This is a genomic window from Cupriavidus sp. OTU4054 (assembly GCF_038440175.1).
In the GTDB taxonomy this organism is placed as follows: domain Bacteria; phylum Pseudomonadota; class Gammaproteobacteria; order Burkholderiales; family Burkholderiaceae; genus Cupriavidus; species Cupriavidus pauculus_D.
The window spans coordinates 1-57,671 of the sequence record NZ_JASATF010000037.1 but is presented as its reverse complement, the minus strand read 5'-3'; the positions used below and the strand labels follow the sequence as shown (position 1 = coordinate 57,671).

The window sequence follows — 57,671 nt, the reverse complement described above, 5'->3', positions numbered from 1 at the left end:
GCCATGAACGCGATCTCCTTGAAGGGCCGCCTGCCGATCAATCCTCACTATAGGCGACGATGATGGCAACTTGACGCAAGTTTCGCGCCCGGGCGTGGGCCGCTTGCCAACCCACCGCATGTTGCAGACAATCGTGCGCCAGAGACACCTTCACCCCCCACACACTCCATGCACGCGCCGGAACCTGACCACCTGCCATCCTCCCCGCAGCCGGGCACGCCCCGCTGGTTCAATGTCACGGCGGTGTCGTTCGTGCTGACCGCGGCGGCGTTGTTGCTCGTCATGCAGGCAAACCTCGTGGCGGCGCTGTTGTCCGGACTGCTGCTCTATTCGCTCGTCGATGTGCTGGCGCCACGCCTCGTGCGCGTGCATTCGCGCCACGACGCGCTGGCGGTGGCCATCCTCTCCGTCACGACACTGCTGGTGCTGACGGTGGGCATCTGGGCGCTGGTGCGATTCGTCAGCGGCGATGGCAATACGCTCGAACGGCTGCTCGATCATGTGGCCGACATCATCGACCGGTCACGCAACCAGATGCCGGGCTGGCTCAGCGATTCGCTGCCCAACGGCGTGGAGGAGCTGGCCACGGCACTGATCGCCGCGCTGCGTACCCATGCGCAGATGGCGCAGAAGCTCGGCACGGAGATCGTCCGCGCGCTGCTGCATATCCTGCTCGGCTTCGTCATCGGCGCGATGGTGGCACTGTATCGCGCGACGTCCCGGCCCAATCGCCGCCCGCTCGCGGCGGCGCTCGTCACGCGCGCGCGCACGCTGCAGACCGCGTTCGCCCAGTTCATCTTCGCGCAGATCCAGATCTCGTCGATCAACACGATGCTGACCGCCGTCTACCTGCTGGTGGTGCTGCCGCTGTTCGGCCAGCACCTGCCGCTGTCCAAGACACTGGTCGCGGTCACGTTCGTCGCGGGGCTGCTGCCGGTGCTCGGCAACCTGATCTCGAACACGGCGATCGTGGTCTCGTCGCTATCGGTATCGCTGCCGATCGCCGTGGTCTCGCTGCTCTATCTGGTGGTCATCCATAAGCTCGAGTACTTCCTGAACGCGCGTATCATCGGCGCGCGCATTCAGGCGGCGGCGTGGGAATTGCTGACCGTGATGCTGATCATGGAAACGCTGTACGGCATTCCGGGCGTGATCGCCGGGCCGATCTTCTATGCGTACGTGAAGCGCGAACTGGTCGCGGCCGGGATGGTGTAGGGACTCACCACAGGTATTTCACGCCGATTTGTCCCTGCAGGCTCGAATACGAATGCGAGCCGATCTGAAACCCGATATCGCCCCAGCCGTGCCATTGCCGGCTGAAACGGACCTGCGCACCGAACTTCGTCTCGAAGCGATCTTTCGGTGTACCGTCCGCCACCGTCACGCCCGCCATGACCACCGAGCCCTGATGCTGGGCGTGCCACCAGTTCAGGGTCATGTACGGCTGGGCCGTCTGCCCGCCAGCGAGATCGCCCTGTCCGAACACCGTGGCGCCCAGCCGGGCGAGCCAGCCGCCGACATCGCGCGTCTGCACGCGTGTGCCATTGGCCTCGACGATGTCGCCCTGGCTGTAGCTGCTGTAGAGCAGTTGCAGCTGAGGCTGCAGATAGACCCGGCTCCGCTGCCGCTCGCCCAGCAGGATCGTGTAGCCGCCCTCCAGCGAGCCCGTCCAGTTGTGGCTCGCGTACCGCACGGTCGGCAGCATGCTTCCGCGCGTCTCGTTGTCGTACCAGCCGTACTGCAGCCAGCTGTCGAGGTAGGGCCCGGTGCGCCTGTCGTCGTTGCGGAACCATGTCCCATAGACACCAACGCCGTACGCATCGACCGACCCGTTGGCCGTCGCCGCAAGACCCTGCACCGATGAAGAACTGGTGATCCGGCCCGCGGCGCCCATCACCCCTGCGTGGAAACGCGACGGCTGGCCGGTCCCCTGCCAGCGGATGAGATCTCCGCCAAATTGCGCAAAGCCGCCCCGTGTCGATTGATCGATCCTGCCGCCGGCGGCGGTGGCGTCCGTGGACGTGCCGGCAAGGCGGACCCAGCCGCTGGCCGCGCGCGCGCGCTCGTCCCGGCTGTCCTCGGCGAAGTTCGGTTCCCCAAGCCGGTCATGCAGCGTGTGGACGAACAGCGCGTTGGCGGCGCTCTGGTTGGCAAGGTAGGAACCGGCTTCGGGCCGGATCTGCGGCGTCGGCGCGGGCGCGGGCGTGGTGTCGATGGACGTCAGATACCAGTTGCCATTGTTGCCGGCGGGCGTGCCCTGTGTGAGCCGATACTCGTAGGGCCCGGCCACCACCCGCCCCTGCAGCGCGAACAGGCCGGCCGACGTCCCTTGCACGCGCACGACTTCGATACCGTTGACGGTCTGCGCACCGGTGCCGCCGCTGTTGTTGACTACCACGCGTGTGCTGCCCGATGTGCTGCCTTCCACCACCATCCTGTCGGTCGGCGATTGATCCCCGCCAAGCGTCGTGCTCAGCGTCAGCAGGCCGTTGTTGCCCACGTAGTCGCCCCGAACGGTCAGCGTACTGGCGGGCACGGGACTGGCCATGCGGATCTCTCCGGCATTGGTCAGCGAACCGCCGACGATGAACTGCCCGGCCGGACCATTCGCAAAGCCCGGCGCGGCGTCGGCGACGGCGAGCAGGCCCTGGTTGACGACATTGCCCATCACGCCGCCGTAGCCGCCGAGCGTGGCCGCCGCCGCCACCGTGACCGGCTGCGTGCTGGCCAGCTGTGCATTGCCGACCAGCGTGAGCGCGCCCGCGTTGACCAGCGTCGGGCCCGTGTACGTCTGCGACTGCGAAAGGATGAGGTCTCCCACGCCCTCTTTCACGAGACTGCCATTGCCGCTGACCACTCCGTCATAAGCGTAGGTATTGCCGCGATTGACGACGAGGCTCCCCTGATTCGCGATATTGCCCGTGACGCTGCCCGTTGCGCCGCCATTGCCCAGTTGCAGAACGCCCTGCTCGATCGTCGTGCCGCCGGCATAGCGGTTGTCGCCCGAGAGGATCAGCGTCGCGCCGCCCGTCTTGAGCAGGCTGCCGGCGCCCGCGATAACGCCCGAGAACTCGCTGTCCGAAGTATTGGCCGCCGACAGCACCGCCGCACCGAGGGCAACCGTTCCTGCCCCCGAGAGGTTGTTGACGCGCTGATCGAAACCGTTCAGGTCGAACGTCGCGCCGGTGGCCACCTGCATGCGCTCGCTGGCGGCAACCGCGTTGACGACCCCCGCGCGCAGTGTGCCGCCGTCGATCAGCGTCGCGCCGGTATAAGTGTTCGCCTTCGACAGCTGCAGCGTGCCTTCGCCGGCCTTGGTCAAGGTGCGGCCATCCCATGCGGTGGCGGAATCGGGAGGCCGATCGGCCAGCACCGCGTCCATGTCGAACGCGCTGCCGGCCCCGACAAGCGTGAAGGTACCGTGCGCTTGTTGCGGGGTCGTCGACGCGCCCGCGTACCAGCTCAGCGCCAGGCCGACGTCATAGTCCTGCGGCCCATAGGCACTCGTCGCTGTCAGGTAGTCCACGGAACTCGACGCACCGCCGAGGTCGATACGGGCGAACGTGCCTGTCAGGCCGCCCGACTGCGTGGTGTGGAGCACGTTGTAGCGGGTGAACGCCAGATCCGACGCGGTGGCGGTTGCCGGCGCGCTGTAGCCCGCGAGGCGATAGACAGCACCCGCGCCAAGCGCGATCGTGGCGGCGGTGATCGCCGGCTGCCCAGGGCCCGCCACATCGGCGAGCCTGCCGTCGATCGCCGCGTTGCCGCCGATGTTCAGCGTGGCGGCGGACGTCAGCGCGGTCGTGGCGCCAGATGCCGTGACATGATTGCCCGTGACGTTGAAGGCGCCGGTCTGGCCGAACCTGAGCGTACCTTCGCCGACGGTCACGTTGCCCTGGGTGCCGCCCGCCGTCAGCATTGCGACGCCGGCGCCCGTCTTGTTCAGCGTCCCGCTCCCCGCCATCGCGTTGGCCAGCGTCTCGTCGGAAGCGAATGCAAGCTGCAACGTGCCCGCATTCCCGATTGGTCCGCTTCCGAGTGCCGCGGCATGCGGGACGACGAGCGTGCCGGCCGCGATGGTGGTACCCGCGGCATAGGTATTGGCACCGCTCAGCGTGAGGGTGCCCGGTCCGCTCTTGACGAGGCCGCCCGCGCCGGCGATCGTCCCGCTGAACGTCGTATCGGAGGCCTGCGCGGCGTCGAGGGTCGCGCTGCCCAGCACGATACTTCCCGCGCCGGAGAGGTTGGCCGCGCGCTGATCGAAGCCGCCGAGGTCCAGCACCGCCCCCGACGCCACACCGACATTCGCGCTCGATGCGAATGCGTTGACCACGGAGGTCCTGAGCGTGCCGGCTTCGATGCGCGTATCGCCGGTGTACGCCTGGGTTGCGGAGAGAACCAGCGTGCCGGCGCCTGCCTTGGTCAGCGCCTTGCCATCCCACCCGCTCGCGAACGTTCCGGTCTGATCGGCGAGGGCGACATCGACGTCGAAAGTATCCGCGACGCCGGCCAGCGTGAAACGGCCATTGCCACGCGCGGCGCCCGACGTCCACGTCAGGCCGAAGCCGACGTCGTAGTCGGTGCCGCCGACCACCTTGCCGCCGATCACGAGGTAATCGAGCTGGCTGGCGCGATCGAGCGTCACGCCACTGAAATCGCCCGTGATGCCGCCCGTGGTGTGCAGGATCCTGAAGTCGGTGCTCGTGAGCGCGCTCGCCGTGTTCGGCGCACCGGCCGTAAAGCCCGTGACGTTGAGGTTCCCGTCGAGCGTCGCCGTGGTCGCGGCGATCACCGGTTGCACGCTGCCCACCGTGATGTCCAGCGTCGCCCCCGCTGCCTGCTCGAGATTGCCCGCGACCGCCAGCGACGCCTCGCCCCCCATCGCGGTCCGTGCGCCGCTTGCGGTGGTATAGCTGGCGACGCCGAATGCACCAGCCTGCGCAAGGCGGAGCGTGCCCGCCTCCGCCACCACATCGCCCTGTGTGGAACCGGCTGCCGTCAGCGTGGCCACGCCCGCGCCCGCCTTGTGCAGCGATCCGGTGCCCGACAACTCGTTGGCGAGCGTGCCGTCGGCGGCAAAGTCGAGCCGCAGGACGGCCCGATTCGCAATGCCTGCCGTGCCGGCCGCATTGCCATGCGGCAGCGTGAGGGAGCCCGACTGGATGGAGGTACCGCCGGCGTAGTTGTTGTTTCCCGACAGCGTGAGATTGCCCGTGCCCGCCTGCGTCACCGTGCCGCTGCCCGAGATCGTGGCCGCATGCGCGTAGTCATCGTCGCGCGCGAAGGCGAGCGTGCCGTTGTCGTCGATGTTGCCGGCATAGCTGCCGCCCGCGCCGATGCGCATTTCGCCCCCGGCGGCGATCGTCGTGCCGCCCGTGAAGCTGCTGGTGCCGGTCAATGTCAGCGTGCCGCCGTTGACATGCAGGCCGCCTGCCGTACCGTCGATCGCGCCACTGAAAGCACCGCCGCCGGCGATGGCAAGGGAACCCGCGCTCATATGCAGGTTGCCCGCGCCCGAAAGCGCGCCGATGGACTGCGTCCTGCCGCCGAGATCCGCGGCGGCACCGCTGGCAATGTCGAGCGAGGCCGTCTGTCCGAGCGCCGCGTCGCTGCCCAGCCGCAGTGTGCCCGTGGCCACCTGGGTCGCCCCGCTATAGTCATTGGCGGCGTTCGCGAGCGTGATGGTACCGGCGGCTTCGATGCGCAGGGCGCCGCTCCCCGTGAGCTTCGCGTGCAGTTCGTCGCCGCCGGGCGGGCTTGTGGTGTCTCCCGACAAGGTGAGCGTCTGCCCCGATTGCAGGCTGAGCTGGCTCAGCGTGAACGCGGCATACAGGCCATCGTTGGCACCGCCGGTCGTCAGCGCGTAGCGATAGGTCCCCGCGGCGACGATATTGCCGCCCTGCACGATATTCGCGGTGCTCGTCGTCAATGGCACGCCACCGGCATCCGCGAGCCCGATCGACGTGGCGGCGCCCGTTACGCTGCCGGCACGAATCAGTGGCCGGCTCACGCCTTCATCCTGCGCGAGCAGCGTGCCGGTGGTGGCGGTGGATGCGGGATCGATGCGCACCGTGCCGCCGCTCAGCGCAAGCGCGCCGGTGGACACGATGTCCGCGGCGGAAGCACCGTAGGCAAGCGTGCCGCCATTGAGCGCAAGATTGCCCACCGCCTGCACACCGGTACCGACGGTCGTGACGTTGCCCGTATCGAGCCGCAATGTCGCCGCGGCCAGCGTCGCGGCATTGGTGCCGGACAGGCCGAAAGTGCCCGTGCCCAGCGCCACCGTGCCGGCAAACGCGCTCCCCACGCTGCTGTCGAACGCGAATGCGTCGGCGGCCGCGCCAAGCGACACGTGCAGTGTGCCTGCGCCCGTCAATGCCTTGCCGAAGATGTAGCTGCCGCCGGCGGGAGTATCGATGAACAACGTGGCGCCAGCCGCGATCGAGGCCGCGCCGCCACCGAGCGTGCCCGAGCCCGTCAGGCGCAGCGTGCCGGCGTTGACGGCCGTGGCGCCCGCATAAGTATTGGCGGCCGTCAGGGAGAGCGTACCGAGGTCGGTCTTGTCGAGCCCGCCCGTGCCCTGAATCACGGCATCGATGGTCGCAGCCATGGCGGCGCCCGCCTGTGTGCCATCGCCGACCCGCACGATGGTATCGGCGGTATCGGTCGTCAGCGGCTGCCCGGCAAGCCGGTATCCATCGACCGCGAACTGCGCGCCACCGAACGAGACCGCGCCCGCGCCGTTGTCCACCGTGACCACGCCGGGCGTACCCTGGAAGATCGCGAAGCCGCCCATCTGCCACGGCGCGTTGATAACACCCGCGCTGTTGGTCCACGTATCGTTGCCCGCGCGCCATGACCCCGCTCCGCCATTGACCACGCCATTGTTGAACTGCGTCGGCGCGACGCCGTCCCAGAACGTCAGCGGACCCGCGCCAACCGCGTTCACGACATTGATCTGATTCGGGATCGAGGTCTGCAGCAGCAGATCGACGTTGGCGGTGGAACCGGCGGGAACCGTGCCGAGCGTCATGCCGTTGTTCGTGAATGCGCCGCTGTACTGCACGACGCGATAGACGCCGGGGCCGAATGTGCCTGCCGACGTGATGTTCATCTTTCCGCCGAGCGTCAGGTCTCCGGTGACGTTGAACAGTCCGGCGGTACTGGGCGCGGCGAGCGTGACGTCCATCTGCGCGTCCGCGCCGAGCAACAGCCCGCGCATCGTAAGCATCTGGCCCTGCGTGCCGAGCAGATGGCCGCCATCGGCAATGGAGACATCGCCGCCCGTCACGCCCGTGCCGCCGAGCGTGGCACCCGATGCCACGCTCACCGCGCCGGTCGCCGCGCCCTGATTGCCGTCGATGAGCAGCGTGCCCACATCGACGCGGGTCGCGCCCGTGTAACGGTTAGCGCCGGTCAGCGTCAGGACGCCGGGGCCCGTCTGCGTCAGCCCCCCCGTACCGCTGATGGCGCCGCCATGCGTGTAGGCGTTGCCACGCTGGAACGCCAGCGTGCCGTTGTTGACGATGTCGCCGGCGATGCTGCCGGTGGAACCGCCGGTGCCGAGCTGAAGCGCACCGCTATCGATGGTCGTGACGCCCGTGTGCGTGTGGTCGCCGGTCAGCACGAGCGTGCCCGCGCCGGCGTGGGTCAGCGCACCGCTGCCGGTCAGCGTGCCGGCATATGTCAGTGCGTCGCCGCGATTGAACACGACGAGGCCGTCATCGGCAATGTTGCCCGCGTAGCTGCCGGTGGTGGCACCGGCGCCAATCTGCAGCGTTGCACCGGACGCCACGGCCGTGGCGCCGGTATAGGTGTTGGCACCGCCGAGGGCGAGCGTGCCGCCGTCGATCCGCAGATTGCCTGTGCTGCCGCCAATCGCGCCGTCGAAGGCGCCACCGCCCGCGATGTCGAGCGTGCCGCCATTGACCAGCAGATTCCCGCCCCCCGTCAGCGCGCCGATGCGCTGCGCATGGCCATTGACGTCCGTGGTGGCGCCGCTTGCAATGGTCAGTGACGCGGTTTGCCCCAGCGCGGTATCGCTGCCCAGCCGCAGCGTGCCGGTGCCGACAGTGGTCGCGCCGGTATAGTCGTTCGCGCCGTTGGTCAGCGTGATGGCCGTGGTGGCATCGATCCGCAATGCACCGCTGCCCGTCATGCGCGCGCGCATCTCGTCCGCGCCGGCGGACGCGGTGGTATCGCCAGAGAGCGCGAGCGTCTGCGACGCCTGCAGATCGATCTGCGTCAGCTGATTGGTCGCATACAGGCCATCGCCGGCACCCGTCGACAACGCCGCGGTGTAGCTACCGACCGCCACCGTATTGCCGCCCTGCACGATGGCGGCCGTGCTGTTGCCGCCGAGCGGATTGCCGTTCAGATCGGCGAGCGACAGCGCGGTGACCGCGCCGCTTACGGCGGAGGCACGCACCAGCGGCGCGCTGATGCCGTCGTCCTGCGTCAGCAGCGTGCCGCCGCCAAGGGTGACCGGATCGATGCGAACCTGACCACCAGCAAGCACGAGCGGGCCTGTGGAGATCAGCCCGGTCGGCGCGTTGCCGTAGGCAAGCGTGCCGCCATTGAGGATCAGTCCGCCGATGGCCTGCGTCCCGGTGCCGACGTTCGTGGTATTGCCCGCATCGAGCTGCAGCGTGGCGCCGGTCAGGCTCGACGTGTTGGTACCGGAAAGCGCGAACGTGCCGGTGCCGAGATCGAGCGTGCCGCCGAACGCCGTGCCCGTGCCGCTGCCGAATGCGAAGGTATTGGATGCGGCCGACAACGCAGCGCGCAGCGTGCCGCCGCCAGACAGCACGTTGCCGAATGTGTAGTTGCCCGATGCCGGAGTATCGACGAACATCGTTCCGCCGATGACGATCGATACGGCACCCGGCCCGATCGTGCCGATGCCGGTAATGCGCAGTGTGCCGGCCGTGACCGACGTCGTGCCGCCGTATGTATTGACGGCTGTCAGTGTCGTGGTGCCGATACCGCCCTGCGTCAGCGTTCCGGTGCCGCTGATCGTCCCGCCATGAATCACATCGGCGCGATGGTTGAATAACAGCGCACCATTGTCCGTGATGGGGCCCGTCACGAACCCGCCCGTTCCCGTGAACCCGTCACCTAGCTGAAGCGCGCCGCCCGAAATCGTCACCGCGTTCGGGAAGGGCACCTGGCCTGTGAGGACCGTGGCACCGCCACTGTTGACGAGCGTCCGCGAACCGAACGTGGCGCCGGTGTCGAAGACAAGCGAGTTGGTGAAAGGCCCTCCCATCGTGATGCCCGCCCCCGTGCCCGTCATCGCGCCGGCGATACGTAGCGTGACCGGACCGGTGGCGGTCGCCGGATTCGTGACGCTGCCACCGAGCAGCGACGCGCCGCTGTCGAGCGTCAGCCCACCCTCGAGCAGTTGCCAGTTCTGCGTCTGATTGCTCGCGTTGCCGGTCAGCGTCCACGTACTGCCTTCGATCTTCTGCAGCGTGCCGAACGACCGGTACTGCGCGCTCGCACCCAGCTGGCCAAGCGCGAACGTGCCGCTGCCGCTCTGCCCGCCCAGCGCGAAGGTGTTGGAACCGCCCCCGCCGGTGACCCAGCCGGTAATGACCGACGTCGGCTCCAGAATCAGCGTGTCGGCCGCGCCGCCCATCTGCACCGCCGATTGCGCCGCGCCGCCACCGGTCGCCAGCGTACCGGCGTTGCGGAGCGTAGTCACGCCGCCGGAGACGACGGCCCCGAGCGATGTGCTGAGGCTTTCGATGGTGGCACCCGCCTCGTTGGTGATGGCGAGCGTGGTGATCGCCGGCTGATAGATCGACCAGTTCGATTGCGACCGGATGACGCCGCCGCTCTGGTTGACGATCGTCGTCGTGCCGGAGCCGTCGGCCCAGACCGCCGGGCCGCCGTTACCGGAGATCGTCCCGCTATTGGTCAGATCGAGGCTGGTGTTGTTGTTGGTCGAGGCAATCGTGGGCCGGTTGCCCGCCGTGTTGTTCTGCATCAGCCCCGTATTGCGAATGATGCTGAGGCCCGGCGCGCCGCTGCGCCCCACGAGGTCCGCATCCAGCGAGTTGACCATGGATCCGTTGTTGATCAGGGTCCAGGTCGAGATGCCGGCGCCCCTGACGCCCACCATCTTCTCGTAACCGCGGCCGCCCGGCGCATCGCTGCCGACGAACGACGCACCGGCATCGATCGTCAGCGTCTGGTTGTTCGCCGTGAAGTTCATCCAGCCCGAATAGGTCGCGGGACTCTGGACGAGAACCGCGCTACCCGCCGTGCCGATCGTGCAGCCGGCGGTAACGGAAGCGGCGATGGTGCCGCCGCTCGTCGAGCATTGACCGTACGCATGCATCGAGCCGATGCCCGCGAAAATCGCAGGAATGGCCTGAAGCGGGAAGTTGACCTTGCAGCGGCTCGGCATGCGGACTCCCTTTGTGCATGTCGGCCAATATAGTCACAAATCGCCCAATGAAATGAGGCCTTCCCGGAACCAGATATCGCGTGAAAACAAGCCGCGAGATCACTGAGATCGCCGAGAGACAATGCGATCTCAGTGAATGAAAAGAGGTAGCGGGTACCCGTGCTCCAACCACGCAGAAACGGGTACGCTCAGTCCCAACCTTCTCCTGTTCGTCAGGACTCGCGCGGCAGGAACGTGTCGCCTTCGGTCAGCGGCGCATGCCGGTATGTGGCCGGCGTGCGGCTCAGTTTGACCGGCGCGCCGAGACCCTTGTAGCCGCCGGGCATCTCGACGACCATCTCGCGGTGCGCCGTGTGCGGATGCTGGAGGGCGCCCGGCACCGACAGGACCGGGGCGCAGGGCACGCCCGCCGCGGCCAGTTCGTCGGCGAAGGTCTTGCCGTCGACGTCCTTCATGCGCGCTTCGAGTTCGACCTTGAGCGTCGCGCGATTGACCGAGCGCGCGCCAGCCGTGGCGTAGCGCTCGTCGTCGGCCAGTGCCGCCATGCCGAGCCGCTCGCACAGGATGCGGAACTGCCGGTCGTTGCCGACGGCGAGGAAGATCGGGTCTGTGGCCGTGGCCACGGTGTCGTACGGATAGATATTCGGGTGCGCGTTGCCGGTACGCTGCGGCGTCTTGCCGCTCATGAACCAGTTGGCCGCATGCGGATGAAGCAGCGAGATGCCCGAGTCGTAGAGCGCCGCTTCCACGAACTGCCCGCGGCCGCTGCGCGCGCGCTCCTGCAGGGCCAGCAGCACCCCCAGCGCGGCATTGAGGCCGGTGACCATATCGACGACGGGCAAACCCGCGCGCAACGGCTCGCCATCCGCCTCGCCATTGATGCTCATGATGCCGGCCATCGCCTGGATGGCCGCATCGTAGCCGGGCAGGCCGCCGAGCGGACCGTCCGCGCCAAAGCCCGACACGCGACAGTGGATCAGCCGCGGAAAGCGCTGCGACAACGCGTCGTAACCGAGGCCCCATTTCTCGAGCGTGCCGGTCTTGAAGTTCTCCACCAGCACGTCGGCATCGGCCAGCAGTGCGAGCAGGACTTCCCGATCGGCTTCCGTCGTCAGATCGAGCCGCATCACGCGCTTGTTGCGATTGAGCCCGAAGTAGTAGGACGCCACGCCATCGCGGAACGGCGGGCCCCACGTGCGGGTGTCGTCGCCCTGCGGCGGCTCGATCTTGAGCACGTCGGCGCCATGATCGCCGAGGATCTGTCCGCAGAACGGGCCGCCGAGGATGCGCGAGAGGTCGACGACGCGAATGCCAGCCAGTGCGCCCGTCGTTGTCCCGGTTGTCGTCATGTTGTCTCCTGTATTGTCAGTCCAGCTGCGCGCCGGACTTCTGCACCACAGTGCGCCATTTTCCGACCTCGGCCTTGACGAAGGTGCCCAGTTGCTCGGGCGTCGTCGACGGTGCGAACTCGAGGCCCTGGCCCTGCAGCGTCTTGCGGACCTCGGGCTGCTGGAGGGCCTCGGCAAAAGCCGTGTTGAGCTTGCGGACGACCTCCGGCGGCGTGCCGGCCGGCGCGACCACTCCGAAGAATACAGAAACATCGAAGCCGCCGAGCCCTAGCGCCCCGCCCTGCTCGGCCACGGTGGGCACGTCGGGCAGTGCCTGCGACCGGGCGCGCGTGGTCACGCCGAGCGCGCGAAGCTTGCCGCTCTTGATGAACGGCAGCGCGGTGAGCACATCGGTGAATGTCATGCTGACCTGGCCGCCCAGCAGGTCGTTGAGCGCCGGGCCCGTGCCCTTGTACGGCACGTGCTGGAAGTCCGTTCCCGCGAGGTTGTTGAACAGCACGCCGGCCAGATGCGACGACGCGCCGTTGCCCGACGACGCATAGGTCAGCTTGCCCGGGTGGGCCTTCGCGTAGGCGACGAGCTCCTGCACATTCTTCGCCGGCACGTTCGGATTGACCACGAGCACGTTGGGCAGCAGGCCGATCTGGATCACGGGGGCGAAGCTCTTGACCGGGTCGTAGTTGATCTTGCGGTACAGGCTCACGTTGATCGCGAGCGGCGCGGACGTGCCGAACATCAGCGTGTAGCCGTCGGGCTCCGCGCGCGCCACGGCCTCGGCGCCGATATTGCCGCCCGCGCCGGCGCGATTCTCGACCACCACGGTCTGGCCGAGGCTGTTCTTGAGCGCGGCCGCGAGCGTGCGGGCCATTGCATCGGTGGGCCCACCCGGCGGGTAGGTGACCACGAGCATGATCGGCTTGGTCGGGTAGTCCTTTTGCGCGTGCGCGGGGGCGACGGCGAAGCAGAGCGTGCAGGCGGCTACGGCCGCCACGCGTTTCCAGAATGGCATGAGGTTGTCTCCGGTATTGTGGTTGTTATCGGGTTCAGAACACGTTGACGTCGGCGACGGCACCCGCGTCGCGGACATGGGCTTCCGGCGGCATGACCGCATCGGCGAGCCACGAAGGTTCGACGTCGCCCGCGAGCGGGTCCTGCGGCAACACACGATGGACCAGCACGGCCTGCGCCAGCCGCATGCGGCGTGCCGAGCCGATGCGCCCGGCTTCCCACGCCATCGCGACCGCGCTGGTCACGTGATACAGGGCCGAAGCGGCCTGCCGCGCGAGCACGTCGCCATCGGCGTTGGCATCGGCCGCGCGCTGCGCCTGCGCGACCGCGCCCGCCAGCACGCGCTCGAAGCGCTCGCGGGCCGCGGCATGCAGCGGCGTATCGGCCAGCAGCGATTGCAGATGCGCCTGCAGCACCGGCAGCGACTGCTCGCGTCGAATTGCGCGCAGCACGTCCAGCGCCACGATATTGCTCGTCCCTTCCCAGATCGATCCGAGGTGCGCATCGCGCACGAGGCGTGGGTCGCTCCATTCCTCGATATAGCCGCAGCCGCCGCGCATCTCCATCGCGTCGCCGGTCACCTTGCGCGCGTCGCGGCAGGCGCGGAACTTGATCAGCGGCGTGAGGATGCGCATCAGCGCATAGGCATCGGTCTCGCCCGCATCGGCACGGCGGAGGGCTTCCGCGGTCTGGAACACCATCGTGCGCGCCTGCTCGGTCGGCAGCGTCAGCTTGAGCAACTGGCGCCGCATCAGCGGCATGTCGATCAGCCGCTTGCCAAATGCCTGGCGTTCGCGCGCGATGAACAACCCTTCGGTCAGCGCGCGCCGCATGAGGCCGGCCGCGCGTACGCCGTTGGAGAGGCGCGAGTTGTTGATCATGTCGGCCATCTGCACGAAGCCCCGGCCCGGTTCGCCGACGAGCCACGCGTGCGCGCCTTCGAGGCGAATCTCCCCGCTCGCCATCGAGCGCGTGCCGAGCTTGTCCTTGAGGCGAATGATGCGATAGTGATTGGCGCTGCCATCGGCGAGCGTGCGCGGCAGCAGGAACAGCGACACGCCCTTGATACCGGCTACCGCGCTGCCATCGGCTTCCTCGACGCGCGCGAGCACCATCGCGAGCGCGGCGTCGGGATTCGAGCAGAACCACTTGTCGCCGAGCAGCCGCCAGCCGCCCTCCGCCGACGGGTCGCGCACCGCGCGCGTGGCCGTGGCCGCGACGTCCGACCCCGCGCCCTGCTCGGTCATGAACATCGCGCCCTGATAGAGGTCGTCGAAGACCTGCGTGGTCAGGTTCGGCAGGAAGCGCTCGACCAGCGCGGGGTCGCCGAACTTGCGCAGCGTGCGCGTGAGCGAGTCCGTCATCGACAGCGGGCAGCACAGGCCGAACTCGGCCTGCACGAACAGATAGGTCAGCGCATATTTGGCCGCGGGCGGCATCGGCTTGTCCCACCCGAGCACGCCACCGCGATGCGAGGCCGCCGCGAGCCCGAACTCCGCGAACGCCACGCGTTCGAGTTCGACATACGCGGGATGCTTGTGGATGCGCTGCGCGTCCAGCCCGCTGCGCGTGCGATGCGACAGTGTCGGCGGCGCATGGTCGGCGACGTTGGCAAGCTCGTCGAGCACGCCGCCCGCGAGGGCACCCATGCGCTCGAGATGCGGGAGCAGATGCTGATACAGGTCGGCGGGCAGATACAGCGGCAGCAGCGCACGCAGGTCGGGATCGGCCGTGAACAGGCTGCCGCCATGGCGGTCGGGCACGGGATGGACTTCCGGCGGGGCTGACGGATGCGCGGCCGCCGGGGCCGCGCGCAGGGCGCTCGTGGGCATGAATCGTCTCCTGAAGCTATGCCGGCCCTCGTGGCGTGCGGTGACCGGATCGGTTTGGGCTTCATTATTCGGATGCCAACGATTCGTGTCTAATTCTAAAATTGGCTCGATCCATATAATTTTTATATCGCCATGGAATTCCGCCACCTGCGCTACTTCCTCGTGCTCGCCGAGGAACTCCACTTCGGCCGCGCCGCCCGGCGGCTTTCGATTTCACAGCCGCCGCTGTCGCTGAACATCCAGCAACTCGAGGCCTCCGTGGGCGCCCGCCTGTTCGAGCGCGACAGCCGCGGCGTGCGGCTGACCGCGGCCGGTCGCGCATTTCGCGAATCGGCCACGGCGCTGCTGGCGCAGGCGGAGGCGGCCCGGCAACTTGCCCGCGAGATCGAGGCTGGCGCCGTGGGCCGGCTGCGCGTGGGCTTCGTCGGATCGATGCTGTATCGCGGCATGCCGCAGCTGTTGCAGGACTTCGAGGCGCGCTTCCCGGGTATCCAGGTGGCGCTGACCGAACTGAACTCGCAGGAGCAGATCGACGCGCTGCTGCACGGCGAGCTCGATGCCGGCTTTGTCCATACGCGGCGCGTACCCGACGAGCTGACCACGGTGCTCGCCCATCGCGAGCAGTTCGTCTGCTGCATGCCGGCCGGCCATGCGCTGGCCGAACGGGGCAAGGTCGCGCTGACCGACCTGCGCGGCGAGCCGTTCGTGCTGTTCTCGCGGCAGGCGTCGCCCGACTATTACAGCCGCATCTTCGAGATGTGCGTGGCACAAGGCTTTTACCCGCAGGTGCGCCACGAGGTCCGGCATTGGCTATCCGTGGTCTCGCTGGTCTCGCAGGGCATGGGCGTGGCGGTGGTGCCCGCGGCGCTTGCGCGCTCCGGCATGGCGGGCGCGGCGTTCCGTCCGCTGACCGATACCGACGTGCCGTCGGAGGTGTACTGCGTGTGGCGGCAGCACCCTGACGATCCCGCGCGCGATCATTTCGTGGAGACCGTGCGCCGGGCGGCAAACGCTGCGTGACGAAAAGAAAAAGCCACCGGTCCCGAGGGCCAGTGGCTTGGAAAGTACGCGTGGAACGGGGTGTTCAGCGTGCTTGCAGCTTACCGCCCGGCTGGCGGCGGACCAATAACGCAAATGTGGTATTCCAATAAAATCGGGCGTTTGGCGTGAATTTTTTACGTAATTTTTATATCCAAGGCGTGCTGTACGCCTTGCCCGACGCGGCCATGGCGGAGCGACCGGCGCCGATCTCGCGGCAATTGCTATACAATCGAGAACGATTTTTATTTACGACCCAGCAAGGGCCAAAGCATGATGCGGTTGTCTGAACTTCCCCGGCGTACCGCCGCCGTTGTGCAATCGGTGGAGGATCTCTCGCCCGACGATGCCATCGCGCGCCGGTTACGCGATCTCGGCTTCGTGCCGGGCGAAGCGGTGCAGATCATCGCGTTTGGTCCATTTGGCAGGGATCCGATCGTCGCGCAGGTCGGCTTTACGCGCTTCGCGCTGCGACGCGCGGAAGCCGCGCGCATTACGGTCGATCTGGCCAGCGCGTCGGTGTCGAGCATCGCCCCCGAGCCTGCCGCCGAGCCTGCCGAACAAGCGGCGCAGCAAGCCGCCGCCAAGCGACTGGCCTGACGGCCTCGCGCTTTCAATCCTGCCTATGTCCGTTGCTCCGAACTCCTCCGCGCTGCGCATCGCGCTCGTCGGCAATCCCAACTGCGGCAAGACCGCGCTGTTCAACCGCCTGACCGGCAGCCGCCAGAAGGTGGCCAACTACGCCGGCGTCACCGTCGAGCGCAAGGAAGGCCAGTTCGTGGCGCCGAGCGGCCGCACGGTGCGTATTCTCGATCTGCCCGGCGCGTATAGCCTGCGCGCGGCGAGCCTCGACGAGACGGTCACGCGCGAGGTCGTGCTCGGGCAGCGCGCCGACGAACCGCGCCCCGACCTGCTGGTGTCGGTAGTCGACGCCACCAACCTGCGGCTGCACCTGCGCTTCGTGCTGGAGCTGCGCCGCCTCGGGCTGCCGATGGTCGTGGTGCTCAATATGAGCGATGCGGCCGCGAAGCGCGGCATCCTGATCGATCGCGACAAGCTTTCCGCCGCGCTCGGCGTCCCGGTGGTGCAGACCGTGGCCGTCAAGCGCGATGGCGCCGCCGCGCTCGTCGAAGTGCTCGAGGGCCAGTTGCCGAAGGCGCTGCCCGCGCAACCGCTCGACGGGCTGTCGGACCTCGACACCCACGACGAAGTCAGGAAACTGCTTGCGGCCGCCGTCACGATGCCGGCGCGCACGGCGCGCGTCGACGATGCGCTCGATCGCGTCCTGCTGCACCCGGTGTTCGGGCTCGTGATTCTCGCGGTGCTGCTGTTCTTCATGTTCCAGGCGGTGTTCTCGTGGGCGGAGCCGCTCATGGATGGCATCGAGGGGGGCGTGCACATGCTCGGCGAAGTCGTCGGCACCTGGATGCCCGACGGCATGCTCAAGAGCCTGATCGTCGATGGCATGATCGCGGGCCTCGGCAGCGTCATCGTGTTCCTGCCGCAGATCCTGATCCTGTTCCTGTTCATCCTCACGCTCGAGGAATCGGGCTATCTGCCACGCGCCGCGTTCCTGCTGGACCGGCTGATGATGGGCGCGGGCCTGTCGGGCCGTTCGTTTATCCCGCTGCTGTCGAGCTTCGCCTGCGCGATTCCGGGCATCATGGCCACGCGCACGATCCAGGATCCGCGCGACCGCCTGACGACCATCCTCGTGGCGCCGCTGATGACCTGCTCGGCGCGGCTGCCCGTCTATGCGCTGCTGATCGGCGCGTTCATCCCCGAACGGACGGTGGGTGGCATCTTCAACCTGCAGGGGCTCGTGCTGTTCGTGCTGTATGTGGCGGGCATCCTCAGCGCGCTGATCGTGGCCTACGTGCTCAAGTATTTCCGCCGCGACCGCACGGATCACCCGCTGCTGATGGAACTGCCGTCGTATCGCATTCCGAACCCGCGCGACGTGGCCATCGGCCTGTGGGAACGCGCGCGCATCTTCCTGTCGCGCGTCGGCAAGGTGATTCTCGCGTTGACGGTGCTGCTGTGGTTTCTCGCAACCTTCCCGTCGCCGCCCGATGGTGCCACCGCACCGGCCATCGACTACAGCTTCGCCGGCATGATCGGCAAGGGGCTGGAGCACATATTCGCGCCCATCGGCTTCAACTGGCAGATCTGCATCGCGCTGGTCCCGGGCCTGGCCGCGCGCGAAGTGGCCGTCGGCGCGCTGGCGACCGTCTATGCCCTGTCCGGCAGCGACGATACCGTGGCCACGCAACTGGCCCCGATGATCGCCGCGCAGTGGTCGCTGGCCACCGCGCTGTCGCTGCTCGCGTGGTACGTATTTGCGCCACAATGCATCTCGACGCTGGCCGTGATCCGCCGGGAGACCAACTCGTGGAAGGTGATGGCGGCGTCGGCGGCCTACCTGACCGGGCTGGCTTACCTGGCATCGTTCGTGACCTATCGCGTGGCCCTGATGTTTAGCTGAACCGGCGAAAGACTCGCCGGTCGAACCGACCATGACGCTCTATCATGCCTTTGAAACCCTGCTGGTCCCGCTGATCGTGATCGCGTGCGCGCTCTCGGTCGCGGCACGTTATCTGCCCCGCACGCGCGAGCGCGTCAAGGCCGGTCTGGCCGGCATGCTCGGCGGCGCGATGGCGCCGGGCTGGCGGGGCTGGATCGCCCGACGCCTGAGCCCCACTGCGGCGGCAGGCTGCGCGAGTGGCTGCGACACCGGCGGCGGCTGCAATACCTGTGGATCGAACACCTCGGCGTCGGCAACGCCTTCGTCCACCGTCAGCGACGAGCAGGTGATCCGGTTTATGCGGCGACCCTGAGGCCTCGACCTTCCCCCCAAAAAGCGACCCACCGGGTCGCTTTTTTTGCGCCCGCCTTGGCGCGGACGCGCGATAGCGGGCACGCAGAAACGGGTACGGTCTACGCAGAAACGGGTACGGCCTCCGATTTTCGGCGCGCCACATCGTGCGTCGGCGACGCAGAAACGGGTACGCCTTACCTTTTCCCTCCCGCGACGCGACCTCCTCCGAAACCGGTAAAAGTGGCGCGTAAATCTCAACGTATCTAATTGTCGCGAGTTGTAAATTCTTGTACATGAGAATGTTAACCATTATCATTTGCACCTTCATTCGCAAAAGAACGATTTCAAAGTGCCTGTACCGCCCTTCCAACTGCGCCGAAGCTGTATCGCAGCCGTCGCCGGCGCGCTACTTTGCCCCGGCTTTGCGACCGAGGCCTGGGCGCAATTCGCCACGGGCGATGCCCCGCTGCTGCCGTCCATCGTCGTGACGGGCACGCGCTCCGAGAAGCCGATCGACGAGACCCCCGTCAAGACGGAAGTGGTCGACCGGCAGGAAATGGATCGTACGCATGCGCGCACGCTGAAGGACGCGCTCGAGAACGTGCCCGGCCTGCAATTGCGCGAAATCCACGGAAAATCCGGTTACAAGGTGACGCTGCAGGGCATGACCAGCGACCAGGTGCTGATCCTGATCGATGGGTTGCCGATCACCGCCAGCACGGGCTCGACCGTCGACGTCTCGCAGTACCTGCTGACAGAAGTGGACCGCGTGGAAGTGGTCAAGGGCGCCAGCTCCGCGCAGTACGGCAGCTCCGCCATGGGCGGCGTGATCAACGTGATCACGCGCCCGATCTCGAAGGGTCTTTCCGCCGCGGCCACGGCCGACGCCGGCACGTACGGCGGCCAGAACGCCGACGGTACGCCGGGCCTGCTCCACGGCAGCATGCGCGTCGAAGGCGGTACCGAGACGCTGCGCGCGCGCGTCGCCGCCGACGCCCTCGACAACAAGGGCTTCGCGGTCGATCCCGATGGCTGGACCCAGCATGGCGACAAGGTGCGTCGACAGCAGTATTCGGGACGCCTCGAATGGCTGCCCAGCACCGCCGGCAATTTCTGGGTCGATGCGAGCGCGTACCGCGAGACCGACGAGCAGCGCTACCAGTACTACGCGCCGCCCAACTACGTGCCGCAGCGCAAGTCGGAGGACATCGATCGCAACCGCTTTACCGGCGGCGGCCAGTGGAAGTTCGACAATGGCGTACGCGCGCGCGTCGCGGGCATGACCGAGGGCTACGACAGCACCACGCGCGAATACTCGAACACGGTGCAGACGGGTACGCGGATGTCTTCGCAGCGGACCGACCATCTGTCGATGCAATTCGACATGCCGGCCTGGCGCTCGCAGCTGTGGCAGTTCGGCGCGGACCTCCACCGCGAGCGCCTGAACCAGACCAACAACAGCGTCTCCGAACTCGCGGGCAATGCCGAACGCCGCAACGGCGAGGTGTACCTGCAGAACGACATCCTGTTCAGCGAGCGCTGGGAAATGATCGTCGGCCTGCGCGGCCAGCACGACTCCGACTTCGGCAGCCACTTCGCGCCCAAGGTCGGCCTGCGCGGCAACCTGCTGCAGAGCGATGACTGGAAGGGTGTGGTACGCGCCAACTTCGGCCAGGGCTATCGCGTGCCGAACCTCAAGGAGCGCTACTACCTGTTCGACCACAGCTCGCTCGGCTACATGGTGCTCGGCAATCCGAACCTGAAGCCCGAGTCGTCGAACAGCTTCCAGCTCGGCGGCACACTGAACTGGCGCGACCGGCTCGTGCTCGACACGAACCTGTTCTACAACCACGTCAGCAACCTCATCCAGACCGACATGGCCAACTTCACGGTCGTGAATGGCATTGCGGTCTACACCTACCGCAACGTGTCGCGTGCGCGCACGCGAGGGGTCGAGACGGCGCTGAGATGGGTGGCCACCGATGCGCTGCGCTTCAACCTCTCGTACACGTACACGGACACCGAAGACCTCAATACGGGCACCGAGCTGACCCGCCGGCCGCGCAACATGGGCCGCTTCGGCGTGGACTGGCGTCTGCTGCCCGGTACCGAACTGACCACGCGCGCGCGCTTCCAGAGCAGCGAGCTGGTCGACTCCGCGAGCACCGCGCGCTCCGCGGGCTGGGGCACGCTGGACCTCGTGCTGAACCAGAAGATCGGCCGCAACGTGACCGCCTTCGTTGGCGTGAACAACCTGTTCGATCGTCAGCGCGATTTTTCGAATGCCAATGACTTCGGGCCGGTGGCAGGCCGATTCGTGTACCTCGGCGCGCGCGTCAACGTCGACGTGCTGCGCTAGTTCAACTGGGAGGAAGCTCAAATGAAAAACAATCGAACGATTTACGCATCGGCGCTCAACACCGCGATGCTGGCTCTCGTCACCGCGGCGCTGGCGGCGTGCGGTGGCGGGGGCGACAGCGCGCCGGCCGCCCCGGCCTCCACCACGCCGACCACGCCCGCCACACCCGTGACGCCGACAACGGCATTCACGCAGTCGGGCACGTGGACGTTCACGCTGCCGGCCAACGGCACGTCGATCTGCTACGACTTCAACGCGCAGGCGCAGACCGCGGATTGCACCGGCACGGCATGGGACCTGAAGGTCAAGAGCAGCGGCCTGACCGCCACGCTGTGGACCAACAGCGGCACGAGCGGCACCGGTGGCGGCGGCGCGTTCGGCGGACCGTTCGACCACACGTGGACCGAACTCCAGGCATGGAAGAATGCGACGACCGATCCGGTGAACGGCGCCATTCCGTCCACGCTGTACTTCAAGGACGCGGCGAGCGGCGTCTTCACCAGCGCCAACGACATCCAGTCGGCCGCATTCGAGTATGGCGTCGGTGGGTCCACCGACCACCTGCTGTATCCGACGTGGCGCACGTTCCTGATCACCACGAACAGCGCCGTTGCCGATGCGACGGGCGCCGGCGCACAGGTGTTCGCCCTGCAGGTGACGGGCTACTACGGCGGCGCGGGCGGCACCACGTCCGGCAACCCTTCGTTCCGCTGGGTCGATCGCGCCAACCCGGGCGCGGTACGCACGGCGACCGTCAATGCCGCCACGGACTGGGTCTACTACGACCTCAATGCGGGCGCCGTGTCTACGGCCACCGGCACGTGGCATATCGCGTTCAATCGCTACAACTTCAAGCTGAACGGCGGCGAATCGGGCTCGGGTACCGTTGCCGGTTTCGTGGGCCGCACGCCGGCGGGCTTCTATGACGCGAGCAACAAGCCCGTCGCGGCGAAGTTCACCGATGCGACCAATGCCGCCACCCGGCTTGCCGACCTGAGCGACACCACGCTGTCGGTGCCCGCGAGCGCCGCTGCGTGGGTCAAGGATGCGACGGCATCGTCACTCAATCCGAAGTACACCGGAACCTACCCGAACGCCCTAAACTATGGCTGGTTCTCGTACTTCCCGACAGCAGCCGCGGCGACCGCGGCGGGCCTGCCGGCCGTGGCGCACGTGATCGCGGCAAACCCGGCGAACGCGTCGCTGATCCGCGGTGGCGAGGGCACGACGTATGCACGCTTCCACCTGACGCAGATCCAGTATGCAGACCCCAGCAATTCGAGTAGCGCGCAGACCTGGACCATCCAGTACGACGTGCAGCCCTGATTGGTGAGTTCCCTGGCTTCCATGCAAGACACTATGCAACAAGACAGTTTCGACACCCTGCGCGCGCGCCATCGGCAGCTCACCGACCAGGAGCCCGGCCTGCGCATCCGCGACCGCGCGCGCAAGCTCGGCGCGACCGAAGCCGCGCTGGTCGCCGCCGAATGCGGCGTGACCTCGCGCGAGCTCAACGGTCCCGCGCAGGCGCTGTTTCGCGACCTGGGCTCGCTCGGCCCCGTCATGGCGCTGTCGCGCAACGACTCGGCCGTGCACGAGCGTCACGGTACCTACACGGATATCCAGGCCGAAGGGCCGGTCGGTATCGTGCTGGGTCCCGATATCGACCTTCGCATGTTCTTCGGCAGCTGGAAGTATTTCTATGCCGTCAGCGAGAATGGCCGCGACAGCATCCAGTTCTTCGACAAGAGCGGCGAGGCCGTGCACAAGGTCTACCGCACCGATGCGACCGACGCGGCGGCGTGGGAAGCCTATGTCGCGCGCCATGCCAGCGACGCTCGCACGCCGGTCGTCGCCGAAGCCGTGCAGGCCACCAGCGAGGCCGAGGCCCCGGCGGATATCGCGGCATTCCGCGCACACTGGCGGGGCCTGACCGATACGCACGACTTCTTCGGCATGCTGCGGCAGTTCAAGGTGTCGCGGCTCGGCGCACTGCGCGCCGCGGGCGACGACCTTGCGCAGGCCGTCGATAACGCGGCCGTGGAGACCATGCTTCAGCGCGCGGCCGAGACCCGTCTGCCGATCATGTGCTTCGTCGCCAATCGCGGCATCGTGCAGATCCACACGGGACCGGTGCAGCGCCTCGTGCGAACCGGTCCGTGGTTCAACGTGCTGGACCCGACGTTCAACCTGCACCTCAACACGCAGGCCGTGACGACGAGCTGGGTCGTCAACAAGCCCACCGTCGATGGCTGGGTCACGTCGCTCGAGCTGTATGGTGCCAACGGCGAACTGATCGTGCAGTTCTTCGGCGAGCGCAAGCCCGGCAAGCCCGAACTGCCAGCATGGCGCGCGCTGCTGCAGTCGCTGTGCACGCATGCGCTGGCGGCCTGACATGATGCGCGCTGTCTCCATGAAGACCGTGCGCGGCGCGTTGCTCTCGATGCTGTGCATCGCGGGGCTGGCGCACGCCGCGCCCCCGGCGCGCGTGGTCGGCCTGGGCGGCGCGGTGACCGAGATCGTCTATGCGCTCGACGCGGGCAACAGCCTCGTTGGCGCCGACGCCTCGAGCATCTACCCGCCCGCCGCGCTCAGGCTGCCGAAGGTCGGCTACTACCGTACGTTCTCGGTGGAGGGCGTGGCGAGCCTCAAGCCGGACCTCGTGCTGGCTTCCGATCAGAGCGGTCCGCCGCAGTCCCTCGAACAATTGAAGCGGCTCGGCAGCAAGGTGGTGGTACTGCCGTCGGCGCCGACCGTGGCGGCGCTCGACCAGCGCATTCTGGGCGCGGCCACCGCGCTCGAACGCGGCGCGCAGGGCAAGGCGCTCGTGGACCGCATTCATGCGGAGCTCGATGCGATCAAGCCTGCCGCGCAGTCGCCGCGCGTGCTGCTGGTCAGTGCCCACACGGGCAAGATGCAGGCCGCCGGGGAAGACACCGCGGGCGCCGCGATGCTCAAGCTCGTCGGTGCCACCAACGTCCTTGGCGACCAGACCGGGTACAAGCCATTCTCGGCGGAAGCCGCGGCGGCGCTGCGTCCCGATGTCATCGTCACGACGACCATGTCGATTCAGGCAAGCGGCAGCGTCGAAGCGTTTCTTGCGCAGCCCGGGCTCAATGCGACGCCGGCCGCCCGCAACAAGCGCATCGTGGTGATGGACGACCTGCTGTTGCTCGGCTTCGGTCCGCGCCTGCCCGAAGCGCTACGGCAGTTGCAGGCGGGGTTCGTGCCGCCTGCGGCGCGATAACGGTATCGATAGCGGCATCGATGGCGGAATCAACGACTCCGGCCGTGGCGAAGCTGCGCGCGTTGCGATATCTGTCGCCGCCGCAGGTGCTTGTCGTCCTGTGCGTGCTCGTGGTGCTGGTCGCGCTGATGGCATCGGCCAGCGGCGCGCTGGCGATTCCACGGAGCCGGCTGCTCTCGCTGCTGTGGACGACCGATCTCGACGCCGAAGCCACGATCTGGCGCAACGTGCTGATCGAGGTGCGGCTGCCGCGCATCGTGCTGGCCGTCGTGGTCGGCGCCGCGCTGGCCCTGTCCGGCGCCGTCATGCAGGCCCTGTTTCGCAATCCGCTCGCGGAACCCGGCCTCGTGGGCATTTCGCTGGGCGGCGCGGCCGGCGCGGTCATTGCGATCGTGCTCGGCGCCGACGGCCTCTGGGGCATCGCGCCGCTCGCATTCGTCGGCAGCCTGATCGCCACCGCACTGGCCTACAAGCTGGGCACGCGGCGCCCCGGCGTGGCCAATCTGCTGCTCGCGGGTGTGGCCATCAATGCGATCTGCGCGAGCGTCGTCGGCTTTTTCACCTATCAGGCCAGCGACGTCCAGCTGCGCAACCTGACGTTCTGGAACATGGGCAGCCTGGCGGGCGCCACGTGGAGCATGCTCGCGTGGATTGTGCCGCTGGTCGCCGTGCTGTGCGCGCTGCTGCTCCGTGACTGGCGGGTAATGAACGCACTGCTGCTCGGCGAGCGCGAAGCCCATCATCTGGGATTCGATATCCGCCGCGTGCGTCGCCGGCTGATCGTGCTCACGGCCCTGCTCGTGGGCCCGCTCGTCGCGGTCACGGGCACCATCGGCTTCGTCGGGCTTGTCGTGCCGCATCTGGTGCGGCTGCCGCTCGGGGCCGACCACCGCTGGCTCTTGCCCAACACGATCGCGGGCGGCGCGATGGCGCTGACGCTCGCGGACTGGCTCGCCCGCATCGCCGTGATTCCCGCGGAATTGCCGATCGGCATCGTGACCAGCCTCGTCGGCGGCCCCTTCCTGCTGTGGATGCTCACGCGAAAATCCTGAGACGCCGATGCTTTCCACCCGACAACTGACCTGCGCGCGCGGCGATCGCACGGTGCTGCATGCGATCGACCTCGACCTGCACGCCGGCGAGGTGCTGGGCGTGCTCGGCGCCAACGGCGCGGGCAAATCGACCCTGCTCGGCACGCTCGCGGGCGAACTGGCGCCGACCGGCGGCACACTCACGCTCGATGCGGCGCCGCTGGCGCGCTGGTCCGCGCGGGCGCTGGCGCGGCGGCGCGCGGTGCTGCCGCAATCGCCGAGCCTCGCCTTCGACCTTTCCGTGCGCGAGGTCGTGGAGATGGGCGCCTACCCGTTTCCCGAGATCGATGCGGACACGGTAGCCGCCCGCGTCGATGAGGTGCTTCAGCTAGCCGACGTGACGTCGCTGCGCGACCGGCGCTATCTCGGCATTTCGGGCGGCGAGCAGCAACGGACGCAGTTCGCCCGCGCGCTGCTGCAGGCGCTGACCGGCCGGGCCCCACGCGAATACCGCGCGCTGTTTCTCGACGAACCGACCTCGAGCCTCGACCCGCGGCACCAGTTGCTGCTGCTGCGTGCGGTGCGCACCCTGGCGCGCGACGAAGGGCTCGCCGTGCTCGTGGTGCTGCACGACGTCAATCTCGCCGCGCGCTGGTGCGACAGGCTGCTGCTGCTGGCGGACGGGCACGCGATCGCGCTGGGCAGACCCGCCGAGGTATTGGTGCCCGCCGCGCTGGCCCGCGTCTACGGATTGCGCGCCGAGGTGACAGCGAGCGAGGCCGGGCCGTCCGTCACGTTCGCGCTGGATTGACCGGCCGCGGGCACCGCAGCAGGTACGTCAGCAGCCGCGACGCTCGCTCCGGTCAACGGCTGGCGGTGCGCAGCACATTGGTGGCGCGCGGTACCCGGACACCGTTGAAGTACAGCACCCCCATCCTGGGGCCGTCGCCCAGTATCCAGGGCGCGCGTACGACCGTGTGCTCGTGCGCCTGGATCCTGCCCGGACTGTAGACGCCCATGTCCGCCGCGATATCGATGCGGCCGTTCGCCTCGACGTTGCCCAGATTCAGAAGCATGCCATCGCCGAATAGCGGCCAGCCTGACTGACGGTCGCGGCTCGCGCGGATGTCCATGCTGCCGCCGCGAAGCGACGCATTCCTGTCGATGAACACACCCTTCGCCTGCACGCGCACGGCGTCGTTCGCAGCCACGGTCCCCTGCAGCTGCACCATCGCATCGCTGAAGACATCGACGCGTTTGCCCATCACGACGCCCGGATGCACGTAGTCGCCTTTCGACTGGATCGTCACATCGGCATCCCACTGGCCCACGAAACCGGGCGTCCGCACGCCAGTCCCCTGCTCCGTGGCGATCAGCCGGATGCGCTCGCCGTGCATCGCGCCGAACTCGGTGCCGTCGATCGCGAAGCGCTGCGAAGGTGCATCGCCCGGGCTGGTCTGGCCCACCACCTGACGCGTGCGATAGTCGAAGCGGTTCGGCCCCGCGATCACAGTCAGGTCCCGCACCTGGACACGACTGTCCACCTTCACGTTGCGCGCCACGACGTCGAGCGTGCGCAGTCCGTGTCCGGCCTTGCCTGCCTCGAACAGGACGTCGCCGCCCATCACGTCGAAGCCCGCCAGCGCGCCCTCGGCGTCGAGGTGCGGCGTGCCTGTCGTCAGCGTGACGCGATCGGTATTGATAAACCCGCAGCCCCTGCAGGTCATGCCGTGCGGATTGGCAACCACGACATCGGCGCGATCGCCATGCACTTCGGTCATGCCGGCCAGCACGCTTCGATTGGCGGACACTACCTCGTTGAGAACGAGATTCGCGGTACGGTAGAGATGCGGATTGCCGGCGATGGCGCCGGCAATCTCGGACGGCCTTGGCGCCTGCCCTGGCAACGCATTGTTGAGCACGAGCCCGGCCGCGTCCACGTTGTAGGCGTCATAGCGGTTGTGCGAAATTCCCGCGGCATTGGGCACGGCGATATCGACGATGGTGGCGCCGTTGTCCGCGAGACGCACGGTGGCATTGCTGCCCGCAACGGTAACGGATTGGGCGGACGCCGCCCCGATCGGGACGGCGCCGCCCGCCACCAGACAGGCGAAAACACGGACGGCAAAGCGGGCGTGAGCGGTGTGTGGCATGTCGGAGCTCCGGTGAAGAGGGAGCGCCTACGGTCTCACGGATGCATCCTGCAGGCTGTAGCCGATCCGCGAAATGTCCGAGCGGATCGGCGCGCCGGCTACATGACGGTACCCGCGATCGTCATGGTCAGCGGCATCTGCTCGGCGCCCGCCGTGCAGGTCACGGTGACCGCGAACGGTCCCGGCGCGCTCGGCTGGATCTGGATGGCGTTGGGCGCGAACACGACCGGGACCAGCGAGACGTTGCTCGAGCCCGTGGTCCAGTTCCATCCCGCGCATTGCATGATGCCTTCGTCGATACCGCGATGGACCACCTGCACAGCCACCGTGGCCGGAATCGGGTTGACCAGCTTCAGCGGCTGCGGACCGTTGTAGATCAGCGCCCAGGTCGGCTGCTCGGTCACGAACAGGCTCGCGCGCGGGCGTGGCGTCAGCGTGAGGCTCCCCGCGGTGACGGACAGCACGCTCTGATACGCATCGGCGCCATTCGCCAGGCTCGTGCCGATGGTCGTCGTGCGTGTGCTGGCATCGGGCTGCACGGCAAGCGTCGGGGACGTCGTGGTGAACGTCCAGAGCCCGTCGAATGCGCTCGTGGTATCGACCTCGTCGTTACGGACCACGCGCGAGGCGAACGACTGCGGACGCCCGTTGAGCACGGAGAGCGCATTGATCTGCGCGCCGCCCTGCGACAGCACGAGGCGGTAGCTGGCCACGCCGGCACCCACCACGGAGACCGGGAACAGGCCCGACAACGTGCCGCCATTCGGCGCCGTGACGGACACGCTGACGAGCGCCTGCGCCACCGCCGCGGCCGTGTTGAACGCGCGCAGCGTGCCCACATTGGCCGCGCCCGTGACCTGCACCGCGGCACCGCTGCTGTTCCACGTCCATGCCGTGCCCGCGGAGGAACGGTCCGCGCCATGGCTATCGATCAGCGACGCCGTAACGGGCAGTACCTGGCCATGCGTCATCGACAGCGCCGGATACGGCAGCGCGAGCGCGTAGGTCGTGGCGCCCGCGGCCAGCACCGTCACGCTTGCCGACTGCATCGGCAGCTGCGTGACCGCGCCATCGGCGGCCGTGACCGTGCCGACCACGCTGATGGTGGCCACGCCCACGCCCGTGCCGCGCACGTTGGCGGTGCCGGGCGCGCTCGCGGGCGTCACCGTGGCGATGGCGCCGTTGGAGGTCGACCACGTGAACTGCGTAGAGACGGTGACGTCGTTGCCGTTGCCGTCGACCACGGTCGCGGTCATCGGCAGCGTACCGCCGACGGCGACCTGTCCCGACGTCAGCCCGAGCTGCATCACGTAGGTCTTGGAGGCGGAATTATTGGAGCCCGAGCCACCACCCGACCCACCACCCGACCCGCCGTTCGATCCGCCGCTGCCGCCCGCACCGGCCGTCGTCGGGGTGCCCGACCCGGAGCCGCCGCCGCCACCGCCGCACGCCGCGAGCGTCAATGCGGTAAAGATGGCCAGCAGCCACGTTGTCCACGTATTCGTTCTCATGATCTGTCCCCTCGGTCCCGGTTGCGGCGCCGCAGCACCTGCTCCGTTCTCTGTTTGCGTACCACGTTCGCCTGCAATGTCTTCGTGCCCGCGCATGGGCCTTCTTCGTGCTATCAGCCTATGCGCGATAGGACCGTGGCAATACCGGTCAGAGGACTGAGCGGCGGCCCACACAACGGGCGTAGGTCAGCCATTTTTCGCGCGCGCGATACGCGGGATCATCCGTTTGCCCGATCCCGCCACGTGGCGCGCCGCACCGACGCGGTTGACGCAAGGCGCGGTTTTCGACTACGCTCCCTCATTCGTCCGATACATGCCCTTCGCTTCAACGCATGCACGCCACCGCTGCCGCCCCTGTCGATTTCGCCGATGCCCCGCGCATCGCGGCGAACTCGCGCGCGCCGCGTGTGCCGGTTTGCGGCGGTGCGGCATCTGCTTCTCCCCTCCTTCTCGCGCTATCGCTAACCCTAGTGATCGGTTGCCGGGCCTAGTGCCTGTGGCAGTTCGGCAGCCTGTCGCCACGCGTTCGCGTTATCTGTTTTCCGCGTTTCCCGTTTTTAAGATTTCCCGTTTCCGTACTGGAGCTTCCGCGAGGAAGGAGAACCCATGCTGTCCAATCCCGCCGCCAAATACCGTCCCGCCACCGCCGTAGACTTGCCCGACCGCACCTGGCCCTCGCGCCAGATCACGCGCGCGCCCCTCTGGATGAGCACCGACCTGCGCGATGGCAATCAGGCGCTGATCGAACCCATGAGCGTCGAGCGCAAGCTGCGATTCTTCGAGCAGCTCGTGAAGATCGGCCTGAAGGAAATCGAGGTGGGCTTCCCGTCGGCCTCGCAGACCGACTTCGACTTCGTGCGCATGCTGATCAAGCAGAAGCGCATTCCCGACGACGTGACGATCATCGTGCTGACGCAGTCGCGCGAGGATCTGATTCGCCGTACCGTCGAGTCCGTGCGCGACGCGCACCGGGCCACCGTGCACCTGTACAACCCGATCGCGCCCGCATGGCGCCGCATCGTGTTCAACGCCTCGCGTGAAGAGATCCGCGAAGTGGCGGTGACAGGCACGCGGCTCATCCGCGAGCTGACCGACGCGCAGCCGGGCACGCACTGGGGCTACGAGTACTCGCCCGAGACGTTCAGCCAGGCCGAACTCGATTTCGCGCTCGAGGTGTCGAATGCCGTGGCCGAAGCGTGGGGCGCGGCGCCGGGGCGCAAGATGATCCTCAACCTGCCGACCACGGTGGAATGCAGCACCCCGAACGTGTTCGCGGACCAGATCGAATGGATGCATCGCCATCTCGCGCGGCGCGAACACATCGTGCTGTCGGTACACCCCCACAACGACCGTGGCACTGCCGTGGCCGCCGCCGAGCTGGCCGTAATGGCCGGTGCCGATCGCGTCGAAGGCTGCCTGTTCGGCAACGGCGAGCGGACCGGCAACGTGGACCTCGTCACGCTCGCGCTGAATCTCTACACGCAGGGCGTGTCGCCGGGCCTCGATTTCTCCGATATCGACGAAGTGCGCCAGTGCGTCGAGCACTGCAACCAATTGCCCGTGCATCCGCGCCACCCGTATGTCGGCGACCTCGTGTTTACCGCGTTCTCGGGCTCGCATCAGGACGCGATCCGCAAGGGCTTCGCGCAGCAGCAGGCCGACGCCATCTGGGAAGTCCCCTACCTGCCGATCGACCCCGCGGACCTCGGCCGCAGCTACGACGCCGTGATCCGCGTCAACAGCCAGTCCGGCAAGGGCGGCATGGCCTACCTGCTCGAGCAGGTGCACGGCATCTACATGCCGCGCCGTCTGCAGATCGAGTTCAGCCGCGCGGTGCAGGCGATGACGGACGAGACGGGCCTCGAAGCCAGCGCCGAAGATCTCTACGCGCTGTTCCGCCGCGAATACCTCGATCGCGAGTCCCCGCTCCAGTACGTGGCCCATCGCATGACGTCGGCCGCCAACGGCAATGTGGAGATCGATATCGAACTGATGCGCGACGGACAGCCGACCCGCGTGCGCGGTGCCGGTAACGGTCCGATCGATGCGGTGGTCGATGCCTTCGTGCGCGAACTTGGCGTACCCGTGCGCGTGATGGACTATCACGAGCACGCGCTGTCGGCTGGCGCCGATGCGAAGGCCGCCTGCTATGTGGAAGTACGGGTGGGCAATTCGGGCACCGGATTCGGCGCGGGCGTCGATGCGAGCATCGTCACCGCATCGCTGCGGGCGGTCGTGTCCGGCGTCAATCGCCATCTGGCGAGCGAGGCGGGCCAGATCGTGGCGCCTGTCGAGGCGAAGGCCGCCTAAAAACGGGTGTGCCCCACCCCCATGGGGCACACCACGAAAGACGTCCTGTTGGACGCCCACGACATGCGCGGTACAAGACCACGTGCCCACAGCGTAACGGGCGCCACGTGGCCGCGCCACGAATAAATCCGCATGTAAATAGAAGCCGCATGTCGCGAGGGATTTTCGCGACATCGCAATACCTTGCGTTGGGTCAATGCCGGCGAATGCCGATGGCGCCACACTGGTCTCGCAGTTTGACGAAAAAAGCGAAGACCAAAATGACCGCCACTCTCTCCGGATATTTCTCTCGTATTACCCCGCGCATTACCCCGCGCATTACCTCTCGCATCCCGTCCCGCTTTGCCCTGTCACTGGTCGCCGCCCTGATCGGCACCATGCCGCTCGGCGCCGCCGCGGCCGACGACGCCACGCAGGGCAACTGGATGATTCGCCTGCGCTCCACGTATCTGAAGATGGACGACAAGTCGGATCCGATCGGCGGCGTGGGCGCCTCGGACCGTATCGGGGTCAACAACAAGTGGATTCCCGAGATCGACGTGACCTACTTCGTCGTCCCGCATGTGGCGCTGGAACTGATGGCCACGGTGCCGCAGAGCCAGGATGTGAGCCTGGACGGAAACAAGATCGGGACCTTCCGCCATCTGCCGCCGGCGCTGGTGCTCCAGTACCACTTCCTGCCCGAAGGCACGTTCCGGCCCTACGTGGGCGCCGGCGTGAACGTGACGCGCATCTACGGTGCGAATCTCGCGGGCAACTCGCTGCAGCTCGACCGGTGGAGCGTGGGGCCCGTGCTGCAGATCGGCATGGACTACAAGCTCACGAAGCACTGGTTCCTGAACGTGGACGCCAAGAAGTCGTGGATCTCGAGCAACGTCTATGCGGGCGGCACCAAGGTGTCGACCGTCAACCTCGACCCCTGGCTGTTCAGCGCCGGCGTCGGCTACCGGTTCTGACGCGCGGCGCCCGCGGGCCTAGCGGAACGCGGGCTCGTCGAAGCTGCGCAGCTTGCGCGAGTGCAGCGCTTCCACGCCGCTCTCGCGCAGGATGCGCACGGCCTCGAGACCGATCGTCATATGCTGGCTGACGCGCTGGCGATAGAACGCATTGGCCATGCCGCGCAGTTTCAGCTCGCCATGAAGCGGCTTGTCGGAGACGCACAGCAGCGTGCCGTACGGCACGCGCAGGCGGAAGCCGTTGGCCGCCACGGTCGCGCTTTCCATGTCGATGGCGATCGCGCGCGACTGGTTGAACCGCGCGTAGAGCGCCTTCGACTTGAGCTCCCAGTTGCGGTCATCGGTCGATACCACGGTGCCCGTGCGCATGCGCGTCTTCATCTCGTTGCCCGACAAACCCGTCACGCGCGCCACGGCTTCCTGGAGCGCCACCTGGATCTCCGCGATCGGCGGCACGGGGACCCACGGCGGCAGGTCGTGGTCGAGCACATGGTCGTCGCGCACGTACGCGTGCGCCAGCACGTAGTCGCCCAGCTGCTGCGAGCGGCGCAGGCCGCCGCAGTGGCCGATCATCAGCCAGCAGTGCGGACGCAGCACGGCAAGATGATCGGTCATGGTCTTGGCGTTCGACGGCCCCACGCCGATGTTCACGAGCGTCACGCCGAGCTTGTCCTCGCGGACGAGGTGATAGGCCGGCATCTGCGGCAGCGCCCGCGGCCGTGCGGCCTCGTCGGGATCGCTCGCGCCGAGTTCCTGCGTCACGTCGCCGGGTTCGACAAATCGCACGTAGCCGTCGCCGCCATCGCTGGCCATCAGCGAGCGGCCGAGCGCCACGAATTCATCGACGTAGCGCTGGTAGTTCGTGAACAGCACGAAGCGCTGGAAATGGTGAGGGGCGGTCCCCGTGTAGTGATACAGCCGCTGCAGGGCAAGATCGACGCGCTCGCCCGGAAACAGCGAGAGCGGCCATGCCTCGCCCGGTACCGGCTCGTACGTGCCATTCGCGATCGAATCGTCGATGCGTGACAGCTCGGGCAGGACGAACGACGCCTCGAGCTCGCGGGCCTGCGTGTAGCTGATATCGGTGGTCGATGCCTCGATGACGAACGGCAGCGGAATCGGCCGCCGCGACAGGCCCACCACGACCGGCACGCGGTGATAGCGGATCAAACGCTCGATCTGGTCGCGATAGTAATCGGCCAGCAGGTCGGGCCGCGTCACGGTGGTGCCATACACGCCGGGATACGCGACGGTACCCCAGGCCGGGCGGCTGTCCGTGACCATGGTCTCGAGATTGACCGAGACGCCCAGGTACGGGTAGCACGCGTGCGCGGCGGACGGCAGGGACTCGCCGCGCGCGAACGCCTCGAACCGTGCGCGTACCGCGGCGACGGAACTGTCGTAGATTTCGCGGATGCGCGCCAGCGCGCTGTCGGCGTCGGAGAACTCGGCCAGCTGATCGGCCGGATGGGCGGAGGAGTAGATGGCGGCGTTCATGCTGGTCATCATACCGCGCACCCATGCCACCATGCCAGTTTGACGCGATGGCTAGCGCTCGTTACACTCTGTCGCCATTCAGAAGGAGTGCCGATGGAAATCCGGAATCCGTTACCCGTGGAAGTCGAGGCTGCCAGACGTCTGCTGGCGGCGAACGGGTGGGACCACCGGGTTGGCAACGCGGAACGCTTCGCGCAGCTGATCGCCAATTCGCAACGGGTGGCGGTGGCCGTGGAAGACGGCGAAGTCGTGGGCTTCGTACGCGCCCTGTGCGACGATATCGCGAACGGCTATATCTCGATGATCGCCGTCGCGCCGCAATACCGCCGCCGCGGCATCGGCCGCGCGCTAATGCGCCATATCATGGGTAACGATCCCGATATCACGTGGGTCCTGCGCGCCGCGCGCTCTTCCGAGGCGGCCTTCTTCGGCCAGCTCGGCTTTTCCCCGTCGATGGTCGCGATGGAGCGGCGGCCGCTGTAGGCGAGCCCCCGCCCGCTATACCTCGCAACGACCTCACCTCACTGCTGCGCCATCGCGCGCCGGAATTCCTCGGCGGTCCCCATCTGACGGAACAGTTTCCCGCCCGGCGCGAAGCGATCCGCCGTCGATAGACCGCCCACCACCACCGGTTCGAATCCCGCGTCGCGCACCAGTTGCGAGGCGACCTCGAGCGCCTGCGCATCGTCGCCCGCGATCGGTACGGCCAGCGGCGCCCCGCTGCGATGGCTCTCGCGCGCGAATTCGGTCGCGCCGGTGAAGTTGAACGCGCGGACGATCTTCGCGCCACGCAGGTATTTCGACGTCGTGGCGCCGATGCCGTTGCGCTGCACCTCTTCCACCACCGCGCCGTCGCGCGCCGCAATGGCGTTGGTCGCGTCGAGCACGGTCTTGCCGCGCCACGCCGATGCATTCTGCTCGCCGATCGCCGGCACCGCGCCGTAGGGCACGGCCAGCAGCAGCACGTCGGCAAAGGCGATGGCCTGTGCCACGGTGCCCGTCTGCGCGAGCGGGCCGAGCTTGTCGGCCATCGACTTCAATTCCTCGGGATGCCGCGAGGAGAACATCACGGAATGGCCGGCCTTGACCCACAGTCCGCCAATCGTGCCGCCGATGCGGCCGGACCCGATCACGCCGATACGCGCTTTCGCCGCGTTGGACGCGTTCGCCACGTTCGTCGTAGTGGCTGCCTTCGCCGCCGGGGCCTGCGCGCGGACAAGGCCGCCTGTCACGGCCAGCGCGACGCCGGCCAGCAGCACGGTGCGCCGTGACACGCGCGCAGAAATCTCGGGATGACTCATGGTTGCCTCCGCGTTGTTCCGACCCAGTCACTCTAGGCCAAAACGCGCCCGGTTTCCGGTCCCGGCTGTCTCGCCAGGTGATCAGGCTGTCACGCCGCCGTCATCGGGGGTGCCTAGACTGGCGCGCGGCACGCACGACCACAAGGACAAAGAACAATGACACGCGATTCGAGGAAACCGCTCGCCCTGCCCTGCCTGACCCGCCTGACCATGCTGGCGCTGGCCACCGTCGCCCTGACCGCCTGCGGCGGCGATGGCGACGGCGGCGCCAACGCCAGCCCGAGCACCGGCAATAACGGCGGGGGCAGCACGCCTGGACAGACCGTGACCGTCAAGCCGCTGGCCGGCGGCACGACCTATGTGGGAGCGGTCAGTTTCGGCGATACCCTCTCGGTCACGCTCGACCAGCCCGCGGCCGGTCAGCTGACGGTGCGCTTTCTCGATTCGCGCGTCGGCCTCGCCGGCAGCCTCGTCGGCCAGTACGGGCTGGACGCAGCCAGCGGCACCTACCGCGTCTCGGGCCTGACGGCCAGCGCCGACGCGCCCGCGACACTGGCCACCGCCGCATCGGCCATCACGTTCACGTTCACGCTCGACGAGGGCGTGCTGTCCGGCGCGCTGGGCAAGGTGCCCAACGTCAGGCTGGCCGATGGCACCCTGCTGCAGGGCTATATCAGCGCGGCCAACCGTGGCGCGCAACTGTCGGAGATCGCCGGCACCTACGCATTCCTGCGCCAGACCGGCGCCAGCGCCTCGGCGGGCCAGCTCGATATCGCCGCCGACGGCAGCGTGCGCGTCTGCGCGGGTCAGGGTTTCGCCGCGGACTGCGCGGGCGGCCAGACCGGCAGCCTGACCGCGGATGCGGACCAGACGCGCTACCCCGGCGCTTACACGCTGACGCTGGCCGGTGCCAAGGTCGGCCGCGTGCTCGTGGGCCGCCAGACGGGCCAGATGGCCCTGTTCGTCGACGAGCCAGGCACCGGTGCCGGCAACACGGCCGGCAACTGGATCGTGCGCACCGCGCAGGCGCTGCCGGCCACTGCGATCGATGGCGACTGGGTCTGCGCCGAGCCCGAGCTCGACGCGGCCGACGCCCTGACCGGCCGCACGCGCCGCAATATCGTTTCCGTGAGCGGCAATACGCTCGCGGCGGACAACGTGCCCGTCGATGTGCCGCTCACCTACAACACGGTGGCGGGCGTCAAGGCGAACGGTCTGATCGGCGGCACGTGGCAGACCACGGTGGCCGGCCAGGCCGCCACGGCCAGCCTCACGCTGCTGCCGGTCAGCGCGAAGCTCGCCTATCAGGTGCGTCAGGAGCCGGGCAGCAAGCATCTGCTGCCGGCCGTCTGCGCGCCGCTGCCGGCCCCGGCCCCGATCGCCACGTACGTGAACGCGAAGGCCGGCGACAACCTGCTGGTGACGCTGCGCGACCTGCGTCCGACGCAGCCCGCGATCGGCCGCGACCAGATCTACTACAAGCTGGGCCGCTATGCGAAGGATCCCGTCAAGAACTTCGATGACGCGTGCGAGAACAATGGCCAGAACAAGAGCGACAAGAACCTGAACCTCACCACCGCGCGTATCGACAACCTGAGCTCGTTCGGCTGCACGCAGGTCGTCGGCAACAAGCCACAGGACATGAAGACGCTCGTGGTCGGCCCGTACGGCGAGCCCTATCTGACCGACGGTCACCATGCGTTCACGACGATGACCGAAGCCCCGACCGGCGGCCCGCAGTCCAAGGCGTACGTCAAGGTGCAGGACAATCTGATGAACCTGAACCGCGCGACGTTCTTCCGCACGCTGCGCGAGCGCAAGCTGGTCTGGCTGAAGGATCCGGACAACCGTCCGATCTATCCGGCCGATCTGCCACGCGCGCTGGGGCTCGCCAACGGCCTGGGCAACGATCCGTACCGCTCGCTGGTCTACTTCACGCGCGACATCGGCTATTCGCAACTGTCCGACGCCACCGAGTTCACGGAGTTCTACTGGGGCGACTGGCTGCGCAAGGTGGTGGACCTGAAGACCGTGAACCTCGACGACACCACGAGCTACCTCGCCGCAGTACGCAAGGCCGCCGAAGCCATGGTGGCGCTGGCGCCCGATGCGCCGGTGAGCAACGGCAAGACCGCGGCACAGCTGGGCCGTCTGGATGCCTTCGTCGAATCGGAGTTCACCAAGCTCTCGCAACCGGTCACCGCATCGAGCCCGGGCAAGCTGCCGTACGCGGTGGACTACCGCCTGGGCCTGAAGAAGTAAGGCCCCCAGTCGTCGCGGAGACGGGCGAGCGTACCCGTTTCTGCGTGATGGTCCGGGCAACGAAAAGCCGCCGGTCTCTCACGAGAACCGGCGGCTTTTTCTCGTCCGCGCGCAGCGGTCCGCTTATTCCGGCTGGATATTGGCGGACTTGATGATGCGGCCCCACTTGGCCGATTCCTGCCCCTGGAACTTCGCCAGTTCCGCCGGGGTGCTGGTGAACACCTCGGTGCCGGTGGTCTGATAGAAGCTGGCCGCGGTTTCGCTCTTTGCCGCCTTGACGAGCATCGCGTTGAGCTTGTCCACCACGGCCGCCGGCGTCTTGGCGGGCGCGTAGGCCGCAAACCAGTAGCTCATCTCGTAGCCCTTGACCCCGGCCTCGTCGATGGTCGGGACGTCCGGTGCCAGCGGCGAGCGGCTCTTGCCCGATACGCCCAGCGCGCGCAGCTTGCCGGTCTTCACCTGCGGCAGGCCCGTCGCGGTATCGGTGATCATCATCTGGATCTGGTTGCCGAGCAGGTCCGTGATGGCCAGCGGGTTGCTCTTGTACGGCACGTGCAGCAGTTCCACATGGGCCATCTGCTGGAACAGTTCGCCCGCGATCCGCGACGACGAGCTGCCGCTGCCGAAGCTCAGCTTGCCCGGCTCCTTCTTGGCCAGCGCGATGAACTCGCCCACGGTCTTGGCCGGCACCGCCGGATTGACCACCATGATCTGGCCGCCGCGGCCGAGCGCGGTGACGGGCGAGTAATCCTTGACCGGATCGTACGGCAGCTTCTTGAACAGATGCTCGTTGGCCGCATGCGTGGTGTTCGTGGTGATCAGCACCGTGTAGCCGTCCGGGCTGGCCTTGGCGACGTCCGTGGCGGCGATAAAGCCATTGGCGCCGGGCTTGTTATCGACGACGACGGTGACCTTCGACTCGAGCGTCACGGCCTGGCCGACCGCGCGCGCGAGCTGGTCGGTCGCGCTGCCGGCCGCGAACGGCACGACGAAGCGGATCGGCTTGTCGGGATAGTCGGCCCAGGCACTGCCCATGGGCAGCACCAGCGAAGCGAGCGTGGCGGCTGCGAGCGCGAGCGGCTTGCGGGCAGCGAACAACATTGCGGACATCTTGGTCTCCTCGGGTGAATTCGTTTTATGGGGGCAACGGGCTCAGGACCCGCCGGACAATCGCGGCGGCACTGGCACCGGCATGCGCAACACCAGGAACGCGAGCGCCTTGCCGTGCGTGTCGAGATTGAGCGAGTCGTTGACACCGCCATCGAGCACGCCGTCGATCACGAAGTTCATCGCCTGCAGCGACGGCACCAGATAGCGCGTGACGGCCGTGGGCTGGCGATGGGCGAACAGGGCGCGGACGGCGTCTTCGGTCACGTGCTCGACAAGGTGATCGAAGTCGCGCGCGTCGTAGGCGATGACGCTGATATTGGAGCGGTCGCCCTTGTCGCCGGTGCGACCGTGGGCGAGCGAGTACAGGGAGGTAGTCGGCGATGGCATGACGGACTCTCGATCAGGCTACGAACGTATAGGTCGGCGACACCGCCGCGCGCGGCACCAGGCACGACATGGCATTGAGGCGGCTGCGCAGCGCCGTGCGCACGCCGCCTCCGCCTGCCGGGCCACAGGTGTATAACGTGTTGACCTCGCGCAGCAGTGCCTGCGCGACGGCCTTGTCCTCGTGCACGAGCGCCGCGCGCAGCCGCACGTCCTGGGCATCGGCCTCGCCCGGCTGCGTGGCGGCGAGCATGGTCCCCGCGTCGTCGGCGAACACGCTCAGCACGCCGATCAGATCGAAGCGAATGTGTGCGTCGAAGCCGAGCATCGTCATGCGCTTGCGCACGATATCGGCGGCCAGTCGCGCGCGCGCGGCGGCATTGGGACCCGCGTAGGAAATCTCGCCCTCGGCGATCCAGCCGCCCTGATAGAACAGGTTGGCCTTCAGTGTCTCGGTACGCGCGTGCCCGCGGATATTGCGAACGGCGACGCGGTCGGGGCCGATCTGCTCGACCGTGACCTCGCCGATATCGGCCACGACGTCGGGCGTCAGGTAGGCGCGCGGGTCGTGGACCTCGTACAGCAGCTGCTCCTTGACCGTGCGCAGGTCGACACAGCCGCCGGTGTTCGCGGCCTTGAAGATCTCGATGGCGCCGGTTTCGTCGAGCTGTGCGATGGGAAAGCCCACCGCGTGCACGTCGGGGACGTCCTTCATGCCCGGATCGGCGAAATAGCCGCCGCTGACCTGCGCGCCGCATTCGAGCAGGTGGCCCGCCATGGTCGCGGCGGCCAGACGATTCCAGTCGTCCCATGCCCAGCCGAAATGCGCCATGGCGGGGCCGACGGCGAGGGCGGGATCGGCCACGCGGCCGCATACGACGATCTGCGCGCCGTCGCGCAGCGCGTCCGCGATGCCGCGCGCGCCGATATAGGCGTTGGCGCAGACGAAGCGCGCCTCGGGAAAGCTTTCGCCCACGCGCTCGCGCAGCAGGGCACGGCCAGCGTCGCCGGACAGGTCGTCGCCTTCGACGACGGCCACGCGCGGAGCGGGCAGTTCGAGGTCCGCGGCGAGCACGGCGATGCGCCGCGCGGCGGCGCGGGGGTTGGCGGCGCCGAAATTGCCGATGATCGGAATGTTGTGCTTCAGGCAGAGCGCCAGCACGGGGGTCAGCAACTGGTCGAGCAGGGGTTCGTAACCATGCTCCGGGTCCTGGCGGCGGGCGAGTTGCGCGAGGGCGAGCGTGCGTTCGGCAAGCGTCTCGAAAATCAGCGCGGCGGGGCCGCCGGCGGCGATCAGCGTGCGAACCACGGGCAGGGCGGCGTCGGTGCGGTCGCCGGAGAAGCCGGCACCGGAGCCGATCAGCATGGGGACAGTCATGGGGTGCCTCGGGTGGAATGGCGGCGATCCCATTTTAGGCTCGGCTTCCGTGTTCCAAAAAATGGATTATTTGGATTAATCTATCGGTTTGTTGGATGAAAGGCGGCCGCCCATGAACATCTCCGTCAGGCATCTGCGCGCCTTCGTCGCGCTTGCGACGCATCGCAATTTCACGCGCGCGGCGCAGGCGTGTCATTTGTCGCAATCGGCGTTCAGCACGCTCGTGCAGGCACTTGAGGAACAGGCCGGCAGCCGGTTGTTCGAACGCACCACCCGCCATGTCGAACTCAGCGCCGACGGCCGGCGGTTCGAGGAAGTCGCACGGCGCCTGCTCGAGGACTTCGAGGCCGCGTTTGCCGATCTGCGCGACCACGCCGAGCGCCGCAAGGGCCGCGTGGCGATCGCCGCGCTGCCATCGCTCGCCGCGGGCGACCTGCCGCCGTTGCTGGCCGCGTTCCACGCACGCTATCCGGGCATTGCGCTCGAGCTCCACGACCAGCTTGCCGACGGCTGTATCGAGCTCGTCCGCCGCGGACAGGCCGACTTCGCGCTGGCGCCCGCGCCCGCGCAGGATGCCGATCTGCGCATCGAACCGCTTGTGCACGACAACTTCCACCTCGTCTGCCGCGCCGACCATCCACTCGCGCGAAAGCGCCGTGTCGCCCCGCAGGCGCTGGCCGGGCTGCCGTTCATCCAGCTATCGCGCACGAGCAGCGTACGGCAGCATCTCGATGCGGCCCTGCACCCTCTGCGCCTCAGCGGCGTGATGGAGGTCGAGCACCTGGCCACCGTGGCCGCGCTCGTCGAAGCAGGACTCGGCATCTCCGTAGTGCCCGCGCTCGCGCTGTTCCAGTTCCGCCGCGAGGCGCTCGCCATCCGTCCGATGCAGATGCCGCAGCTCGTGCGCGATATCTGTCTTGTCCGGCTAAAGGAGCGCGGCGACTCCTCGGCCGCCGCGGCCATGATCGAAATGCTGCGTCAGAAGTGGCCGAGATAGCCACCATCGACGGCGATGACCTGCCCGGTCACGTACGACGCGGACGGCGAGGCGAGGAACACGGCCGCGCCCGCGAGTTCGGACGGCTGTCCCCAGCGGCCCAGCGACGTACGCTGCCGCAGCCACGCGTCGATCGACGCGTCGGCGACCATCGCCTTGTTGGGTTCGGTGGCGAAGTATCCGGGCGCGATCGCATTGACGGTAATGCCATGCCGGCCCAGATCGGCCGCCATCGCGCGCGTGAGCGCATCGAGACCGCCCTTGGTGGCGGGATACAGCACGTCGTTGGCGCGCGCGACCTGACCCGCGATCGACGTGACATTGATGATGCGCCCATAGCCATGCCGCTGCATCGGCACGGACGCGTGGCGGCAGAGCGCATAGGGCGCGATCAGATTCGTCTCCAGCATCGCGCGCATGTCGTCGGCATCGAGGTGCGCCATCGAGTTGCGATGCCGCGCACCGGCGTTGTTCACGAGGATATCGAGCCGTCCATGCGCGGCGTCGATGCGCGCGAACGCGTCGGCCACGGCCGCCTCGTCGGTGATATCGAGCACGAGCGATTCCGCGGCCAGCCCCTCGGCTTCAAGTTGCGCGACCGTCTGTGCCACGCGCTCCGCATTGCGCGCGCAGACGAGCACATGCGCGCCCGCGGCGGCCAGGCCGGCCGCGATGGCCTGACCGAGTCCCTGCGCGCCGCCCGTCACGAGCGCGATCCGGCCGGTCAGCGAGAAAGGAGAGGAAGGTGACGTTGCCATCGGGCAACTATACCGCAGCACATCGGCGTCACCGGGAACCGCCTATCGAATCAGCTTGCCCGTCGAGGACACGATCGACATCTCGACGAACGACGAGCCCGTATGTCGCGTGGGGCTGTAGCTGATGAGGATGCCACCGAGGTCGTAGTCGCGCAGGTTCTCGAGCGCGCTCACGAGCTTCTCGCGCGTGGGCTCGGGCCCGGCGCGGCGCAGCCCTTCGACGAGCACCTTGGCGGACATGAAACCCTCCATGCCGGCATTGGTCGGCTCCACGCTCTGCTGGCGCGCCAGGCTGCGATACTCGCTCGCCAGCGTCATCTGGCTCGAGTTCGTGCCCGGGACCACCTGCGTGATGATGAGCCCGCGGCCGTCTTCGCCGAGGTCCCTGATAAACGAGTCGGCCGCGTTGTTCGACAGCGTCACGAACTGCGCCTGGCTGCCGCCACGCTTCATGTCGCGAATGACGCGCGCCGCTTCCGCGCCGGAGCCGATCACGAGCACGGCCTGCGGATTGGCCTTGTTCAGCGTGGCCACGCCCTGGCTGATATCCCCCATCGGCCGCGCATAGGATGCCGCGCCAGCGGGCTGCACGCCACGCGCCTGCAGGGCGGTGGTAAAGCCTTCGTACACGTCCTGCCCGAAGCCGTCGTTGGCATAGAAGATCGCGATGCGCGTCATGCCCGAGGTGGCCAGATGATTGATCGCGCGTGCCACTTCGTCCTGATACTTCGCGCGAACGTTGAACACGTAGCGGTTGACGGGACGATGCAGCGTGATGGCGCCCGTGAGCGGCGCGACCAGCGGCACCTTCTCGGCAGAGATCAGCGGCAGGATGCTTTCGTTCTGCGGCGTGCCGCGCACCATGAACAGCGCGAACACCTTGTCTTCCTGAATCAGCTTGCGCACGTTGTCCGGCGTGCGTTTGGCGTCGAAGCCGTCGTCATACGTGACCAGCTCGATCTTGCGGCCGTTGATGCCGCCCGCGGCGTTCACGGTGTTCAGATATACCTGCGCGCCCGATATCTGTTCCTTGACCGACCCGGCCACGGGCCCGGTAACACCCGCGGATTGACCGATACGAATCGTGTTCCGGCCGATGCCGGGCTCGGCGCTGACGGTATGTACGGCAAACCCCAGCGCGGCGGCAAGCATGCCCCGCGCCATCCATGATGCGCTCATTGTCTGACCCCTCCCGCGCCATTGGTGGCACGAATCGCCTGCGTGTTTATTTGTTTTCCGCTGCGCGCGAACGGGCGTCACGTTGCATGACGCGCGTCCACGAGTCGCAAATTACCGCAAACGAGTAAGAAGGTGCAAACTTCCGCGCCGCGCGCGAGGTGCCGATGTTGCAGTGACGGCACACTGCACCGCAACATCGGGCGCGATGACGGTCAGGGGTACGCTCAGGGGAACGCCGGTACCGCGGGATCGAGGCCGCCGAAGCGGGCTTCCGGATGCGTGGTACGCAGCAGCGCTTCGATTTCCTCCACGCGGCCGCGCGGCACGTCGACCATCAGCAGGAATCGGCCTTCCTCGATGTCGCGCTCGAACGCGCGCAGCCGGCTGTTCGGCGCGGAGCTGCCGATCATGCTCGAGGCCCATGCGCCAAACACCGCGCCGAGCACGGCGAGTACCCCGACGAGGCCCCATTGCGGCGTATCGCTGACGATGGGGAACATCGCCACCACGACACCGGCGACGATGCCCACGGCACCCCCGAGCATGAGGCCCATCTCCGCCGCATGCACGATGTCCGAGGTCTGGAACAGGTTGGCCTCGTGCAATCCGTTCATGTCGGTGCCGTCGCGCGCGACGAAGTGGATATGTCGAGTTTCGATGCGCGCGAGCAGGAGGTCGTCCATCGTTCGTCGCGCGCTGGGCAGGTCGGGCAGTAACCAGAAGATTCTTTTGCGCATGGCTATTCTCCTCGGTCAGGCCGCCCCCCGTTCTTGAGGTGATCCGTCGTGCGGGACGGTTAGATCCGTTTTACGCCGTCGGCTTTGCAAGCGCAAGGCGCATACGGAGCGAGGGGTGATGCAGGTCACGCAAGCGCGCCACGCATCACCCCTCGCACGTCACAACGGTCAGAACGTGATAGGCAGGCGCAGTGTCACCGTCAGGTCCGGCGTATCGCGCGTCAGGCCCGCGCCCACCGACAGGTTGAGCGTGTAGCGCTGATTGAAACGGTACGAGTAGCCCACGAGCAGCGTGCCCTGCGTGATCCGCACCGAGCCCGGAATCGTCTGACCGTTCAGTTTCGTCGGCCAGATGATGCTCTGGTCGTAGCCGATACTGAACGAGGCATGCTCGTTCAGCGAGAGGCCCATGCCGAAGTTGAACTGGAAGATATCCCCCGGCGAGATCTTGCCCAGGAACTCCTTCTCGCCGTTCAGCACCGTGCGGCTGACGTTGTCGCGCGCGAAGTTGTGCAGATAGCTGAAGGTGCCGAAGAACACTGCGGGATCGGTCGGCAGCAGCCACGTCACACCTGGCTGGACCGCCTGGAAGCCGGTGCCGGTCGGCATGCCCAGGGGCAGGCCCGTGCCGGTGGTATTGCTCACGCAGCGTGTCACGCAGTCAGTGACCACTTCGAACGGATCCTTGCCGGTATTGGACTTGTAGCGGAACCAGCCGATGAAGTACGGCATCTTCTCGTTGCCGTAGTTCAGCTGGTAGCGCAGGGTCGCTTCGACGTCGCCAAGGCCGCTGCCGCTCGCGTTGAACACGTTATCGACCGCGGTACCGGTGAAGACCTCGCGGCTCACGGTCTGCCCGCTCGTATGCACGTATGGCACCTTCGCTTCGATCTCGAGCCGCTTGGTGATGCCGTAGCGCAATGCGACCGCGCTCAGGTATGTCGTGGTCTTGACCTCGCGCACGTCGATCAGGCCGATGAGCACGGCAGGGATCACCGAGTAGCCGACCAGCGCGACGCGATTGTTCGACGAGTAGCCGTACTGGAAGCTCGGTTCGACGACGATCTTGCCCTGCGGCGTGAGCACGCCCGGCTGATCGAAGATCGGCGCGATTTCCGGAGGGCGGCCGTCGGACTCGGGCGGACGGCCGACGGGTTCCTCGACCGCGGGCCCCGCCATCGATTCCCCGGCCTGCGCGCCCTGGGCACTGCCGCGCCCGCCCGGCTGCACGGCCTGCGGCGCTTCCTGCTGCGCCTGCATGCCCTGTTGAACGGTGTTGTTGATCTGTGTCGCGCTCGAGCCGGCTCCGGCCGCCGCGGCGCTGGTGGCCGCGTCGCTCGGGGTACGCTGGCCCCCGCGCTTGCGCGCGAGTGAATCGTTGGTCATCACGTTGCGCAATTCGCGGATGGTGGCTTCCTGTTCCGCAAGTGCGCGCTTCATCTGCTCGAGCTGTCTGGCTTGTTCCGCCAGTTCCTTCTGCAGGCTTTCGAGCTTGGCCACGCCTGGTGGCCCGCCGTCCGGGACGGTCTGGGCCTGGCTCAGACCGCCGAGCAGCAGCATCGTCGAGCAACCGGCAAAGCCGATGCCCTGCAGCGAACGCTTCTTCATGACGTCTCCCTCCCCCGGGACGGGCTGATTTGCAGGAGCCCGCTACCTGATTGCCTGTATCGACTGGGCGCTTACCTCATGCGCTGAATCACGCTGTTCAAGGCTGTGTTGGCGACTTGCGCCCGGAATGCGGCGAGCGTGTTCACGCTCGCGCTGATCGTCATCAGGCTCTGGATGCTTTGGTTGTTGAGCGTATTCTGGATGACGGTCGCTGGCATGTTCGCCATCGCACCTATGTTCGCGGTATTGCCCGTGCCGTTCTGCACGACGTTCGACAATCCGTTCGTCGCCACCGTGCCCGTGGCGGTAGCCACGATGCTCGTCGGCAGCCCACTCGCGCCGGTCGCCGAGGCGGACGCGCCCGTCGCGGGACCGCTGCTCGCCGACGCGCTGCTGCCCGCCGCGCCGGTGGCGGCGGCCACGGCGCCCGCGGCGGTCGCCTGCGCGGCGGCGCCAGCCTGTCCTGCCTGTGCCCGTGCATCGGCAGCAGCCGCGTTTGCCGCGGCAACCGCGCTGTTGGCCGCCGTGTTGGCCTGGGCGACGGCGGCGGCGACACCGCCAAGCGCCTGTTGCAGCTGCGCGGCCTGCGCCGCGGTGATGCGGCTCACGTCAGGAATCGAAATGCTGGTGGCCACGGCAAGCGAGCCATTGACGTAGACCGCGCGATCGATACCGAAGCCGACCTGCAGGCCGCCGACATCGAAGCCGCCGCGCGCCTCGTCGAGCTTTGCGTGCGCAACCGGTTTCCATTTGGCCATGTCGTTCCGCGCGTGGGCCACGCGCGCGGGTTCGCGCTCGGCGAGGTCCATGGCCTTGGCCATTTCGTCCCGCGCGCGGCGCGCGACGGGTGGGGCCGGCGGTTCCGCGGCCACGGCGGCAAGCAGCGCGAGTGCGTCGGCACGGGCGATGGCGGGCACGGCGGGGGGAACGGCGGCTGTGGACGGCAACGGCTCGGCCAATGCCATCGCGACAGGGACGGCGACGTCGATGGGCGCGGCGACGGCCTCTTCGGCCAGGCCCGTGCTGATCGACGCTGGCGTTGCGGCAAGGTCGGGGTTGACGGCCTCCGTCCCGCCGATGCTCGCCTGCGCCTGGCCGGCACAGGCGAGTCCCGCGCCAAGCAGCATTGCCGCCGCGGCCGGAACCGCCGCGCGGCGAGGCGCGTGTGATGCGGTTGTCTGAACCATGATGATGTTCCTCAGAAATCGCTGGCGCCATGCTTGGGCATGACGGTGAAGAACAGACTGTCGCGGTTGACTCCCATTGAGTATGGACCTGTTGGCGCAACACGCCAGTCGGCCGCGAGATTGAAGCGGGCGTTCTCGGTGCGATTGTGGATCACGAACAGCAGGTTGCTGTCCCAGATCCGTTCGAAGTGCTCACGCTCGAGCGCGCGCGTGCCGCGTGCCGGATCTCCGATCAGCACGCGATTGCCTTTGACTCCCTTCACCACCACGAAATGGTGATAGCCGTTCTCGACGATCAGTACGATCGCCGGGACCTGCGTTTCCTCGAGCTTGGACAGCGGCACCTCATAGCCATCCGCCAGAAAGCCGCGCGATTCGAGAAAACGCTTCATGTCGAGCAGCGAGAATCCCTCGGCGCGAATCTTGGCCTGGTCGCCATTGACGTACATGTTGGCGAACACGACCTGCTCGGTCACGGGATAGCCGTACTGATAGGTCAGCAGCGTGGCCACGGCAGCCGAGCCGCAGCTGAAGTCGAACTGCTGCTTGACGGTTGTGCGGAAGCGCGCCTCGCGCAGGCTCGTCACGGGCACCGTATAAACGTTGCCGTTCTGGCCGGGAAGCTGGATCGTATCGGCGCGCGCCACGGAGGCGAGCGGTGCGGCGGCGAACGATCCCACGATGGCGGCGGCCGAAGCCGCGAGCCACAGCATACGGCGCGCGAGCGTCTTCATTTGAACTGGACGTTGAGAATCGTTGCGTTCTGGATCAGCACGTTGGACCCCGTGTTCTGGATCACGGTCGGCAGACCCGCGGAATTGGCGAACGAACCGTCGGCAATCGCGTTGCTGCCCGACCTGACGTTGATCGCGGCGTTATCGGCAACGGTGCCGTGCAGCTTCATGTCGTTGACCACGGTTTCAGCGCCGCCCCGCACGCCCTCGAGCTTCTCGCTCGACACCGCCCGCGCGGACGCGGCGAAAGGATTGGGCCGGTTGACGGATTCGGTAGCCGATGTCGATACCGATGCGGATGCCACCTCGTCCGGCGGACCGGCAGTGGCATGCAGCGCTGGCCAGGCCAGCAGGGCCGTCACGGTGATGACGGCAAAGCGATGCGCTCGCATGGTGCGTCTCCTTGATTCCCCGCGCGCGGGCCCGTCGGGACCTTGCGCGATGGAACGGTCAGGCTTCTCCGAGCCTAACCGTCACGCGCGCGTGCGAACACGCGGCGTGACGGCCCAGTCGTACGCTTGTCGCGGCGGCACCGGCCGGAAGCGCCCGCGAGGACGCGGCCCGGTCGATGCCGTCCCGCATCAGCGGCCGACCGACAGGTTGGCCTGCACGTTGACGCTTTGTTGCACCAGCGAAGAGATACCGCTGTTCTGGTTGGCGATCATGATGCCCGCCGCCGATTGACCGACACTGGTCATGGCGTTGGACATGTTGAACGAGCCGGCATCGACCATGTTGTAGCCGCCGTTGCCGCCAGCGCCACCGACCGCACCGTTGCCGGCGCCGCCCGTACCGCCCATGCCCGTGCCACCCGCGGCGCCAGCGCCGCCGGCACCCGACGTTGCGCCCACCGCGCCGTTGCCGGCCGTGGCGCTACCGTTCGAGGCCATCGACGTTGCGCTGCCGTTGGTCGCCGCACCGCCAGCACCGCCCGCGCCCGCCACGCTCGTTTGCGCGCCGCCCGCGCCGCCCGTTGCCGTGGCCGCGCCAGCCGTTGCAGCCCCGGCAGTCGAGGTCGCCGCGCCGCCAGCACCGCCGGTGCTCGTGGCCGCGCCGCCGGTCGAAGTGGCCGTGCCGCTTGCGCCCGCACCGCCCGCGCCGCCCGTGCCCGTGCCCGCGCCCGCCATGGCCGTGGTGGCACCGGTCGTTCCGGCACCGCCCGCGCCCGCGGTGGTCGAGGTGGTACCGCCGGCGCCATCGCCACGTTCGCTGCCACGGCTGCCGCCGGCCGCGCTCAGGCCGCCGAGGGCACCGCTCGCGCCGAGGGCGCTGCCGCCCAGGCCCGCTGCGTAGCCACCGCGGCCGCCGTCGCCACCGGCTGCGCCGGAGCCGCTGCTGCCGCCGCTGCTGCTGGACCGGCCACCGTTGCCGCCAGCGCCGAGGCTCGCCGTCAGGGCGCTGCCGCCGCGCGACGAAGCGTTGCCGCCGTCGCCGCCATAACCGCTGGCACGGCCGCCGTCACCACCGATACCGGCCGTTGCGCTGCCGTTGGTCACGCCGCCGGCAGTGGCGCTGCCGTTGGTCGCCGAGCCGCCATTGCCGCCGGCACCGCCGTTGCCGCTGGCGCCACCGTTGCCGCCGTTGCCGCCGGACCCGCCATTGCCCGTGCCGCCGTAGCCGCGGCCGCCCGCGCCGCCCGTGGCGCCGTTGGCATTGCCGCTGTTGGTGGCATAGTTGCCAATGTTGCTGACGGAGTTGCCGGTCACCGTGCCGCTCAGCTTGGACAGCGCGATCGCCTTGCTCGAGTTGAACGCGTTGCTGAAGTTCGCGGTCGCGGTGCTGCCGTTCGCGGCTGCGGCGGTGCCGAAGCCATCGACGTCTAGGTTCGCGCGGTTGGTGGTGGTGTTACGGGTGCTGGTGCTCGTCTTGTTGGACGTCAGCATCACCGTGTTGGTCTTGGTTTCGGTATTGGACTTCGTCTCGGTGTTGGAGTAGCTCTTCGTCTCGGTGTTGGTGTTCGTCCTGGTGCTCGTGTGCGTGCTGCTGTCCGTTGCAGTCTGCGTATTGTTGCCGTCGCCCGAATCGTTTCTGTTCGACTGCGCGAGGGCTTGACCTCCAATGAAGGTCAGTGCGATCGCCGACGCGATTAATGTCTTTTTCATACGATGCTCCCAGGAAGTTTGTTCAGCGGCTCAGCTCCAGCAGCGCTCTCGAGAACGATGGCTGAAGGTTCCGGTCCGGCAAGACGCCAAACCAGCCTCCACTTGCGCATAATCAATGCCAGCGCTCGCTAACACGCTTGTAATGCCTTGAAATACAAGACGTACCGAGTGGTCACACCCGCTTCGGACACCGGAATTTCCTCGCCTTCGCACGCCACGGTCCTGTGAACCGCACTAGACATGTCACACCGCTGTGACAGCGCTTTTGCCCAGACCCGTAGGCCTCTCGCCGCAATTCCGCGAAAAGGCCGTTTATTCAAGGATTTAGCGGAAGGCTTAGGGGAAAGCCCGCAGCCCCTGACGCGGTTTCGGCAGTGAAACAGCGAGGGCGGCGGTGTGCTGGCGAACGCATCGATGTCTGCTTTGACGAACGGCGCGCATGCAGATATATCGAACGCAGCCAGCGCGCCGATATGGAAATCCGGCCGATGCGACGTTGCAACAGAAACGCGAGCGGGCCTGCACGGCGAGCCGAACGGCGCGCGAGATTCATGCTAGGCTCTATGTCTGATTTACAGTACATTAGTGGCGTTCGGACATGTCAGCGCTGATCGCCAAGGCATACCATGAGTGAAGCCGTCGTTCCCCTGTATCACCAGATTTACGTGGTGCTCCGCCAGCAGATCGTCGAAGGCCGATTCGGCCAGGGTCCGCTGCCCGGTGAAATCGACCTCGCGAAGCAGTTCCACGCCTCGCGCGTGACGATGCGCCGCGTGTTCGACCGCCTCGTACAGGAAGGCCTGGTCCGCCGTCATCGCGGCCTCGGCACGTTCGTGAATCCGCATCCGGTCAAGCCGGCGGTGGCGGCCGAGGAACGTTCCACGAGCAGCCTGCTCGGCCATATCATCGACATGGGCGAGAAGACCTCCGTCAAGGTGGTATCGATCGACGAGGTCCACGCCACCCCCGACGTCGCCGAAGCGCTGCAGCTGCAGGTCGGCGATGCGGTCGTGAAGGTCGTGCGCGTGCGTCATTACCGTAATCGCCCGCTGTCCCATATCACCGCGTATCTTCCCGCGGAGCTCGGCCGCTCGATTACCCGCAAGGATCTCGAGACCACGCCGATGCTTCGCCTGATCCAGAACACCGGCGTCGAACTCGGGCGCGCCACGCAGGTGCTGACCGCGCGCCTGGCCGACGTGGTCGTGGCCCCGCTGCTCGACGTGCCCGTTGGCGGCGCGCTGCTCGCGGTGCGCCGGGTGGTGCTGGACAAGGCCGGCCGACCCGTGCAGTTTCTGCTCGGACAGTATCGGCCCGATCGCTACGAGTACCGCATGGAGTTGTCGCCCATGGGCGGCGACAGCGCCAACGTCTGGGTCGAGAACGAAGCGCGTACCGGACTGCGCGACTAGGACGGGCGCACGCGCCCACGTCTTTCCCGGCGCTGTTTCGCGCGAGATACTGTGCACTCCCTGATCGCTGTCGAGGAGCCTTCGTCATGCCAGTCGTTCGTCCCGCCTCCTGGGCGCCCCGTCTCGCCTGCCTTGCCCTGGTCTCGCTGATGCCGCTCGCGCAGGCGGCGCACGCGGCCGTCGCAGGCGGCAAACCCATCCGCATACTCGTGGGCGCGCCCGCCGGCGGTACGACGGACACGCTGGCGCGCACGATCGCGCAGGAGATGTCGCGGGAGCTCGACCAGCCGGTCGTCGTCGACAACCGTCCCGGTGCCGGCGGCAATATCGCGGCGGACCTCGTCGCCAAGAGTCCGGCCGACGGCACCACGCTGCTGATGAGCTTCACGAGCCATACGATCAACGCGACGCTCTACAAGAAGCTGCCCTTCGATCCGATTCAGGATTTCACGCCGATCACCCTCGTGGCCACCGTCCCGAGCGTGCTCGTGGCCACGCCCAGGCTGCCCGCCAACAATATTCCCGAGCTGATCCGGCTGGCGCGCAGCGAACCCGGCAAGCTGAACTTCGGCATCGGGGCGGTCGGGTCGTCCGTCCATCTGGCCGGCGACATGTTCAAGATGATGACGGGCACGTACATCGTGAACATCCCCTACAAGGGCACGACACCAGCGCTCACCGACTTGCTCGCGGGCCAGGTCGATCTGATGTTCGCGAGCACGCTGAACGTGGCGGGGCACGTGAAGGCCGGACGGCTGAAGGTGCTCGGCGTGACGAGCCCCACGCCGTTGCCGCAGTTCCCCAATGCGCAGCCGATCGGTGCGACCGTCAAGGGCTTCGAGTCGAGCGCGTGGTTCGGCCTGTTCGGGCCCGCGAACCTGCCGCCGGAACTCACGCAGGCGATCTATCAGGCGGCGCGCCACGGCCTCGACACGCCCGACGTGCGCAAGCGCCTCGAGGCGGATGGCGCCCAGCCCCAGGCCATGCCGCCCGAAGCATTCGGTAATTTCGTGCGGCAGGACGTCAAGCGCTGGGCCACCGTGGTCCGCTACTCCGGAGCCCAACCCGAATGACACGGTCCGCCACGCTCGCGCAGAAACTCGTCGCGCGCGCGGCCGGCGTGCCGCATGCCACGCCGGGGACGGTCGTGATGTGCAAGGTCGACCTCGCGATGTCGCACGACTCCAGCGGACCGCGACGCGTCGCACCGATGCTGCGCGAACTCGGCGCAAAGGTGTGGGACCCCGAGAAGTACGTCGTGGTGACCGACCACTACGTGCCCGCCGGCGACGCGGAGGCCGAGCAGATCGTGCGTTTCACGCGCGACTGGGTCCGCGAGGCGGGGCTCCGGCATTTCATCGACGGCGAGGGCATCTGCCATGTCGTGCTGCCCGAGCGCGGGCACGTGCTGCCCGGGCGCTTTATCGTCGGCGGGGACAGCCATAGTCCCACCGGCGGCGCGTTCGGCGCGTACATGTTCGGCATCGGCGCCACCGAGATGGCCGGTGTGCTGGCCACGGGCGAGATCTGGCTACGCGTGCCGCAGACCATCCGCCTCGAGTGGCATGGGCAGCTTGCGGACGGTGTCTGCGCGAAAGACATGATGCTGTTCCTGTGCGCGGAGCTCGGCCTTGCAGGCGGCCGCTACGAGGCCATCGAGTACACGGGCGACGCCGTGGCCGCGCTGCCGATGCAGGAACGCATGACGCTGACGAACATGAGCACCGAGCTCGGCGCACAGACGGGGCTAATCGCGCCCGACGCCACGACGCTCGCGTGGCTCGCGCAGGCGGGCGTCGATGCGGAACGGCTTGCCGCGCTCGATCTCCCGCACTGGCGCAGCGACGATGACGCGCCGCTGCTCGCGCATCATCGCTTCGATGCCTCGCGCCTCGCGCCCCAGGTCGCGGCGCCGCACTCGCCGGCCAACAGCGCGGCCGTCGACATGGCGGCCGGCACGCCGATCGACATCGCCTATCTGGGTGCCTGCACGGGCGCCAAGCTCGAGGACCTGCGCATGGCCGCGCGCGTACTGCGCGGACGCCGGGTGGCCCAGGGCGTGTCGCTGCGCGTGGCACCGGCCTCGCTGCGCGACCAGCAACAGGCGGCCGACGAAGGGACGCTCGCCGCGCTGATCGACGCCGGCGCCGAACTGCTGCCAAACGCCTGCAATGCCTGCGCGGGCTATGGCGCCACACGGTTCCCCGAGAACAGTCGCGCGATCGCCTCGACGGCGCGCAACTTTGCCGGACGCATGGGCGATGCCGGCAGCGCGGTATGGCTGGCATCGCCACTCACCGTCGCGGCGACGGCCGTGACGGGCCGCATCACCGATCCGCGCGCGTTGCTCGCGTGACGGGTTTCCGCCGACCCTTGCCAACCGCCATTTGCATCGCATGACCCCTTGCACATCCACCGGCCGCATCTGGCGCTTTGGCGACAACGTCGATACCGACGCCATGGCGCCGGGCGCGCATATGAAAGGCGGCATCGACGCGCTCGCCCGGCATTGCCTCGAGAACCTCCGGCCGGAGTTTCCCGCCGGCGTGCGTCGCGGCGACGTGGTGGTCGGCGGCGCGAACTTCGGCATGGGCTCGTCCCGCGAGCAGGCGCCGCAGGCGCTGCGGCATCTCGGCGTGGCGGCCGTCATCGCGCCGTCCTTCGCCGGGCTGTTCTATCGCAACGCGCTCAATCTCGGGCTGCCCGTGCTCGTCTGCCCCGATACGGCACCACTGGCCGACGGGCTCGACGTGACTTTCGATCTCGATCGCGCCGCGCTACGGCTTGCCGACGGCACCGCCGTCGCCTGCGAGCCGGTGCCCGACTTCCTGCGCGAGATGCTCGCCGCGGGCGGGCTCGTGCCGCACCTCAAGGCGCGCCTGGGCCCGCAGTGACGCCACGCGGCATCGACGGCTGCGGCGACACCTGCGGGGGCCGCAATGGCGGCCACATGGCGGCCTCGCGCATCAGGGCCATCGCCTCGTCGTCGCTGGTCTGCGTGAAATCCAGATAGTAAGCACCCACCGCGCCGAATTCGGGCGGGGTGTTGAGGCAGATCACCGCGTCGGCAACCGATGCCAGCGTTAACAGGCCCTGCATGGCACCCACGGGCAAGGCCGCCACGACCCCGGCGGCACCGGCCGCTCGCACGCTGGCGAGCGCCGCGCGCATCGTCGCGCCGGTCGCCACGCCGTCGTCCACGACAATCACGTGCCGGCCCGCGAGCGCGGCAACGGGACGTCCCTGGCGGTATCGCTGCTGTCGCCGGCAGATCTCGTCGAGCTGGCGCCCGCGTTCGGCCGCGAACATCCCACTCTCCACGGCGCGGCGGGCCCAGGTATCGTCATTGGTCACCGTAAAGGGTGGCCGGCCCTCCATGCTGCCCTCGACCACGGCACCGAGCGCGAGCTCCGGGTAGCCCGGCGCGCCGATCTTGCGGACCAGGAGCACATCCAGCGCGGCATCGAGCGCGCGTGCCACTTCGAATCCCACGGGCACGCCGCCGCGCGGCAGCGCCAGGACGAGCAGATCGCCCCGGCCGGCATAGCCGAGCTCCGCGAGGCGGCGGCCGAGATAGCGGCCGGCTTCGCGACGGTCGGCGAAGCAGGGCGGAAACTGCATGGGCGGCGTCATGGCGATCCCCGGACGGTGTCACCCAGCCACTATAGACCTGTCGCGGACGTGCGCGGCCGCACATTTCGGTTATTGCGTGGAATGCACTATCGGACCGATAGGCAAACACGATTGATAAGAGATCTGAAACAGTGTTTTCAGCGACAGGGCGATGATCTCCGCGGCCGGGTTGATTAGGATCGAGTCGTGGCGGATACCTCCGCCCTCCAGACTACCCGGCACAACCCCTCGGACCCACCCGGTCCGACAACCGAAGAGAGCGATATCGTGAATCCGCAAACTCATAACCGGACCGACGCAGAAGCCAACCGTTTCGACCTCGAACTCGACATTCCCTTCGGCTCGCTGGAAGCAGCGGCCATGGCGGAGCTACCGTACACGTTCAGCCAGTCGGGCACCTGCACCCGCTACTACAACGAATACTTCGGCTGAGATCCCAGGCGGAAATTTCCAGGGCGGCTGGCCGTTTCGCGGCCCGCCGCCCCGGTGCCCTGTGAGTACATCGCATAGGGCAAAAACCTGTCGGACAGATCGTTGCCGGACGGATGATGACCGGTCGCCGTGCTCAGGGTCCCTGGGCCTGCTCGATGGGCGCCACATACTCGGCGCGAGCGGTGACATCGCCAATGTGAGCGCGCGCGAACTGCGGCACGGTCAGCGGGTTGAGCCCTTCGAGCGCCTGCAGGATCAGCACGATGAACATGACCGGCATGACGTCCTCCCTGGGGAATACGGCGGTCACGATGGCGCAAGCTTCATGCCATCGCCGGGGTACCGCGCCACGCGCGCCATGACGCGACGTGGGGCGTAAGAGGGATAATGCCACCATTCCGGCGCACCGGCGCGGGGAATGCCCCGACCGCGCGCCGTCCGCTTTCCTGTCTCGTTTCTTCCCCTTGCGTACCCGTTTCTGCGTGGCTGCCGTTTGACGCGGCCGCATCGATCGCGACCGCGATCCCCCTCCAAACCTTGCAGCAGTCATTTCCGATGTAACGCCACATTATTGGCGCCCACACGTCGGACCCGCTTCGCAACGCCTCCGTCACATCCCCGCCAAGCCTTGCCCCACAAGGGCTGGCGGGTTGCAGGAACACACGCCCGAAGACCTCTGACCAGGCAGATATCGTGAGAAACAGCCTTACAAGTGCAACCGCGCGGGCAGCGGACGCCTCGCTACATTGAAGCCGTGTTCAACGCGTCCCGTACATGGAGCCCAAATGAAACGCGCCATTGCCCTGGTGGTCCTGCTGACCGCCGCCACGTCCCTCCTGTCGGCATGCATCGTCGTGCCGCCCGACGGCCCCCACTATCACCGCGGTGACCGTTACCGCTATTAAGCCGACGCCCGTTCAACGTCGATCGAAAGGAGCCACATCATGAAACGCCAGCTTATGCTTGCCGCCGCCATTCTCGCCGCTGGCGGCGCCTTCGGACTGATCGCACCGGCGGAAGCCTATGGCCCGCCCGCCTACACGCACGCCCCGCCCCCGCCCCGTGCCGAAGGCCGGCCGATGGCGCGCCCGGGACAGGTCTGGGTGCCCGGCCATTACGTGGGCAACCGTGGCGGCTATCAGTGGCGCGGCGGCTATTGGCAGAACGCGCGTCCGGGCTATCGCTACGTGCCGGAGCGCTGGGTCCAGACACCGCGCGGCTGGGTGTTGCGTCCGGGCCGCTGGGTACGCTGACATGACGGTGTCTGACATCGCGCCGCGATGTCAGACCGCCTTCATCCACGGTTGGATTGAAGCGCGTTGCAATGGCCGGAACGAAAGCGGCGCGTCCGCATCCGCGCGCGGCGCGCCTCATCCGGCAGCACGAAGCGGGACTCATCCTTACGAACTAGGCCGCATGTATCCCCCACTCGCGCAGTGATACCGATTCGGACGACAGTGCATTTTTTTCATTGGTTTCATCATTGCGTCATGAGTCGACACATTTACAAATCAAATGCCCCGAAGGGGTGAGAATTCGTTATTCATTGTGCCTCTGGCATTTTGAAGAGTTGCAGTATTGACACGACTTGCACGACCCCTGTTTCACGGATGCAACCGACCGTGCAGGCCCCGTCAGATGCTGTCGGACATACACTGGCAACCAAACGAACTAGGGCACGCCCTTGTCGCCGAGGGATTATGAGTTTTAGTTCATTCAGCCCTGACTCCTCCCGAAATCCGGTCGCTTGCTTTCAGTCGGACCAGCCCATAAGATGAATTTAATCCGATTTAGGAGCGAGATTTTTCGGGTTCGGGTTCGGGTCATACTTCCGGTCTTCGCGAACAAGTCCATCCATACAAGGGGACATCGCCTGACACGGAAGCACGGGTTATCGGCTGGAACGGCGGAAGCGCGATGCGTCCGTCCTGTCTGAAGAGAACCCGCACGCAAAGCGCCCCGCATGCCTGCCCACCAACGGGGAGTGAAAAAAGAATGAACGCCTTGCTGATCGAGGAGCACCCGCTATTGCGGCTCGGCCTCCTGCAGATGCTCGAAAATATTCAGGAATGGGGACATGTGCTGGCGACCGCGCCGGCAGACCTCGCGCGACTGGACGCGCAGCATTGCAATCCGGATCTCATGGTGTTCGGCATGCCCGCCGATACCGCCGCAGGCTGGCAACAACTCGAATTCGCCCGCGATCGGCTTTCGCCCCAGCGCATTCTCGTTCTGACGGACACGCTGCCGCTGCATCTGCCCTGCGCGGAAGCCGCGCGCGGCATCTGTGGATGCCTGCCGAAGTCCGCATCGCTCGCGGTGATCGAGGCGGCCATCCGCCTGGCCATCTCGAGCGTGCATGGCCTGGTGTTCTCGGGCGAGTCGGCGGCGTCCACCACGGCACTGACCACCGCACCGGCCGCATCGCGTTCCGCGCTGCCGGCCACACCATCGCTCGCTTCCGCCGCGCCGCTGCCACTGACCTCTACCGTGCAGGCGGACCCGCATGCGCTCGCCGCATGCGCCAGTACGCCGCGCGCGGCACTGCGCGGCGCCGTGAGCCAGTCGGTCCTGCCGCAGCCCGGCACCGAGGACGAGCCCAGCTACGACGAGGCGGAGATGCTCAAGATCACGCCGCGTCAATATGAGGTACTCGTGTTGCTCGCGCGGGGCTATCCGATCAAGACGGTCAGCCGCATGCTGAATATCTCGGTGGCCACGGTGAAGAGCCATGCCTGCACGCTGTATCAGCGGCTCAAGGTCCGCAACAAGGGAGAGGCCGTCTACGCAGCGTTGCAGCGTGGCGCGACACTTGAGTGGGTGAGCGGCGACGAGCGCATCGTCAGCGGCGACGAACGCATCGCGCGCGATAGCCGGCCGCGGCCGGTGATTGCCAAGCGTAGCGACGGCGCCGGCTACGAAAGCACCGCCCTG

General features: G+C 67.5%; 45 protein-coding genes (1 of these 45 running past the window's edge). 23 read left to right on the top strand and 22 right to left on the bottom strand.

Features of this window, described 5'->3' with window-relative positions:
• On the bottom strand, positions 1–5 hold part of the coding region annotated (locus tag AAHB16_RS29490) for an ethanolamine ammonia-lyase subunit EutB (RefSeq protein WP_342052644.1) (this coding region is incomplete at its 3' end). Its footprint begins 1,374 nt before the window's first position; 5 of 1,379 annotated nt are visible.
• A 163-nt stretch (positions 6–168) separates the two neighbouring features.
• Between AAHB16_RS29490 and AAHB16_RS29485 the strand changes: the two genes are divergently transcribed.
• Positions 169–1,215 (top strand): AI-2E family transporter, encoded by a 1,047-nt coding sequence (locus AAHB16_RS29485; protein WP_150376044.1) that lies wholly within the window; start codon positions 169–171, stop codon positions 1,213–1,215.
• Between the two features lie 4 nt (positions 1,216–1,219).
• On the opposite strand, the gene AAHB16_RS29480 is transcribed toward AAHB16_RS29485, so the two are convergent.
• From AAHB16_RS29480 to AAHB16_RS29465, 4 genes are all read right to left on the bottom strand, one after another.
• Positions 1,220–10,414: an autotransporter outer membrane beta-barrel domain-containing protein gene (locus AAHB16_RS29480; RefSeq protein ID WP_342052643.1), complete on the bottom strand. Its 9,195-nt coding sequence runs from the start codon at positions 10,412–10,414 to the stop codon at positions 1,220–1,222.
• Between the two features lie 212 nt (positions 10,415–10,626).
• Positions 10,627–11,763 carry a CaiB/BaiF CoA transferase family protein gene (locus AAHB16_RS29475; RefSeq protein WP_342052642.1) on the bottom strand — a complete coding sequence of 379 codons (1,137 nt, stop codon included), beginning with the start codon at positions 11,761–11,763 and terminating at the stop codon, positions 10,627–10,629.
• Between the two features lie 16 nt (positions 11,764–11,779).
• Positions 11,780–12,772, bottom strand: coding sequence for a Bug family tripartite tricarboxylate transporter substrate binding protein (locus AAHB16_RS29470; RefSeq protein WP_150376038.1), 993 nt, complete (start codon positions 12,770–12,772; stop codon positions 11,780–11,782).
• 34 nt (positions 12,773–12,806) lie between these two features.
• Positions 12,807–14,603: an acyl-CoA dehydrogenase family protein gene (locus tag AAHB16_RS29465; RefSeq protein ID WP_342052641.1), complete on the bottom strand. Its 1,797-nt coding sequence runs from the start codon at positions 14,601–14,603 to the stop codon at positions 12,807–12,809.
• Positions 14,604–14,735: 132 nt separating this feature from the next.
• Between AAHB16_RS29465 and AAHB16_RS29460 the strand changes: the two genes are divergently transcribed.
• From AAHB16_RS29460 to AAHB16_RS29415, 10 genes are all read left to right on the top strand, one after another.
• On the top strand, positions 14,736–15,623 hold the full coding sequence (locus AAHB16_RS29460; RefSeq protein ID WP_150376034.1) for a LysR substrate-binding domain-containing protein: 888 nt from the start codon (positions 14,736–14,738) through the stop codon (positions 15,621–15,623).
• A gap of 294 nt (positions 15,624–15,917) precedes the next feature.
• Positions 15,918–16,241, top strand: a complete 324-nt coding sequence (locus tag AAHB16_RS29455; RefSeq protein ID WP_150377460.1) for a FeoA family protein — start codon at positions 15,918–15,920, stop codon at positions 16,239–16,241.
• A gap of 25 nt (positions 16,242–16,266) precedes the next feature.
• Positions 16,267–18,126 (top strand): ferrous iron transport protein B, encoded by a 1,860-nt coding sequence (gene feoB / locus AAHB16_RS29450; RefSeq protein ID WP_150376032.1) that lies wholly within the window; start codon positions 16,267–16,269, stop codon positions 18,124–18,126.
• A gap of 31 nt (positions 18,127–18,157) precedes the next feature.
• The gene (locus AAHB16_RS29445) at positions 18,158–18,478 is read left to right on the top strand and encodes a DUF6587 family protein (protein WP_150376030.1); all 321 of its coding nucleotides are present in this window, start codon (positions 18,158–18,160) and stop codon (positions 18,476–18,478) included.
• Positions 18,479–18,808: 330 nt separating this feature from the next.
• Positions 18,809–20,818, top strand: coding sequence for a TonB-dependent receptor plug domain-containing protein (locus AAHB16_RS29440; RefSeq protein ID WP_342052640.1), 2,010 nt, complete (start codon positions 18,809–18,811; stop codon positions 20,816–20,818).
• Between the two features lie 21 nt (positions 20,819–20,839).
• Entirely contained in the window at positions 20,840–22,144 is a 1,305-nt protein-coding gene (locus tag AAHB16_RS29435; protein ID WP_342052639.1) for an HmuY family protein, read from the top strand.
• A 33-nt stretch (positions 22,145–22,177) separates the two neighbouring features.
• Positions 22,178–23,212, top strand: a complete 1,035-nt coding sequence (locus tag AAHB16_RS29430; protein ID WP_150376026.1) for a hemin-degrading factor — start codon at positions 22,178–22,180, stop codon at positions 23,210–23,212.
• Between the two features lies 1 nt (position 23,213).
• Entirely contained in the window at positions 23,214–24,065 is an 852-nt protein-coding gene (locus AAHB16_RS29425) for a heme/hemin ABC transporter substrate-binding protein (protein WP_411859850.1), read from the top strand.
• A 20-nt stretch (positions 24,066–24,085) separates the two neighbouring features.
• Positions 24,086–25,117 (top strand): FecCD family ABC transporter permease, encoded by a 1,032-nt coding sequence (locus AAHB16_RS29420; RefSeq protein ID WP_342052638.1) that lies wholly within the window; start codon positions 24,086–24,088, stop codon positions 25,115–25,117.
• Positions 25,118–25,124: 7 nt separating this feature from the next.
• The gene (locus AAHB16_RS29415) at positions 25,125–25,907 is read left to right on the top strand and encodes a heme ABC transporter ATP-binding protein (protein ID WP_150376022.1); all 783 of its coding nucleotides are present in this window, start codon (positions 25,125–25,127) and stop codon (positions 25,905–25,907) included.
• Positions 25,908–25,959: 52 nt separating this feature from the next.
• Here AAHB16_RS29415 and AAHB16_RS29410 read toward each other — a convergent pair whose 3' ends face one another.
• Entirely contained in the window at positions 25,960–27,249 is a 1,290-nt protein-coding gene (locus AAHB16_RS29410; RefSeq protein ID WP_342052637.1) for a filamentous hemagglutinin N-terminal domain-containing protein, read from the bottom strand.
• A gap of 98 nt (positions 27,250–27,347) precedes the next feature.
• Positions 27,348–28,760, bottom strand: a complete 1,413-nt coding sequence (locus AAHB16_RS29405) for a hypothetical protein (RefSeq protein ID WP_342052636.1) — start codon at positions 28,758–28,760, stop codon at positions 27,348–27,350.
• Positions 28,761–29,366: 606 nt separating this feature from the next.
• On the opposite strand from AAHB16_RS29405, the gene leuA reads away from it, so the two are divergent.
• Together leuA and AAHB16_RS29395 are read left to right on the top strand one after the other, a co-directional pair.
• The gene (leuA, locus tag AAHB16_RS29400; RefSeq protein WP_342052635.1) at positions 29,367–31,070 is read left to right on the top strand and encodes a 2-isopropylmalate synthase; all 1,704 of its coding nucleotides are present in this window, start codon (positions 29,367–29,369) and stop codon (positions 31,068–31,070) included.
• Between the two features lie 260 nt (positions 31,071–31,330).
• The gene (locus AAHB16_RS29395; RefSeq protein WP_150376016.1) at positions 31,331–32,026 is read left to right on the top strand and encodes an OmpW/AlkL family protein; all 696 of its coding nucleotides are present in this window, start codon (positions 31,331–31,333) and stop codon (positions 32,024–32,026) included.
• Between the two features lie 18 nt (positions 32,027–32,044).
• Here AAHB16_RS29395 and AAHB16_RS29390 read toward each other — a convergent pair whose 3' ends face one another.
• Positions 32,045–33,532 carry an AMP nucleosidase gene (locus tag AAHB16_RS29390; RefSeq protein WP_191002435.1) on the bottom strand — a complete coding sequence of 496 codons (1,488 nt, stop codon included), beginning with the start codon at positions 33,530–33,532 and terminating at the stop codon, positions 32,045–32,047.
• 84 nt (positions 33,533–33,616) lie between these two features.
• Between AAHB16_RS29390 and AAHB16_RS29385 the strand changes: the two genes are divergently transcribed.
• Entirely contained in the window at positions 33,617–34,006 is a 390-nt protein-coding gene (locus AAHB16_RS29385) for a GNAT family N-acetyltransferase (protein WP_150376012.1), read from the top strand.
• 38 nt (positions 34,007–34,044) lie between these two features.
• Here the strand turns inward: AAHB16_RS29385 and AAHB16_RS29380 are convergent, their stop codons facing one another.
• A complete protein-coding gene (locus AAHB16_RS29380; protein ID WP_150376010.1) occupies positions 34,045–34,824 on the bottom strand; it encodes an NADPH-dependent F420 reductase in 780 nt (259 codons plus the stop codon).
• A 156-nt stretch (positions 34,825–34,980) separates the two neighbouring features.
• Here AAHB16_RS29380 and AAHB16_RS29375 point away from each other — a divergent pair, with 156 nt between their 5' ends.
• Complete coding sequence (locus tag AAHB16_RS29375; protein WP_342052634.1) at positions 34,981–37,086, top strand: ParB/Srx family N-terminal domain-containing protein; 2,106 nt, start codon at positions 34,981–34,983, stop codon at positions 37,084–37,086.
• A 123-nt stretch (positions 37,087–37,209) separates the two neighbouring features.
• Here AAHB16_RS29375 and AAHB16_RS29370 read toward each other — a convergent pair whose 3' ends face one another.
• Genes AAHB16_RS29370 through AAHB16_RS29360 form a run of 3 tightly spaced genes read right to left on the bottom strand, consistent with a single transcriptional unit; the run spans position 37,210 to position 39,958 of the window.
• Positions 37,210–38,187, bottom strand: coding sequence for a Bug family tripartite tricarboxylate transporter substrate binding protein (locus AAHB16_RS29370; protein ID WP_150377453.1), 978 nt, complete (start codon positions 38,185–38,187; stop codon positions 37,210–37,212).
• A gap of 51 nt (positions 38,188–38,238) precedes the next feature.
• Complete coding sequence (locus AAHB16_RS29365; protein WP_150376008.1) at positions 38,239–38,583, bottom strand: AtuA-related protein; 345 nt, start codon at positions 38,581–38,583, stop codon at positions 38,239–38,241.
• Positions 38,584–38,596: 13 nt separating this feature from the next.
• Positions 38,597–39,958 (bottom strand): acyclic terpene utilization AtuA family protein, encoded by a 1,362-nt coding sequence (locus tag AAHB16_RS29360; RefSeq protein WP_150376006.1) that lies wholly within the window; start codon positions 39,956–39,958, stop codon positions 38,597–38,599.
• Positions 39,959–40,070: 112 nt separating this feature from the next.
• On the opposite strand from AAHB16_RS29360, the gene AAHB16_RS29355 reads away from it, so the two are divergent.
• Positions 40,071–40,955 carry a LysR family transcriptional regulator gene (locus AAHB16_RS29355; protein WP_150376004.1) on the top strand — a complete coding sequence of 295 codons (885 nt, stop codon included), beginning with the start codon at positions 40,071–40,073 and terminating at the stop codon, positions 40,953–40,955.
• Here the strand turns inward: AAHB16_RS29355 and AAHB16_RS29350 are convergent.
• The 8 genes from AAHB16_RS29350 to AAHB16_RS29315 all read right to left on the bottom strand — a co-directional run bounded on the left by AAHB16_RS29350 (position 40,937) and on the right by AAHB16_RS29315 (position 49,260).
• Positions 40,937–41,713 carry an SDR family oxidoreductase gene (locus AAHB16_RS29350; RefSeq protein WP_150376002.1) on the bottom strand — a complete coding sequence of 259 codons (777 nt, stop codon included), beginning with the start codon at positions 41,711–41,713 and terminating at the stop codon, positions 40,937–40,939. The genes AAHB16_RS29355 and AAHB16_RS29350 overlap by 19 nt on opposite strands.
• 42 nt (positions 41,714–41,755) lie before the next feature.
• Positions 41,756–42,892: an ABC transporter substrate-binding protein gene (locus AAHB16_RS29345; RefSeq protein ID WP_150376000.1), complete on the bottom strand. Its 1,137-nt coding sequence runs from the start codon at positions 42,890–42,892 to the stop codon at positions 41,756–41,758.
• 224 nt (positions 42,893–43,116) lie between these two features.
• Entirely contained in the window at positions 43,117–43,629 is a 513-nt protein-coding gene (locus AAHB16_RS29340; protein WP_150375998.1) for a DUF1269 domain-containing protein, read from the bottom strand.
• A gap of 168 nt (positions 43,630–43,797) precedes the next feature.
• Positions 43,798–45,237 carry an acetate kinase gene (locus tag AAHB16_RS29335; RefSeq protein ID WP_150375996.1) on the bottom strand — a complete coding sequence of 480 codons (1,440 nt, stop codon included), beginning with the start codon at positions 45,235–45,237 and terminating at the stop codon, positions 43,798–43,800.
• A gap of 71 nt (positions 45,238–45,308) precedes the next feature.
• Complete coding sequence (locus tag AAHB16_RS29330; RefSeq protein ID WP_342052633.1) at positions 45,309–46,424, bottom strand: hypothetical protein; 1,116 nt, start codon at positions 46,422–46,424, stop codon at positions 45,309–45,311.
• Positions 46,425–46,435: 11 nt separating this feature from the next.
• The gene (locus AAHB16_RS29325; protein WP_342052632.1) at positions 46,436–47,158 is read right to left on the bottom strand and encodes a C39 family peptidase; all 723 of its coding nucleotides are present in this window, start codon (positions 47,156–47,158) and stop codon (positions 46,436–46,438) included.
• The gene (locus AAHB16_RS29320; protein WP_150375990.1) at positions 47,155–47,550 is read right to left on the bottom strand and encodes a hypothetical protein; all 396 of its coding nucleotides are present in this window, start codon (positions 47,548–47,550) and stop codon (positions 47,155–47,157) included. The genes AAHB16_RS29325 and AAHB16_RS29320 overlap by 4 nt, the downstream gene beginning before the upstream one ends.
• A gap of 189 nt (positions 47,551–47,739) precedes the next feature.
• A complete protein-coding gene (locus AAHB16_RS29315) occupies positions 47,740–49,260 on the bottom strand; it encodes a hypothetical protein (protein WP_150375988.1) in 1,521 nt (506 codons plus the stop codon).
• Between the two features lie 626 nt (positions 49,261–49,886).
• On the opposite strand from AAHB16_RS29315, the gene AAHB16_RS29310 reads away from it, so the two are divergent.
• The 4 genes from AAHB16_RS29310 to AAHB16_RS29295 all read left to right on the top strand — a co-directional run bounded on the left by AAHB16_RS29310 (position 49,887) and on the right by AAHB16_RS29295 (position 53,566).
• Positions 49,887–50,672 carry a GntR family transcriptional regulator gene (locus AAHB16_RS29310; protein ID WP_150375986.1) on the top strand — a complete coding sequence of 262 codons (786 nt, stop codon included), beginning with the start codon at positions 49,887–49,889 and terminating at the stop codon, positions 50,670–50,672.
• An 86-nt stretch (positions 50,673–50,758) separates the two neighbouring features.
• Positions 50,759–51,745 carry a tripartite tricarboxylate transporter substrate binding protein gene (locus AAHB16_RS29305; protein WP_150375984.1) on the top strand — a complete coding sequence of 329 codons (987 nt, stop codon included), beginning with the start codon at positions 50,759–50,761 and terminating at the stop codon, positions 51,743–51,745.
• Entirely contained in the window at positions 51,742–53,028 is a 1,287-nt protein-coding gene (locus AAHB16_RS29300) for a 3-isopropylmalate dehydratase large subunit (protein ID WP_342052631.1), read from the top strand. The genes AAHB16_RS29305 and AAHB16_RS29300 overlap by 4 nt, the downstream gene beginning before the upstream one ends.
• Positions 53,029–53,068: 40 nt before the next feature.
• The gene (locus AAHB16_RS29295) at positions 53,069–53,566 is read left to right on the top strand and encodes a LeuD/DmdB family oxidoreductase small subunit (RefSeq protein WP_150375980.1); all 498 of its coding nucleotides are present in this window, start codon (positions 53,069–53,071) and stop codon (positions 53,564–53,566) included.
• Here AAHB16_RS29295 and AAHB16_RS29290 read toward each other — a convergent pair.
• Positions 53,541–54,293 carry a phosphoribosyltransferase gene (locus AAHB16_RS29290; RefSeq protein WP_150377451.1) on the bottom strand — a complete coding sequence of 251 codons (753 nt, stop codon included), beginning with the start codon at positions 54,291–54,293 and terminating at the stop codon, positions 53,541–53,543. The two genes, AAHB16_RS29295 and AAHB16_RS29290, sit on opposite strands and share 26 nt — an antisense overlap.
• A 279-nt stretch (positions 54,294–54,572) precedes the next feature.
• Between AAHB16_RS29290 and AAHB16_RS29285 the strand changes: the two genes are divergently transcribed.
• The gene (locus AAHB16_RS29285) at positions 54,573–54,737 is read left to right on the top strand and encodes a hypothetical protein (RefSeq protein ID WP_191002281.1); all 165 of its coding nucleotides are present in this window, start codon (positions 54,573–54,575) and stop codon (positions 54,735–54,737) included.
• 133 nt (positions 54,738–54,870) lie between these two features.
• Here AAHB16_RS29285 and AAHB16_RS29280 read toward each other — a convergent pair whose 3' ends face one another.
• Positions 54,871–55,017, bottom strand: coding sequence for a hypothetical protein (locus tag AAHB16_RS29280; protein WP_342052630.1), 147 nt, complete (start codon positions 55,015–55,017; stop codon positions 54,871–54,873).
• 664 nt (positions 55,018–55,681) lie between these two features.
• Here AAHB16_RS29280 and AAHB16_RS29275 point away from each other — a divergent pair.
• Both AAHB16_RS29275 and AAHB16_RS29270 read left to right on the top strand, forming a co-directional pair.
• Complete coding sequence (locus AAHB16_RS29275) at positions 55,682–55,990, top strand: YXWGXW repeat-containing protein (protein WP_150375978.1); 309 nt, start codon at positions 55,682–55,684, stop codon at positions 55,988–55,990.
• A 742-nt stretch (positions 55,991–56,732) separates the two neighbouring features.
• Positions 56,733–57,671: helix-turn-helix transcriptional regulator (locus AAHB16_RS29270; RefSeq protein ID WP_342052629.1), on the top strand; the 939-nt coding region annotated here is incomplete at its 3' end.

Excerpts from the sequence above, each read along its gene's own strand:
- AAHB16_RS29290 (WP_150377451.1), bottom strand. The coding sequence starts at position 54,293 with ATGCAGTTTCCGCCCTGCTTCGCCGACCGTCGCGAAGCCGGCCGCTAT.
- AAHB16_RS29310 (WP_150375986.1), top strand. The coding sequence starts at position 49,887 with ATGAGTGAAGCCGTCGTTCCCCTGTATCACCAGATTTACGTGGTGCTC.
- AAHB16_RS29425 (WP_411859850.1), top strand. The coding sequence starts at position 23,214 with ATGATGCGCGCTGTCTCCATGAAGACCGTGCGCGGCGCGTTGCTCTCG.
- AAHB16_RS29470 (WP_150376038.1), bottom strand. The coding sequence starts at position 12,772 with ATGCCATTCTGGAAACGCGTGGCGGCCGTAGCCGCCTGCACGCTCTGC.
- AAHB16_RS29325 (WP_342052632.1), bottom strand. The coding sequence starts at position 47,158 with ATGAAGACGCTCGCGCGCCGTATGCTGTGGCTCGCGGCTTCGGCCGCC.
- AAHB16_RS29410 (WP_342052637.1), bottom strand. The coding sequence starts at position 27,249 with ATGCCACACACCGCTCACGCCCGCTTTGCCGTCCGTGTTTTCGCCTGT.
- AAHB16_RS29460 (WP_150376034.1), top strand. The coding sequence starts at position 14,736 with ATGGAATTCCGCCACCTGCGCTACTTCCTCGTGCTCGCCGAGGAACTC.
- feoB (WP_150376032.1), top strand. The coding sequence starts at position 16,267 with ATGTCCGTTGCTCCGAACTCCTCCGCGCTGCGCATCGCGCTCGTCGGC.
- AAHB16_RS29370 (WP_150377453.1), bottom strand. The coding sequence starts at position 38,187 with ATGTTGTTCGCTGCCCGCAAGCCGCTCGCGCTCGCAGCCGCCACGCTC.
- AAHB16_RS29300 (WP_342052631.1), top strand. The coding sequence starts at position 51,742 with ATGACACGGTCCGCCACGCTCGCGCAGAAACTCGTCGCGCGCGCGGCC.
- AAHB16_RS29475 (WP_342052642.1), bottom strand. The coding sequence starts at position 11,763 with ATGACGACAACCGGGACAACGACGGGCGCACTGGCTGGCATTCGCGTC.
- AAHB16_RS29305 (WP_150375984.1), top strand. The coding sequence starts at position 50,759 with ATGCCAGTCGTTCGTCCCGCCTCCTGGGCGCCCCGTCTCGCCTGCCTT.
- AAHB16_RS29380 (WP_150376010.1), bottom strand. The coding sequence starts at position 34,824 with ATGAGTCATCCCGAGATTTCTGCGCGCGTGTCACGGCGCACCGTGCTG.
- AAHB16_RS29345 (WP_150376000.1), bottom strand. The coding sequence starts at position 42,892 with ATGAGCGCATCATGGATGGCGCGGGGCATGCTTGCCGCCGCGCTGGGG.
- AAHB16_RS29405 (WP_342052636.1), bottom strand. The coding sequence starts at position 28,760 with ATGAGAACGAATACGTGGACAACGTGGCTGCTGGCCATCTTTACCGCA.
- AAHB16_RS29355 (WP_150376004.1), top strand. The coding sequence starts at position 40,071 with ATGAACATCTCCGTCAGGCATCTGCGCGCCTTCGTCGCGCTTGCGACG.
- AAHB16_RS29280 (WP_342052630.1), bottom strand. The coding sequence starts at position 55,017 with ATGCCGGTCATGTTCATCGTGCTGATCCTGCAGGCGCTCGAAGGGCTC.
- AAHB16_RS29420 (WP_342052638.1), top strand. The coding sequence starts at position 24,086 with ATGGCGGAATCAACGACTCCGGCCGTGGCGAAGCTGCGCGCGTTGCGA.
- AAHB16_RS29375 (WP_342052634.1), top strand. The coding sequence starts at position 34,981 with ATGACACGCGATTCGAGGAAACCGCTCGCCCTGCCCTGCCTGACCCGC.
- AAHB16_RS29340 (WP_150375998.1), bottom strand. The coding sequence starts at position 43,629 with ATGCGCAAAAGAATCTTCTGGTTACTGCCCGACCTGCCCAGCGCGCGA.
- AAHB16_RS29395 (WP_150376016.1), top strand. The coding sequence starts at position 31,331 with ATGACCGCCACTCTCTCCGGATATTTCTCTCGTATTACCCCGCGCATT.
- AAHB16_RS29315 (WP_150375988.1), bottom strand. The coding sequence starts at position 49,260 with ATGAAAAAGACATTAATCGCGTCGGCGATCGCACTGACCTTCATTGGA.
- AAHB16_RS29335 (WP_150375996.1), bottom strand. The coding sequence starts at position 45,237 with ATGAAGAAGCGTTCGCTGCAGGGCATCGGCTTTGCCGGTTGCTCGACG.
- AAHB16_RS29365 (WP_150376008.1), bottom strand. The coding sequence starts at position 38,583 with ATGCCATCGCCGACTACCTCCCTGTACTCGCTCGCCCACGGTCGCACC.
- AAHB16_RS29480 (WP_342052643.1), bottom strand. The coding sequence starts at position 10,414 with ATGCCGAGCCGCTGCAAGGTCAACTTCCCGCTTCAGGCCATTCCTGCG.
- AAHB16_RS29430 (WP_150376026.1), top strand. The coding sequence starts at position 22,178 with ATGCAACAAGACAGTTTCGACACCCTGCGCGCGCGCCATCGGCAGCTC.
- AAHB16_RS29385 (WP_150376012.1), top strand. The coding sequence starts at position 33,617 with ATGGAAATCCGGAATCCGTTACCCGTGGAAGTCGAGGCTGCCAGACGT.
- AAHB16_RS29445 (WP_150376030.1), top strand. The coding sequence starts at position 18,158 with ATGACGCTCTATCATGCCTTTGAAACCCTGCTGGTCCCGCTGATCGTG.
- AAHB16_RS29360 (WP_150376006.1), bottom strand. The coding sequence starts at position 39,958 with ATGACTGTCCCCATGCTGATCGGCTCCGGTGCCGGCTTCTCCGGCGAC.
- AAHB16_RS29415 (WP_150376022.1), top strand. The coding sequence starts at position 25,125 with ATGCTTTCCACCCGACAACTGACCTGCGCGCGCGGCGATCGCACGGTG.
- AAHB16_RS29465 (WP_342052641.1), bottom strand. The coding sequence starts at position 14,603 with ATGCCCACGAGCGCCCTGCGCGCGGCCCCGGCGGCCGCGCATCCGTCA.
- AAHB16_RS29435 (WP_342052639.1), top strand. The coding sequence starts at position 20,840 with ATGAAAAACAATCGAACGATTTACGCATCGGCGCTCAACACCGCGATG.
- AAHB16_RS29330 (WP_342052633.1), bottom strand. The coding sequence starts at position 46,424 with ATGGTTCAGACAACCGCATCACACGCGCCTCGCCGCGCGGCGGTTCCG.
- AAHB16_RS29455 (WP_150377460.1), top strand. The coding sequence starts at position 15,918 with ATGCGGTTGTCTGAACTTCCCCGGCGTACCGCCGCCGTTGTGCAATCG.
- AAHB16_RS29350 (WP_150376002.1), bottom strand. The coding sequence starts at position 41,713 with ATGGCAACGTCACCTTCCTCTCCTTTCTCGCTGACCGGCCGGATCGCG.
- AAHB16_RS29295 (WP_150375980.1), top strand. The coding sequence starts at position 53,069 with ATGACCCCTTGCACATCCACCGGCCGCATCTGGCGCTTTGGCGACAAC.
- leuA (WP_342052635.1), top strand. The coding sequence starts at position 29,367 with ATGCTGTCCAATCCCGCCGCCAAATACCGTCCCGCCACCGCCGTAGAC.
- AAHB16_RS29390 (WP_191002435.1), bottom strand. The coding sequence starts at position 33,532 with ATGACCAGCATGAACGCCGCCATCTACTCCTCCGCCCATCCGGCCGAT.
- AAHB16_RS29320 (WP_150375990.1), bottom strand. The coding sequence starts at position 47,550 with ATGCGAGCGCATCGCTTTGCCGTCATCACCGTGACGGCCCTGCTGGCC.
- AAHB16_RS29275 (WP_150375978.1), top strand. The coding sequence starts at position 55,682 with ATGAAACGCCAGCTTATGCTTGCCGCCGCCATTCTCGCCGCTGGCGGC.
- AAHB16_RS29485 (WP_150376044.1), top strand. The coding sequence starts at position 169 with ATGCACGCGCCGGAACCTGACCACCTGCCATCCTCCCCGCAGCCGGGC.